At 31.3% G+C, this 46,635-nt stretch carries 34 protein-coding genes; 19 read left to right on the top strand and 15 right to left on the bottom strand.

All coding sequences use genetic code 11. The features are described 5' to 3' along the window. Positions 1-172: 172 nt before the first annotated feature. Positions 173-808: a hypothetical protein gene (locus IW20_RS18315; protein ID WP_035625702.1), complete on the bottom strand. Its 636-nt coding sequence runs from the start codon at positions 806-808 to the stop codon at positions 173-175. Positions 809-1,414: 606 nt separating this feature from the next. Here IW20_RS18315 and IW20_RS18310 point away from each other — a divergent pair. Then, complete coding sequence (locus IW20_RS18310) at positions 1,415-1,960, top strand: DUF4494 domain-containing protein (RefSeq protein WP_035625699.1); 546 nt, start codon at positions 1,415-1,417, stop codon at positions 1,958-1,960. A 1,096-nt stretch (positions 1,961-3,056) separates the two neighbouring features. Here IW20_RS18310 and IW20_RS25505 read toward each other — a convergent pair. Genes IW20_RS25505 through IW20_RS18265 form a run of 9 tightly spaced genes read right to left on the bottom strand, consistent with a single transcriptional unit; the run spans position 3,057 to position 13,043 of the window. Beyond that, positions 3,057-4,148 (bottom strand): hypothetical protein, encoded by a 1,092-nt coding sequence (locus tag IW20_RS25505; RefSeq protein ID WP_051885929.1) that lies wholly within the window; start codon positions 4,146-4,148, stop codon positions 3,057-3,059. Between the two features lie 20 nt (positions 4,149-4,168). Then, on the bottom strand, positions 4,169-5,494 hold the full coding sequence (locus IW20_RS25500; protein WP_051885927.1) for a hypothetical protein: 1,326 nt from the start codon (positions 5,492-5,494) through the stop codon (positions 4,169-4,171). A gap of 20 nt (positions 5,495-5,514) precedes the next feature. Continuing rightward, positions 5,515-6,771 (bottom strand): hypothetical protein, encoded by a 1,257-nt coding sequence (locus tag IW20_RS25495; RefSeq protein ID WP_051885923.1) that lies wholly within the window; start codon positions 6,769-6,771, stop codon positions 5,515-5,517. Between the two features lie 27 nt (positions 6,772-6,798). Next, entirely contained in the window at positions 6,799-7,320 is a 522-nt protein-coding gene (locus IW20_RS18290; protein ID WP_035625697.1) for a general secretion pathway protein, read from the bottom strand. A 1-nt stretch (position 7,321) separates the two neighbouring features. Then, positions 7,322-8,518: a PilN domain-containing protein gene (locus IW20_RS18285; RefSeq protein ID WP_035625694.1), complete on the bottom strand. Its 1,197-nt coding sequence runs from the start codon at positions 8,516-8,518 to the stop codon at positions 7,322-7,324. Next, on the bottom strand, positions 8,518-10,716 hold the full coding sequence (locus IW20_RS18280; protein WP_035625692.1) for a type II secretion system protein GspD: 2,199 nt from the start codon (positions 10,714-10,716) through the stop codon (positions 8,518-8,520). Before IW20_RS18280 ends, IW20_RS18285 begins: the two co-directional genes overlap by 1 nt. A 33-nt stretch (positions 10,717-10,749) precedes the next feature. Beyond that, entirely contained in the window at positions 10,750-12,153 is a 1,404-nt protein-coding gene (locus IW20_RS18275) for a GspE/PulE family protein (protein ID WP_035625689.1), read from the bottom strand. A gap of 3 nt (positions 12,154-12,156) precedes the next feature. Beyond that, entirely contained in the window at positions 12,157-12,633 is a 477-nt protein-coding gene (locus IW20_RS18270) for a hypothetical protein (protein WP_035625686.1), read from the bottom strand. Then, a complete protein-coding gene (locus IW20_RS18265) occupies positions 12,633-13,043 on the bottom strand; it encodes a prepilin-type N-terminal cleavage/methylation domain-containing protein (RefSeq protein WP_035625683.1) in 411 nt (136 codons plus the stop codon). Before IW20_RS18265 ends, IW20_RS18270 begins: the two co-directional genes overlap by 1 nt. A 117-nt stretch (positions 13,044-13,160) precedes the next feature. Here IW20_RS18265 and IW20_RS18260 point away from each other — a divergent pair, with 117 nt between their 5' ends. From IW20_RS18260 to IW20_RS26135, 5 genes are all read left to right on the top strand, one after another. Next, positions 13,161-13,694, top strand: a complete 534-nt coding sequence (locus IW20_RS18260) for an OmpH family outer membrane protein (RefSeq protein WP_035625680.1) — start codon at positions 13,161-13,163, stop codon at positions 13,692-13,694. Beyond that, positions 13,672-14,283 (top strand): hypothetical protein, encoded by a 612-nt coding sequence (locus tag IW20_RS18255; protein WP_035625678.1) that lies wholly within the window; start codon positions 13,672-13,674, stop codon positions 14,281-14,283. The genes IW20_RS18260 and IW20_RS18255 overlap by 23 nt, the downstream gene beginning before the upstream one ends. A gap of 11 nt (positions 14,284-14,294) precedes the next feature. Further along, positions 14,295-18,932 carry a hypothetical protein gene (locus IW20_RS18250; protein ID WP_035625675.1) on the top strand — a complete coding sequence of 1,546 codons (4,638 nt, stop codon included), beginning with the start codon at positions 14,295-14,297 and terminating at the stop codon, positions 18,930-18,932. A gap of 89 nt (positions 18,933-19,021) precedes the next feature. Then, positions 19,022-23,653, top strand: coding sequence for an RHS repeat domain-containing protein (locus IW20_RS18245; RefSeq protein ID WP_081912513.1), 4,632 nt, complete (start codon positions 19,022-19,024; stop codon positions 23,651-23,653). A 14-nt stretch (positions 23,654-23,667) separates the two neighbouring features. Next, positions 23,668-23,901 (top strand): hypothetical protein, encoded by a 234-nt coding sequence (locus IW20_RS26135; protein ID WP_035625670.1) that lies wholly within the window; start codon positions 23,668-23,670, stop codon positions 23,899-23,901. 210 nt (positions 23,902-24,111) lie between these two features. On the opposite strand, the gene IW20_RS25490 is transcribed toward IW20_RS26135, so the two are convergent. After that, positions 24,112-25,086, bottom strand: coding sequence for a hypothetical protein (locus IW20_RS25490; RefSeq protein ID WP_051885922.1), 975 nt, complete (start codon positions 25,084-25,086; stop codon positions 24,112-24,114). Between the two features lie 368 nt (positions 25,087-25,454). On the opposite strand from IW20_RS25490, the gene IW20_RS18230 reads away from it, so the two are divergent. The 13 genes from IW20_RS18230 (at position 25,455) to IW20_RS18170 (ending at position 41,583) form a co-directional block, all read left to right on the top strand. After that, on the top strand, positions 25,455-26,189 hold the full coding sequence (locus IW20_RS18230; protein ID WP_035625666.1) for a hypothetical protein: 735 nt from the start codon (positions 25,455-25,457) through the stop codon (positions 26,187-26,189). A gap of 102 nt (positions 26,190-26,291) precedes the next feature. After that, positions 26,292-27,227, top strand: a complete 936-nt coding sequence (locus IW20_RS18225) for a hypothetical protein (protein WP_035625663.1) — start codon at positions 26,292-26,294, stop codon at positions 27,225-27,227. A gap of 176 nt (positions 27,228-27,403) precedes the next feature. After that, positions 27,404-28,303, top strand: coding sequence for a tail fiber protein (locus tag IW20_RS25485; protein ID WP_051885921.1), 900 nt, complete (start codon positions 27,404-27,406; stop codon positions 28,301-28,303). Positions 28,304-28,307: 4 nt separating this feature from the next. Beyond that, on the top strand, positions 28,308-29,333 hold the full coding sequence (locus IW20_RS25480) for a hypothetical protein (RefSeq protein ID WP_123869482.1): 1,026 nt from the start codon (positions 28,308-28,310) through the stop codon (positions 29,331-29,333). A gap of 23 nt (positions 29,334-29,356) precedes the next feature. Then, on the top strand, positions 29,357-30,319 hold the full coding sequence (locus IW20_RS25475) for a tail fiber protein (protein WP_051885917.1): 963 nt from the start codon (positions 29,357-29,359) through the stop codon (positions 30,317-30,319). Further along, positions 30,319-30,804 (top strand): hypothetical protein, encoded by a 486-nt coding sequence (locus tag IW20_RS18205; protein ID WP_035625659.1) that lies wholly within the window; start codon positions 30,319-30,321, stop codon positions 30,802-30,804. Before IW20_RS25475 ends, IW20_RS18205 begins: the two co-directional genes overlap by 1 nt. Next, positions 30,801-32,084 carry a hypothetical protein gene (locus tag IW20_RS18200; protein WP_035625657.1) on the top strand — a complete coding sequence of 428 codons (1,284 nt, stop codon included), beginning with the start codon at positions 30,801-30,803 and terminating at the stop codon, positions 32,082-32,084. Before IW20_RS18205 ends, IW20_RS18200 begins: the two co-directional genes overlap by 4 nt. Then, positions 32,072-32,413: a hypothetical protein gene (locus IW20_RS18195; protein WP_035625654.1), complete on the top strand. Its 342-nt coding sequence runs from the start codon at positions 32,072-32,074 to the stop codon at positions 32,411-32,413. Before IW20_RS18200 ends, IW20_RS18195 begins: the two co-directional genes overlap by 13 nt. Further along, complete coding sequence (locus tag IW20_RS18190) at positions 32,397-32,855, top strand: PulJ/GspJ family protein (RefSeq protein ID WP_240478511.1); 459 nt, start codon at positions 32,397-32,399, stop codon at positions 32,853-32,855. The genes IW20_RS18195 and IW20_RS18190 overlap by 17 nt, the downstream gene beginning before the upstream one ends. A gap of 9 nt (positions 32,856-32,864) precedes the next feature. Continuing rightward, on the top strand, positions 32,865-34,001 hold the full coding sequence (locus IW20_RS18185) for a type II secretion system F family protein (RefSeq protein ID WP_035625651.1): 1,137 nt from the start codon (positions 32,865-32,867) through the stop codon (positions 33,999-34,001). A 135-nt stretch (positions 34,002-34,136) separates the two neighbouring features. Continuing rightward, entirely contained in the window at positions 34,137-37,529 is a 3,393-nt protein-coding gene (locus IW20_RS18180; protein WP_035625648.1) for an RHS repeat domain-containing protein, read from the top strand. A gap of 2 nt (positions 37,530-37,531) precedes the next feature. Then, the gene (locus IW20_RS18175; RefSeq protein WP_051885912.1) at positions 37,532-41,140 is read left to right on the top strand and encodes a DUF6443 domain-containing protein; all 3,609 of its coding nucleotides are present in this window, start codon (positions 37,532-37,534) and stop codon (positions 41,138-41,140) included. Between the two features lie 2 nt (positions 41,141-41,142). Further along, positions 41,143-41,583 carry a WapI family immunity protein gene (locus IW20_RS18170; protein ID WP_035625644.1) on the top strand — a complete coding sequence of 147 codons (441 nt, stop codon included), beginning with the start codon at positions 41,143-41,145 and terminating at the stop codon, positions 41,581-41,583. Positions 41,584-41,707: 124 nt separating this feature from the next. Here IW20_RS18170 and IW20_RS18165 read toward each other — a convergent pair whose 3' ends face one another. The 4 genes from IW20_RS18165 to IW20_RS18150 all read right to left on the bottom strand — a co-directional run bounded on the left by IW20_RS18165 (position 41,708) and on the right by IW20_RS18150 (position 46,613). Further along, positions 41,708-44,890: an ABC transporter permease/M1 family aminopeptidase gene (locus tag IW20_RS18165; RefSeq protein ID WP_035625704.1), complete on the bottom strand. Its 3,183-nt coding sequence runs from the start codon at positions 44,888-44,890 to the stop codon at positions 41,708-41,710. A gap of 2 nt (positions 44,891-44,892) precedes the next feature. Beyond that, positions 44,893-45,768, bottom strand: coding sequence for an ABC transporter ATP-binding protein (locus IW20_RS18160; RefSeq protein WP_035625642.1), 876 nt, complete (start codon positions 45,766-45,768; stop codon positions 44,893-44,895). A gap of 116 nt (positions 45,769-45,884) precedes the next feature. After that, the gene (locus tag IW20_RS18155; RefSeq protein WP_035625639.1) at positions 45,885-46,091 is read right to left on the bottom strand and encodes a helix-turn-helix domain-containing protein; all 207 of its coding nucleotides are present in this window, start codon (positions 46,089-46,091) and stop codon (positions 45,885-45,887) included. A 3-nt stretch (positions 46,092-46,094) separates the two neighbouring features. Further along, positions 46,095-46,613: a DUF2975 domain-containing protein gene (locus IW20_RS18150; protein ID WP_035625637.1), complete on the bottom strand. Its 519-nt coding sequence runs from the start codon at positions 46,611-46,613 to the stop codon at positions 46,095-46,097. Positions 46,614-46,635: the final 22 nt, after the last annotated feature.

Genomic DNA, 46,635 nt, shown 5'->3' with positions numbered 1-46,635 from the left:
GACTATATACTAAACTAAAAAAATCAGAATGATAATTGAGGTAAAATCATTGCAGTTTCTAAACCATTATAAATAAAAAACCCGATCACATTAAGCAATCGGGTAAACTTTAAATCCAAAAAAAATATAAAACAATTAAATAGGATACATTAATAATGATTACCACCAATCATTATAACATATATTCTTTTTTAGTAACTGAATCGGCATTACGATTTAAAAAATTTGCCAATAATTTAAAAGAGATTCCTTTTAAGTATTCCTCAAATGAGACATCAAATATTGATTTTTCCTTTAAAGAAAATATCAATATTAAACTATGACTATCAATATAATCCTTGTGTAATTCTTTACTATTATCGAGTTTTTTATTAAGAAATTCTGAATGAGGCATTTCGTTAGTAAACTTATGCATCATAACTTTATCTATAAATAAGCTAAAACCAAATACCCTTTGATTTACTATAGGGTCATAAATATTTTCGACTTGATTGTTTAAAATAGTCAAATCTAAATTTATGGTATCATTTAGTTCATCATCTAAATCTCCAAATTCACTTGGATAATAATCGAATATATAAAACTCTTCCTCAGATATAAGTTTACTCATTCTTATCGGACTAGTTAGCATATAATCACTAAAAAGTACTGAAATACCTGGAGCTACTTCTGTAAAATAAGTATGTCCGGTTCCAATTGTATCAGGAATAACAATGATTTTATCATCAATAAGTTCAGCATTAATTCCATCTACAAACGACCGTTGCCATTGTGGTTTTAATGAATAGAAATGTGTGGTAATTTTCATATTTTATATTTTAAGAAATAATCCTGAGTATTTCAAAAATGAAATAAATAGTCTGGATAAATTATTGGGATAAAACTAACAAATGCTTATTTAAATATAACTCCTTTTAAATCAAAAAAACACTAAAAAAAGCCACAATTTCAATAAATAACAACTAATATTTTAATGATATTAAAAATTACTTATAATATGATAATTCATGCAACGCTTATTAAGGAATAAGTACATTAAAGTAACTTTATCGTAAATATTATACTAAACAAATTTTCATGAGATTATAATACACTCATAAAAATAAGATATTTTATTGTCTTTAATTCATAAGCAATATCGTTAATTAATTTAAAATTTTCAACTTTATAAATAATTGCTTTACTAGCTTTTATTTCGCATCAAAAAATGAATACTCAAATTAATCTGATTCTTCTTAATAAAATAAAATCAAGACTTAAAATCTCTCTATCAACTAATTCTCTCAGTAACAATAGAATAAAAAAACATGGAGATTAAATATAAATATTTGATTTAAATTGTGAATATCTATTTTATGAATTGTCGATTTCTTTTTCTTTAAAATCTATCTTTGACACCCTTAAAATAAAAGAAATGAGCACAATTTGGTACGAATGCAAAGTAAAATATAGAAAGACTGATGATACTGGAACACAAAAGGTTACTACAGAACCTTACTTGGTAGATGCGTTATCATATACGGAAGCAGAAACTAGAATTAATGAAGAAATGTCTGCTTATATTAGTGAAGAATTTAAAATCACAAATATAAAAATGGCTAATTATGCCGAAATTCACCCTTTCGAAAATGCAGATCGTTGGTTTAAATCAAAAGTATCTTTAATGGCTTATGATGAAGAAAGCGGAAAAGAGCGAAGATCAAATATGTATATTTTGGTACAAGCAAATGATGTAAAAGAAGCTTACGATAACACAATTGGTATTATGAAAAATACCATGGGAGATTATACAATCCCTGCTATTGCAGAATCGCCAATTATGGATGTTTTCCCATACTTTAGTGGTGAAGAAGGAGAAATGGAACAATTAGAAAGATTTAATGCGCTTAAAGCTTCAAAACCTGAATTAGTTGCTGCTGGTGAAACTGGCGATGACTTTGTAGGAGCTGATGCTGAATAATCCGTTTAGCATTTATACAATACGAAGAGGACATATTTTTGTCCTCTTTTTTATTTAATTAAAAAACGATTACGAGCAATTATTTTGAATCTCACATTTTTTATTATCTTTATTTCCGACTTAACCTATTAATATATTACCCTGATAAAACTTATAATGAAATTATCTTTAAACCCAAATTACATTAGATCATCAAATTTCATTTTTATCTCTGTAGGTCTTGGAGTTATTAATTTTTTACTTTCTTCAGATATACTTTCTTCAAAATCGGCAACGATTATAGGCATAATATCCCTTTCCTTGCTCTTTATAGTAGGATTACTAGTTAGGTTTCAAATCTCTTGGGTTAAATATTTGCTATTAGCTTTAATTCTCATTGCTTTTAATAGCCTTCCTGCATTTATAAAAGAGCAATTAATGACCCATCCCCTAAATGCCATCTTTACAATATTACAATCTATAACTCTAATTTACGCGACCATTTTATTGTTCTGTAAATGGTGTTTAAATAAAAGAAAATGACAAAAATATCTTTTTGGATTTGGGTATCTAATATATCAGCCTTTGTATCAATTATAATTTTAATTGTTCTTAGGTTTTTCGATAATTACATTAAAAATTTTACACCCTTCTTAATAATAGGTTGCTTGTCTATATTTCTTTATGTGTTATCAGAAATACTCAAATTCTTTATCAAAAAAAGTATAAAAGATGAATCGCAAAAGAATTAAACTATATGATACTATTATAGCGACTATATTTATTTTTGGACTTATTTCAGATGTTGTAAATAGATTTTTATTCAACGACTACATTCCGACTAAAATAATTGACTATTTTTTTTGGTTTAGTTTAGGCGCTTATCTTGGGTTTAATTTACTTAAATGGGAGATTAAAAGAATTTCCACGCACTAAAGAATTAATACTTAAGAATAAATATCTCCGTTGTTTTAAAAAAAATCGAGTCTAATTTAAATTATTCTAACTCATAATGAAGCCTCGCCAATACTTGACGAGGTTTTACTATTTTTGTCTATTGACTTTGTAACTACTGAGTACAAATAAGTGCCATTTTATTTTTCTTATTAGATTACTTCTATTTCTTTTCTAATTTATCCAAGCGCTTATTTTGCTCTATTATAACCTTGTTTTGCTCGATAACATAAAGAGTAAGTTCTTCTATTTTTTGTAATAATTTAGCATTCATTTCTCCTAAATTTATACCGTTTTTTAAGGCTTCCTCTTCACTTGGAATATCTTTTAAATGGCCTTTTTCAGTAATATGTTTTTCAACTTCTTTAAGAGTTGGTAAATCATATTCCTTTTTAAACACATAATCAGGCCAAGTTGTAGTTTCAACTTTAATTTCTCTAGCCCCTATTGAACCATTTACTGCGAGTTTGTGAGTTCCTGTTGTTATAGTTCCGATTCCAACATTACCATTGCCAAGAATCCTCATTTTTTCTGTTTGTCCAGTCAAGAAAGATTCTTGTGTAAAAAATTGCGTCCCATAAGTATTATAGCCAGTACTTTGAGTAATTGTCCTTATTGAAGTTCCAAAAGTATCATAGTTACTAAAATTAATAGAATGTGCGATCATTATTGAAGATTCATTGTCTACATTTGACAACAAATTCCTAACAAGTATATTACCGTTGTTTACTTCTAACTTTGCTAAAGGATTAATTGTTCCTATCCCTACATTCCCAGATCTCGGATTTAGTATTATATTATTACCAAGCTCATTTATGTAAAGGGGTAATGAATTATGCGACTGTATCCAACTGTAAGTTGAAGCTCCACCGATTTTTAAGTTTGTGCCATTTTTGGTTTCTATTGTTAAACCACCTATTGCAGAATTGTCATCATCAACCTTAAAATGTCCAGCACCAACAACATCAAGTTTAAATTTAGGGTCTATAGTTCCAATACCTACATTACCATCGCTACCTCTCATATAAAAAATATTATCTCTTTGACCATTTCCTGTATGTGCACCAAATTTAATGTAGCCTGTAGTACCATCATACCCCATATTCATTCTGGCGACATTCCCACTATTAAAAAGAGAATTATGAACACCATCATTAGTAATAGTAAGCGATCCTGTTTCCAATGGAGAGGTATTATTCTGAGCTCCACAAACTGCTCCTATTAAAAATACTCCTAAAAGAAAATTATTTTTCATAATTTGTTAAGGTTTAATTATTATTTTCTAGATGAATCTTTCTCTAATTTCTCTAAACGCTTATTTTGTTCAATTCTAGCTTTATTTAGTTCAATTATAATTTTATTTTGATCGTCTATTAGCTTATTCTGTTCCGTTACATAAACGTTTAATTCTTCTGTTTTTTTCCCTTGTTCAATAGCATAAAGAGTTAGTTCCTCTATTTTTTGTAATAGTTTAGCATTCATTTCTCCTAAATTCACACCACTTTTTAAGACTTCTTCTTCACTAGGGATATTTTGTAAATGCCCTTTTTCAGTAATATGTTTTTCAACTTCTTTAAGAGTTGGTAAATCATATTCTTTTTTAAATACATAATCTGGCCAATCTTTCAAATCAACTTTTACTTCTTTTGAATGTATAGTTCCGTTTACGTCTAGTTTATTTGTTGGATTAGCTATTCCAATACCTATATTACCTTGAAAAAAAACCAGTGATTTATAATCAACTCCATTAAATCTTTGAATAAACTCTTGATTTATCCCGCTATAATTCCAAACAGTTTGTAGTTTAAGATTATAATCGGCATTACTAGTTGACCATTTTTGAGTATCATAACTCCCTACAAGAGGCAAAGGAGAATAAATATCTAATAAAGCTGATGGCTCAGATATTCCGATACCTATGTTTCCTCCTGTAGCTGCATTAATTACCAATGCATTATTACTAATTTGCATCCCATCCCCACTATAAATTTGAAAATGAAGACTTTTGTCATATACATTATTCCCATTATTAATTTGAAATGCATAAGCTCTACTATCAAATATTTCTCCAGTTGCAGATTCCCTGTTAAAAGCTATAGATCCAAAATAAGAATTTGCACCAGAGCCAGGATGAATACTAACACCTGTTGTACCTGATCTAATAGTTAATTTAGAATTAGGAGCTGTTGTACCGATACCAATATTACCACTCATATCAATTCTCATGCGTTCTTGCCCTAAAGTTCCAAATGTTATATTCCTATTTAAATCTGGCTGAGTAGAATAACCTGAGAGATCAATATAAGACTTTACATTTAAACCTGTTCCTCCACCAGCTGACAACCTTAAAAATCCGTCATCAAAAAGGCTTCCGCTATCGCTATATCCTCTAATTTCTCCATTTAATAGCGTTCCAGATGATATTAAAGGTCTAACAGAACTATTTGTTAATCCCCCATTAATGGTTAATGATCCTGAAACAGATAACTTACTCAATGGAGTATTTGTACCCAAACCTACGTTACCATCAGGTGGATAATTATTCTGGGCGAAGCAAAATGATGTTATTAAGATTGTTCCTAAAAGAAAATTATTTTTCATGATTTGTTATGGTTTAATTATTATTTTCTAGACGAATCTTTCTCTAGTTTATCTATACGTTTATTTTGTTCGTCTATGAGTTTATTCTGTTCCTTTACATAAAGTTTTAATTCTTCAGCTTTTTTTCCTTGCTCGATAACATAAAGAGTAAGTTCTTCTATTTTTTGCAAAAGTTTAGCATTCATTTCTCCTAAATTTATACCGTTTTTCAAGACTTCTTCTTCACTTGGAATATCTTTTAAATGGCCTTTTTCTGCAATATGCTTCTCAACTTCTTTAAGAGTTGGCAAATCATATTCTTTTTTAAATACATAATCTGGCCAAATTGTAGTTTCAACTTTAATTTCTCTAGCTCCTATTGAACCATTTACAGCGAGTTTATGAGTTCCTGTTGTTATAGTTCCGATTCCAACATTACCATGCATAAATGAGAACTGACTAGCGTCTAGTTGCATCTTAGAATAAGCATTTCCAGTTCTATCGTAGGACTGCAATCCCACTATTTTAAGAGATTTTTCTAAATAAACTTCTAGCCCTTCTGCTCCATCATTAGAAACCACAAACTTTTGAGAGGGCTTAGCTGTACCAATACCAACATTACCATCACTACCTCTCATATAAAGAATATTATCTCTATAACCATCTCCTGTATGTGCTCCAAATTTAGAATAGCCTGTAGCACCATCAAAACCCATATCAATAGATGCAACTCCACTGCTATTTATAGTTGAGTTAAAGCCGCCATCATTAGTAATATCTAACTTTTTTACATATAAACTCCCAACTGCAATTCTGCCTACCACATCTAGTTTATAATTAGGATTTGTTGTTCCGATACCAACATTGCCATTCATGAATGAAAACTGACTAGCATCTAGTTGCATCTTAGAATAAGCATTTACAGCTCTGTCATAGGACTGCAATCCTACTATTTTAAGAGGTTTGTCTAAATAAACTTCAAACCCTTCTCCTCCATCATTAGAAACCACAAACTTTTGAAAGGGCTGGGCAGTACCAATACCAACATTACCATCGCTACCTCTCATATAAAGAATATTATCTCTAAAACCATTTCCTGTGTGTGCACCAAATTTATAGTAGCCAGTAGTGCCATCAAATCCCATATTCATTCTGGCGACATTTCCACTCTCAAAAAGAGAATTATACACCCCATCATTAGTAATCGAAAATGATCCTGTCTTTAATGGTGAAGTATTATTTTGGGCAATACAAGCTGCCCCTATTAGGATTATTCCTAAAAGAAAATTATTTTTCATATTGTAAATTTTATATTAGAGCTTGATTTAAACTCCTTGATTTTTTTGCATAATAACTTCTACGCTCAATTGATCTACGTTGGTTTTGTAGTTTCTTTTTTTGGTAAAGTTCAAGTGTTTTATATTACCTAGCGAAGGATTGTTCTCAATTTTATTTAACAATGCCAAACATCCGTTAAAAGATCCTTCTAATGAGAAAACATAACTTGTCGTTACAAATCCTTTTTCGGTAATACTATGAGGTTCTTTAAAATCGATAATTTTAAGATGGTAATTAGTACTGTATGTATTTAACTGTTTTAGCAAATCATTCTGAAAAGATTCGGAAGGATTAATATTATATTGAGATAAAAATGAATCCAATTGCTTTTCTTTTTGTACCAACTGGGCAATTAATTTTGGCGTTTCATTGGTATTTGCCAACTGTTTTTCTTTTGCACTATACTCATTATAATACCCAATAGTATTGGATATAGCAAAAGAGTAGCATATACAAAGCGTCAGGAAAAAACCAACCAATAGTAATTTATTTCTTCTATTTAATCTCATCTTACTTAAGTGTTAGTTTAATAGAAAATTCAGTTTCGTTTAAATCATTCTTCCCAAAATGTGTAATGACAGCATTATCTATCCATTTGAGTTTTTCTATAGTTTCTACCCAATTTGTGAAAGCATTATTATCTAGTGTAGTCCCAGAAATAGTAATTACTCTTTCTTCCGTTACAATAGCTTCTTCAGGCTTTATTTTCTTTACTAATGGATCATATATTAATTCGTTTAATAGTATGGACTGTGGTATTCTCTTTGTAATTTCATTTATTACAAGCGAACTTTGTGAAGATGTTCTATCGGTAATACTTTTTACTTTCTGTTCTTTCGCTTGGATTCTTTGCTTTATTGTACTTACATTTCCGAGTGAGGATTCGTTTACTAATAAAGTTTCTGAAGTATTTTGAACTAATTTATAATAATGTGAAAAACAAAAGAAATTAACAACCAAAATCGCTAACACAATCCCAATCATTATTTTTAAACTTTTAGAAAAAAATACTTTTTGATTGTAATTGTCATAAAGCGCTTCGCTATGTATTATGCTACTTCCTGTATTTTGAGTATTGTTTGTTATTAATCGTAGCAAACCCGAAAAAGGTAACAAATGCGTATTGTGTATACTAAGCTCATTAATAGTATAAGTGGCTTCTAAGTCCTCAATACTAGGTGTTATAATCTGGCTTCCTTCTTCGGTAATAACAATTTGATTGTTCGTAAAAAACTTCTTTTCGTTGGTATAATTTAATATTTCGGCGATTGAGCAAATACCTAAACTTATACCTGCGACTATAATCTTTTGCTCTGCATAGTGAGAAAGCAAATCATCCAAATAGCTTTTTCTGGTTATAGCAACTATAGATTTAGTTTTTAAACGCCAAATTTCAAAATAGAATTCATCCCAATTAGTATTCGGAAAAGCCTTGTGCAATAACTTTTCATCAGATGCTTCAACTCCTGTTACTTCTTTTTGAATGACCTGATTGGTATTTATGATTAGAAAAAAAGGAAGTTTTTTATCCCATTTGTCAGCTATTTTACCCGTATAATTTACTTTGTCTTTTTTCTCTATTACTAATCCTTCTTTTTTATTTTCGACCAATAACAAAGCAACCTTTTCTTCATTATTTAAAGTGAAGTGCTCAATACCTATATATTGTTTACCAAGTAAAAAAGTAGTTAATGATGGAATAGTCATTAGTAAATAACTGTAGGTTTAATTAATACCGATAATTTTTTCTTAGAGTCTTCTCGCTTACGAGAGCTAAATAACCATTTAATAACAGGAATTCTTGATAATATAGGTACTCCTGTTCCTGAATCATTTTTTACAGATTCTTCTAATCCTCCCAAAACAATTATATCTTGATCTTTAACACGAATGATAGAGGTAAACTCTCTTGAATTAATTCCCGGAGGAGCATTTTTATCTACCTTTTGCCCATTAAAACTTGACTGAATTACTTTTATATCCATTGTAATCTGACCATCGCCAGAAACTAGCGGCATAATAGTTACAGATAATTCTGCGTCGATAGGTTGGTAATTCTTAACCTCTGAAGCTTGAGGGATTTGCGATCCATAAAAATTCTGATTAGTTACTACATAATAAGTTGTTTCTCCTATAGATAAATAAGCTTTATGCCCGTTTAAAGTAGATAATCTTGGGGATGAACGAATTTTTAAGTTCCCATTTGTTTCCATAGCCTTAAGGCTTAAGTAAAAATTAGGAACTACTTTTCCGATATTTAATGAGCCAAACCCATTAAAACCATCTATAATACTATTGATTGTTTGTGCTCCTAAATTAATATCTGCACTAGGGAATAAACTCCCTGTAGTTGTAACTGGTTTATTTCCTATTCCTGCGTTTATTCCAGTTTCGACAGTAGCACTTTTATTAACTTCCAGAAGCATTACTTCTATTAAAATAACCGGAACAGCTTTATCAATATATTTTATAAAAGTTTCAAAACGTTCGATATTAGCCGCTGGACCATTTACCAAAAAGCTATTCAATTCTTTATCTATTTTAATATCTAGTTCTCTTTTTATTTCATCTGGAATGATGCTTAAAATAGATTCAGATGGATTGCTTGAGCTTCCAGACGATGAACTGCTTGAAGAAGCATTACCTCCAGAATTATAATTATTATTCTGGTTTGAATAATTTGAATTTGATCTGTCAGACGAATTGTAGTTTGAATTACTGCCAGAGTTATAATTTGAATAGTTAGTATTGTTATTTAGTCTTCCGGCGCTTCTTCCCTCTTTTGCAGGATCACTTAATATATCTATTGATCGATACATTAACGGAATAACTTTTATGTTTCTAACTACAAGCTGATCTTTTGTCCCAAAATAATAAATAGAACCATTTTTCATGTAGCTATATTGACCTCCAGAAGCAGGAATATTTCCACCATTATTCGAATTATTAAACTGAGATTGGGATGAAGCTCCAACATTATTATCTGGCTTAATCTCAAAAAGTTTATTCAATAATGCATCAAAAGATATATTTTTAGCTTTAACAGTTGCATTACCAGCTCCTTCCAATGGGCTAGATATAAACATATCGATATCTAATTCGTGTCCTATATCGTAAATTATACTTGATATTGGAGTATTCTCAAAATCTACATCCAGTAATTTTTTATCAGCATCGATTATGGTAAAGAAAAAGTTAGATTTTCGGGAACGCAATGGTTTATTCTGACGCATAGCACTAGCATCACCACCTATTTCTTTAGAATAATTTCCTTCTAGCTGATCAAAAATATAAAAATTATCTCTTGATTTTGATACCGTTAAATTATTAGCAAAAGCCAATTTATTCAGCGCAGCATCAAATGGCATACTCTTAATATATACAGTTAATAATTGGTTTTCTAAGCCTGGGGCAAAAACCAAATTTTTCCCGCTAACATCCATGATTTTTTTGAAAACACCATATAATTGATCTCCTTTTAAGTTTAGAGAAAGTAAATTATCAGGAGCGTCATATACTACATCAATCAGTTTTTCAGCTACTTTTTCGACTGGCTTTTCATAAGATTTAATCGAAAGTATATTCCCCGTAAAATCGACTGTTAGATTATACTCTTTGCATAAAAAAAGAATAAGGTCCCCAACAGTAACATTATTAAAATTATTTACAATATTGATCTGACTTAAATTTGGTGCAATACTAATGTTAATTTTATGCACCTCAGACACTGCCATCAAGAAACTAGAAAGGGATGATTCTTTAATATTAATATTAACTTTTTCTGTTAGCCCTGGTGCATCTGCACTAATTGCTTCTATATTGTTTTTAAGTTGATGAATCCGATTCTCTTGAGAAAATGAAATTTGAAAAATTAAAAGTAAGAGGATAGTAGTTATTTTTTTCATGAATATAAGTCAGATGTATGGCTTTTAAATTATTTACAAGAGTAACGAAAAAACTTCATCAACAGAAGTAGTTCCATCTTTAATTAGAGATAATGCATTTTTCTTCAATGTGAAAATTTCATTTTCTTCTAAATAGGTATTAATATCTAATTGATTATTTTTAATTAAGGCCGAAAGTTCTCCTCCGATAGGTAGAATTTCATAAATGGCTTTTCTTCCTGAATAGCCTGTATGATAGCAATTTTCACACCCTATAGCTACATGGTGTTTCTCTAAACCCTCTGGTATAGAAAAACCCGTAGGAAAAAGATCGGATGAGACGTTTTCTTCTACTTTACAATGCACGCAAAGCTTTCTTACTAAACGCTGAGCCACACTTACATTAAGTGTACTTGCTATAAGGAATGAAGGTATTCCCATATCGATAAGTCGTGAAACAGTAGCCCAAGCCGAATTGGTATGGATAGTAGACAATACAAGATGCCCTGTTAAGGCAGCACGTATCGCCATGTTTGCAGTATTTACATCTCGAATTTCACCCACCATAATAACATCTGGATCTTGTCGCAAAAATGTTCTTAATGTAGTTGCAAAATCAAGTCCAATATTTTCTTTTAACTGAACTTGATTAATCCCTTCCAGAGTATATTCTATAGGGTCTTCAACTGTTAATATATTAGTGTTTGGTAAATTTAGTTTTTTTAAAGTAGCGTATAAAGTAGTTGTTTTTCCTGATCCAGTTGGTCCAGAAATAAGAACAATTCCGTTAGGCCTTTTAATATTTTCGAGATAAGTCACTAATTCTTTCTCTGTAAAACCAAGTGCATTGATATCTATATGGCTGGTATCTTTACTTAAAATACGTAGTACAACTTTTTCTCCGTGTAATGTAGGTAACACAGATACACGAACATCAAAATCTTCATAATCTGTAACCATCGTAATACGACCGTCTTGTGGAAGTCTTTTTTCAGAAATATCTAGCTGTGCCCTAATTTTTATCTTATTTATGATAACAGGATATTCATCTGTAGCTATATGAAATTGTTCTTTCAATTTTCCATCTAAACGGAAACGTACTCGTGCATTTTTCTCATAAGGCTCAAAGTGGATATCACTGCTTCCTATTTCTTTGGCATTTAGAACTATTTTCTCTAAAAAATCTGTCGAATAATGAATGCTAGAGACATTCTCTGAAGATGTTTTTCTATAATTAGTACTTAAGTAACGATTAATATTTTCAGTACTCTCCTCCTCTACTTTAATTGGAAAATTTAATAAAACCGATAATTCATTTTGCAAACTTAATGCATCATGACTATCTGTTTTTAAAACAATTAAACCGTCTGTTTTACCAACAGGGATGATTCTATAATGATAGGCTTGTTCGGATTTAACAAGTTGTTGAAATTCTATAGGGATATCAAAATTAATCATTGGCTAGTAGGCATATAAAAAGTTGCTCTCGTAAAAAAAAGTGATTCCGTAAACAACTCCAAAAAATAAAGACATATATCCTGCTAATGGAACTGTTTTATTTACATCATTTTTTGATAAGACAAAATGCAATGCCAACGAAAATAATAATGAAAACAGAAAAAGAACAAAAAAAGAGATTATAGAAAAAGAGAAAGTGATAAAAATAAAGAATAGTACATCTCCTATCCCAAATGAGTTTTTAAACTCTAGATTTCTTAGTTTGGTATATCCATAACAAACCAATAATAAAAAAGAAACTAATACTAAATTAATCCCAATATTAAATAAAACAGAATCAAGAGGTAAAAAAGCAATCTGGATTACAAAAGCCAGAACCCCGATTAAAGGATATAAAAACCAATAAACCAAACGATCCTTATAATCCTGATATAAAATTATAAAAAACAAAACAACCAATAACAGTTTTAATAGCCACATTAGTCATTTATAATTTGTTTTGGAACGCCATTCTGATCAATTTCCCAAACATTAAAAACACCATTACCATTAAAATCGGTAATAGCTGTAGCTTTTACTTTAAACTCATTATTAGTCGATTGCACAATTTCATACACATAATTCGCACTACCATTCTCCTTTGTCGTTTTAGGAGCTTCAAAGTCTATCTCTGCAAAATCAGGACTGTATTTAGAATACATAAAAAAGTATTGTTTCTCGGCATTATAAATTGCTTTTAATTGCACCTGTGCCTCTACACTTTTAGCTTTTGTAATTAACGGCATCAAATTCGGTAATGCAATTAGTAACAAAATACCGATTATTGCCAATACAATTAACATCTCTTGTAGGTTGAAAGACGGTAATTTTTTATATACTTTAATTTTCATGAATACGCTGATATTATTAGGCAAATGTAATTATTTTTTGCTTAAAAAATAATATAATATCACTTGTTAAATTAACATAAATTCTTTAACATTGCGTAAAAATTCAGTTAAAAAATAATGAAAAAAATTCCTACATATATTGCTATTGCAGCAGTATTTTTAAGCCTTATTGCAATCTTCTACGCGAAATCAAGTTACCAATTAGTCTATGTTGATGTTAACAAGTTAATTACAGGTTACAGCAAAACTAAAATTGCTAAAACTGAGTTTGAAAAAAAGGCAAATCTGATGAAAGCAAATGTTGATTCATTAATTGCAAACTGGCAAGAAGAGTTAAAAAACTACGAAAAAGAAAGAGCTAGCTTAAATCCAAAAGAGTTAAAACTAAAACAAGAATTACTGGGTAATAAGCAACAACAAATTAATGGATACCAAGAAGCAATCCAGAAAAAAATTCAGGAAGAAGATAAAAAAGTGACCCAAACCGTAATTAATGACATTAATGATTATATCAAAGAGTACGGAAAAGAACATAACTATAAGATTATATTTGGTGCTAGCGGTGGAGGAAATATCATGTATGCTGATGAGTCTACCGATTTAACTGAAGAAATTTTAAAAGGACTTAATGCAGAGTATGATAAAAAATAATCTTTTATTACTACTCTTATTGTTCATAATTACCTCTTGTTCAAAAACTTTTGATACACAAGAGGAAATGTATGATTACATCAAAGATGAAGACAATGGCTATTGTTATAAAAAAACAGTTGCTGGTGTTGATTATATCTTACAATACCGGCCTACAGATTTATTAGTTCAGCAAGAATTAGGGGATAATATCGACCCTTTACAAATAGAGAAACTAAGGCAAAAATATAGTAAATATCTATATTTCAATATTTCGATGTCTAAAAACAATCAGGAATTATTAAATAATGTTGCAGGAGATAAAGCTAAATTTGGCCAAATGGTTAATGATTTAGCTTTTGGTATAGAAGAAAAACTACATGTTTATACTCCAACCAAAGATACTCTGACTATGGCAGATTTTATTTATCCTAGAATGTATGGCATGAGTAACTCCACCTCTATTATGATTGTATATCCTCGAGAAAATAAATTTATGAAACAAGACCATCTCAATTTTGTTATTGAAGATTTAGGCCTTGAAACTGGCGATATTAAATTTAAACTTAATACAAAAGCCTTAACAAACGAACCTCAATTACGTTTTTAAAACCTACTACCATGACCAAATACCAAAAGCGCCATCGTATTATTGCGACTTTTTTTCTGTTGATTTTTTTTCCTTCTTTAATTCCTAACAATCTATTTGCTGCTAATAATGGACCCGTTTCTCCAGAAGCCACAAGTTTTGAGCCTATAGATGCCACTGATATGGTTAATTTGATTTCTGGAGATATGTCATACGTATTGCCATTACTAAATATTCCCAGCCCTGAAGGCGGATATCCTTTAACTTTATCCAATCATGCAGGAATTGCGATGGACCAAGAGGCTTCTTGGGTTGGATTAGGCTGGAGCCTAAATCCGGGAGCTATAAATCGTGGTGTAACGGGTGTGCCTGATGATTGGAAAAGAGCAAAAGTAAATCAAATCGTATACGACGCAGGAGGAGTTAGTAGTTCCTACTCAGGAAGCCTATCTATAGGCTGGGGCTCAAATGGTGCTTCTGTTGGCTTATACGGTTCTTATACCGAAAACAAATCATTTGGCGGCGTTAACACATACAATACGAGCGGAGGAGTACAGGGAAGTTTTGCAGGGGTATTTGCAAAAGCAGGAAGTGATGGCTCAAGTATTGGTATTGGTTATGCTGGGATAAGTGCAAGCATAGGAACAAATGGAGCTAACATTAGTGCATCAGATGGTTCATTATATTTAGGCGTAAATCAAAGTTTTAAAGGTCAAGGCACTTCCGCTGGGGCTTCACTAGGTGTTGGTAGCGGTACTGAAATATCATTTAGTTCTAAAAATGGTCTTTCCGGATCTGTTACTGGTCAAGGATTTCAATCATCTGGAAATAATTATGGAAATGGAGGTCTTAATATAAGTGCATCATCCTTCAACATACCTATCCAAATATATGCAGTAAATCTTACTTTCGGATATTCCAAAACACGTTACTGGACTTATCAAAATAGATATACAGGTTATCAAGGTTCACTGTATGCAGGTGACATGGAGGGTTTTGAAGAAGCTACAAATTTTAATAATATAAATAATTCAGATTCTTATAATTCATTATACTTGCAAAATGACGAAAACCAAGCAAATGGTGATAACTTAGCGTTCATGGCTTATGACTATTATTCAGTTTCAGGCCAAGGGATTTCCGGTTCTTTTAAACCTGGGATTTTTGAGAATGGAAGCTTACAAAATAATGCAAAAACAGTCACATCCTCAGATAATTCAGCAAGAACTTACACAGTAGGCACTAATAGAAAATTCACAAAAACAATTGATGATAATACCAATGACATCCATTTCTATTTTGATAATGAGCCCTCTTCTTTCTTAAGAATAACCTCAAACCAATGGACTTATTCGCCATATTTACCAACTACTCCACCACAAAATTTTAATGATTCCAGCACTTTCAATACGCTATCATATGATAATGGTGTAGTCCAAAATGGTTATGTCGAGCAAACAAAACGAAAAAGAACTGGTAGTTATATTGAAACTTTTACCAATAAAGAAATTCTCACTTCAAACAATTCTATTATTGTTAACCCGGAAAATTATGATCGAACTTCTGCACCTGCAGATGGTATTGGAGCTTTTAAAATTACTGCATTAGATGGTAAAGTTTATCATTATTCTTTACCAGTATATCAAAAAGACCAATTCACCAGAGCTACAACTATAAATTCTGACTTTAACTCTAGATTTTTTGAAAAACAACAATTTACTCCTTACGCTACCCATTGGCTCTTAACTGCAATTACAGGGCCAGATTATATAGATACCAATTTAAATAATAAGGTGGATCAAGAAGACATGGGATACTGGACTTCATTTGATTATGGAAAATGGAGTGATGGTTTTACTTGGTGTACACCAGTAAAAAATGATGGTACTAATAAATCGTATAGTTGGGGGGTTAAAGAAATTTATTATTTAGATAAAATAAAAACAAGAACACATACCGCATTATTTATTAAAGAAGAAAGAAGTGATGATTTATCGTATAGCTTACAAATTGGTAATAACGAAAATGATTTAGATTTGAAAAATGCTAGGCAAAGGAATTTAATAGTAGGAAAAAATGGTAAAAAATACTATGATGGTATTTACGAAAGTAGTATTCAACCATCATCCCCACCAGCATATTGGGTAATGGATGTACATTGGGGGCAATATATAAAATCTAATACGCATAAATCTCTAAGATTAAGTAAAATATTGTTACTTAAAAATGAAAATGTAAATCTTACTAAAAGCAAAGGTATTCACAATCCTTCAACGTTTAAAGGTCAAATTAAATTTGTAGATTTTTATCATGAAGTATATTGGCAAAGTCCTGCAACATACAATGATCAAACTGTATTAGGTCGGAATCAAATATGGTATGGTGAATATTACAATAACGTCTATGATAAACAAGATATTATTGGACAAGGCTTGGAGCAAAAAGCCATAAAAACTATTCTGTTTGGCTATGATACTGGTATTAACTCCCTGGCTAAAAATGCTCCAAATTTACAATATTCCAATGAAGGACGATTAACATTAAATTCTGTGCAATTTCTTAGCAGGGATAATAATAAAATTATTCCACCATATAAATTCGGTTATATCAACACTGAAAATTATGACGCTACAAAAGAAGACAATTGGGGATATTATAAAGATAACCCATCGATGTGGAGCTTGAACAAAATTGTAACTCCACTAGGTTCTGAAATAAACATTACTTATGAATCTGATGATTTTGATAAAGAAGCTGTATCATCTCCTACAACTGTATTATCAACAAATGATAAGAATAGTGGTGGGACCAGAGTAAAAGAAGTTTGTGTAAAAGAAAACTCAGTTATTAAAAACATAATACGATATTTTTATAATGTTCCTGGTTTTGCTGAAAACAAAACGGATACTAATTATAAATCATCGGGTATTACATCGTATATGCCATCCAAATCTTTTAAAGAAGTAAAATATCTTTCAGAATTGCCGTCCCCTGGTGTTTTGTATGAATATGTGACAGTAAAAAACTATTCCTCTAATAATGAATTGGGTACCACGCAAGAATATAATTTTAATGTACTAAAGCAGGATATTGCAACCATTTCCACAAGTTTAAATATTCCTGGCATTTTAGAAATTGAAAAAACACAAAACTCACCGTGGTCAGGTTCAGCAAATGGAGAATCTTATAACCTAAACTTCAGTAGATTTAATATCAAAGACATAACTTCATCATTAGGCAGACTAAAACATGTAAAAACATTTAATAGTCTTGGACAGCTTTTATCAAAAACACAAAATACATACCAAGATATATCCAATATAAAACAAGGGATTTCTGAAGAAACTTTCAGTGTGTATAAAAGAATTAATGATGGATCAGTAGTAACTTATAGATTAGGAAGTACGAGCAAAATAAAGTACCCTAACATATTAAAAAGTACAACATCAACCCAAGGTAGTTATACAACTAGTAATTATATAGACAAACTTGATTTTCTAACAGGACAAGTAGTAGAATCTCATTCTGTCACTAGCGATGGAAAATCTTTTAAACAAAAAATTATTCCGGCATATTTAAAGTACCAAGAAATGGGTTCAAAAGCTGATGGTATTAACAATAAAAATATGTTGTCTCAAACAGCTGCTAATTATTCCTATTTATGGGATACAAATGATAGTAAATGGAAAGAAACAGGTGTAGGTATTACTACGTGGAGTAATATCTGGAAATATAATGATATAACCGGAACTTCAACAACTCCATCTGCTGCAAATGAAAAAATATGGAGACAACATAAATCATATGTTTGGAATGGTGTTAAAGATAACGATGGAATTTTCCAAAATTACAACAACGTTAATAGTGATGATGGTTTTGTTTGGGAAATTGGTTCTCCACAAGTAAATACTAAATGGAAACAAATTTCAGAGATAACCTTATATGACCACTTTTCAGCAGCTTTAGAAATGAAAGACATAAATGGTAATTATGCATCTAGTAAAAAGGGAGATAATGACACTAAAATAATCGCTACGGGTAATGCTGGATATAACGAAATGTTTTATACTGGTGCCGAAAATACTCCTTCATTAAATTACCCAAATTTCTTAGAACCAAAAGTAGTAATGCTAAATGCTTCAAGAAATGCAACAATTTATCATACTGGTAAATATTCTGTAGCAGCTACATCAAGTTCTCAATTTGGTGTTACTATGAATGATTTTGATCATAAACCTGGTAAATATAAAATATCTGTTTGGGTAGAGAAGGCAAATGCTGCAAAAGCGAGAATAAATAACAATGGAAGTATTATCGATTTCTCAGAAACATATAATGCTGGTAATTGGGTTTTAAAAGCTGGTTATGTGAATGTGGCTTCAGCAACTCATTCAATATATGTAACTTCTCTTGACGCTTCAACAGTATACTTTGATGATTTGATGATTCGTCCAATAGCTTCATCTATTACTGGGTATGTTTACAACGAATGGGATGAATTGACCCACATAATAGGGAATAATGGTTTAGCAACACAGTTTGAATATGATACAGCTGGTAGGTTAATAAGAACTTATTCTGAAATTGTTGACGATGTACCAAATGGAATTACTGGAGGATTTAAATTGGCCAAATCACACACATACAATAATAAGTTTTTAAACAGATAGACTCTTTGAACTAATACAAACTATTAGAAAAACCATAGAGTTTTCTAGAATTCAAAAAAATATCATACATAAAGATAAATTCTATATCAATGAAAATATATATATACTTATTATTATTGTTACCAATGGCGGTTTTAGGCACTCCTAGATTTGACAGTATTGTTAAAACGAAACCTTATAAAATTGTTTATCCTGATTTTTATCAGGTCATACAAATAACAGATTTCACTGTGCCTGTACAAACAAGTCTTACTGCAGGTTCAATAAGCATTAAAAATAATATTTTAACCGTAAATTTTAACTTTTCTTGGGCGCCTAGAAAAATTAGAACAGGTGTTATTAAAACCTTAAATTGTTCTCCACCATTACCAGATATGGAGTTAGGGCCTATCTTATCTAGTAAAGGTGAAGATAATACAGGTCATTATGCTAAAATAAAGGATAACAGTTTAGTGATTTACACTCCTTTTAATTTAGATTTTAAAACTATACCAACAGGACCTAATTTAAGAAAGGAGCTACTAGGAGCTCCCCCAGTAACTCGTTCAGTGCCATTAGGAAATGTTTTTACCTGTAATAATTCTACCGGGAGTAACGCTGTACTTAGTATTGATAAAAATGAATTAACCATTTATTTAGGTACAGAGAATCCTTCTAGTTCACCAATAAGTATAAGTACTTGTCTTTTAAAAACTGGAATAATAGAAGATTTAGGACCAACTGTTGCTTATGATGGTGATTTGGGGCCGTTAAATGATAACAATGGGCTTCCTACAGGATATGGAGCAAAAATTGTTAGTCATGACTTAGTTTTTTATGAAATCAGCCCCGTACCTCAGCTCCCTAACGGATGCAGTTTAAATTCTTATCATGATTTATCTGCAGATTATGCATATGACCAAAATAACCATTGGACTCATGAAATTTCTTATGACAGTAAAGGCAATCCAATAAATCAATCCAGAATTTATTTTGATGATTTGGGAAAGCCAACTGTAAGCTTATCCAAAGATTATGTAACCAATAAAATTTGGGGAACGGAAACTACTTATGATGATTTTGGCAGACCAGATAAAAATTCTTTTATGGCTCCCTCTCCTCTAGCTACTTTTGAAAAAACTAATTTCTTAACAGATGCTAAGCAAACACAACTTGAATTATACCCTGTAAATCTCTCGATTGGAGCTATAACCTCTAGTAAAGATTATAAAACTACCAAATCGATTTTGGCAAACGGTGCAGTCAGTAACGGATTAACAATAAGTTTAACTTCTTCTAGTATAACCTTAGGTGCTGGCTTTACAGTAACTGCTACATCTGGAAGTAGTTTTAAAGCAACGGCTGAAAATTTAACATCGGTTTCTGGAAAAGAAAGCTTGGCGAACTACTATAGTGATAATAATACCGACGAATTATATCAAGCTACAGCAGCGCAACCTTTTGCCCAAAACAACTATGACCAACTTAATCCTGGAAATGTCATTAATGTTGTTGGAGGTAATAAAATAAATGGAGAATGGAAAACAGGTTATTCCTATACAGTACCAGCGGCTCAGGAAATGTATTATGTATTTGGTACAGATTATTATGAAGGTACAATAACCGCCGGCAAAGAAGAAGTGGTAACTAGTTTTCATAAATCCGTATCTATAGATGCTAACGGGAATGAAAATGTTGCCTTTACGGATGGTGAAGGGAAACTCTTAGCCTCTGCCCGATCAGGCGGAACAACAAGTTATCCTGTTGTATCACTTATTGGTACACAAGGATTTGTCGATGTACATATTCCGACAGGAACACAGTCTAACCAAATTTCATTAATAGGAAATGCTTCATTATACAATATTTTTAATTTAAAAACAGGTTTAATTACTTCTAGTTTAATTGGTGGTAATGCCTACAGAATTGAAGCTGTTACCACTCCACTTAGCGACCCTAAAACATATATCTCAGGAGGTGTACCAACGTACGATAGTGGTGTATTGGGAATTGCCTATAGTGTAAATTATTACGACTATGAAGTAAATATATATAATAAAACAGGCCAATTAATAAAAACAATACAACCAAATGGCTTTGTAGCAAATACTTCTATAATTGCTTCCCCTAGTTATTTGAGTTCTCCTAATTTCGCAACTACCTATACTTATAACACTTTAGGACAGATAATACAAACAACCAGTTCTGATCAAGGTACAAGTAAATTCATTTATAGAAATGATGGACAGATACGTTATTCGCAAAGTGCACTTCAAAATGATTCTAAAATTTCTTATATTAATTACGATACCTATAGCAGACCTATAGAAAGTGGTGTTGTAGATGCTAATTGGGCTAGCGCTACAGCTTCAAACCCAGATACTGCTTTAATTGCAGGAACACAAACTGAGCAAACATTTACAATATATGATTCGTCAGATAATAACTTAACATCCGAAACTCTACCTACGAACTTAACATTAAATAGTGTTTTGGCTACCGCAGGAATTCCAACTACAAATTATACCCAAAATAATCTTTCGGGTAATGTAGCCATTAGCTATACAAAACCAGCTGCAACCATTACCGCTATCACTTGGTATAGTTATGATATATATGGCAGAGTTGAATGGATGGTTCAATATAATGAAGGCATTGGCGCTAAAACCATTCATTATGAATATGATCATAAGGGTAATGTGAAAAAAGTATTATTTCAGAAAGACAAGTCTCCTGAACTTTTTGTACATCAATATACTTATGATAGCAATAGTGAATTAACTAAAGTTGAGACTTCTACTGATAATAACTCTTTTGCGACTCAGGCAGATTATGCTTATTATAAAACAGGCGAATTGAAAAGAGTTAATATTGCCCTAGGTTTACAAGGTCTTGATTATGTTTATACACTTGGCGGACAACTCAAGAGCATAAACCACCCAAGCTTGGAGTCTAGTAAAGATCCTGGCGGAGATGCTAATGATGTGTTTGGGGTGTCACTTGATTATTATAATGGAGATTATTTACGTACTGGCAGAAACATAACCTCTTCTCCTACTGCAGGAGCTGACTATAACGGAAATATAAAAGCGACGCGCTGGACTAATAAAGGAGTACCCGGAGACTTTTCGGGAAGCACTGCTAACCAAAAAGGATATCTATACAACTATGATCGTAACAACTGGTTAACAACTGCTACTTTTGGTAATACAAATTCAAGCACAGCAGCAATAAACCCTACAAATAGCCTAGCTGAAGGAGGGCTAACTTATGATCCGAATGGAAATATAAAAACCTTACAACGCACCAATGAGACTGGTCTTATAATCGATAATTTAACGTACAATTATGCAGGTAAAAACCAATTAAACAGTGTTACCGAAAATGCAGTAGCAACAGCAGACCCAACAGATATAGAGAATCAAGCTGCAAATAACTACGAATATGATGCAATTGGACAGATGACTCGTAATGTTCAGGAAAATTTATATTACTTTTACAGCACACAAGGTTTAGTTACCGAAATAAGAAAAGGCCTTACTAATGTAGTGGTAAAATTCTTTTACAATGAGAGAGGGCAACGTATAAAAAAAGAGAGTTATAACACTAGTACTTTCTTGTTACAAAATACAACATTTTATGAGCTCGACTTATCTGGTAATACACTCGCTGTGTATAATTTACCAAACGGAGGTAGTATAGCTCAAACTGATTTATCTATTTTTGGTTTAAACCGATTAGGCGTTTACAATAAAACGACAGCTACGAGTAGTTACGAAATTACGGATCATTTGGGCAATGTAAGGGCGGTAATACAAAAAGCGGGGGGGAATCCTGTAATACAATCGTATGCCGATTATTACCCATTTGGAGAACAACTGCCAATGCGTAACTCGTTAAGTAATTACCGTTACGCTTATCAGGGACAAGAGAAAGACTCAGAAACCAACATGGAGGCATTTCAGTTAAGGCTTTGGGATGGAAGGATTGGGAGATGGTTATCACCTGACCCATACGGACAATATAGTTCTCCTTATTTAGGAATGGGGAATAATCCTATTGGTGCTATTGATCCTGATGGAGGCTGGACTTGGAAAATTTGGGCAAATATTCAGCGAAATAAAGCAATTAGAGCTGGATTAGAACCTGGTGAATTAAGGAAATTTGGTGAAGAATGGGGATTTCAAACTAGCTCAGTTTCTAGTGAATTTAATGATGGTAAACTAATAACAGGAGTAGTGATTACACGCCATACACATAGCTTTGACACGCCAAATCTAATTACCAAAGATATTCCTAATATTTTTGAAAATACTAGAAATTTATTAGATTCTGATAAAACAAAATTACCAATTGGCCTTTCTATATTTCAAGGAATTGGTTACTCATATTATAAATTTGGAGACGATATGTTTGTTCATGGTACAAATGCTTTTACAAAATCGGCTAGGCATCTTGATGGTTACGGTGCAGACCCAAATGAGGTTTTAGATGCAGGAATATCCAATGTCATTCGTGCTGGATCTGCTTTAGTTGGTCATATTGGAGATGTTAATTTAATAAAAGGTATTGATGTTGCTCGCTTTAATAAAGCGTTTAAAGGAACTTTTGTAGCGAGGCTTGCTCCAGCTACAAAAGGATTTATTATAAGACAAGTAAATAAATATATGGTAAAACCAGTTAAAACTCCAGAAGCAATTATTAAAACATCTACCAAATACTCAAAAAAAATAAATAAATAAATAAATAAATAGTTATGAATATTCTAGAAGTATTAAGTGGTGGATATATTGCAGAATATGTTGGAGCATTAATAAGATATTTAATAATGAATACAATTAATTTTTTCAGAAAAAAGGATACTGTTTTGCTAAGTAAAATTTTAGTAAAAAAAAATTCTTTAGTAAATTTAATTATTGGAGGTCCAGTTTTATTAATAGTCATATTAATGATTATTTGGTTGATAGATTTTATACCTCTATTATTTTAGTTGAAACCGATAACGAAGATATGTATAACATAACGCTGAATTTTTTTCTGTCCTAGCTATATGAAGTCTTCTCTAAAAAAGAAATTTCTTGCATACGCTGTGCGAACGTCTCCCAACTTTGCATCCGCAATGATAAGACACAATCCAAATCACAAAAAAAGCAACTCATAATTGAGTTGCTTTTTTATTGAATACCCGATAAGGTTAAAACTACTTACTTTCTAATTTTATTACTTTCTTGAGTAATGTTTTATTTTCTTCAGAAAGCTTTTTATTGCTAATTTCAAGGTTGTCTACTTTATTATTTACAACTATCATATAAAGTGTCAACTCCTCTATCTTTTGCAATAATTTAGCGTTCATTTCGCCTAAATTAATTCCGTTTTTAAGGGCTTCTTCTTGAGTTGGAATATCTTTTAAATGTCCTTTTTCAATAATATGTTTTTCTACTTCAGTTAGAGTTGGTAAACTATACTCTTTTTTAAATACGTAATCTGGCCAAGTTGTTATTTCAACCTTAATTTCCCTCGCTCCTATTGATCCGTCAACTGCTAATTTATGTGTTCCGGTTGTTGCTGTTCCTATACCAACATTTCCACTATAAGCTAAATTGGTTCCGTTAAATTCCCAATTATTAATAGATGAAGAAAACAAACCGGCATAAGGAGTTGTGGCTTCGGGATGAATAAAAAACAATTCTGAAAGACCTAAATTTCCATTTGCACCTTCAGAAGTGTAAAATGTAAATTTTAGTTTTGTGTAAGTTCCTGGAGTAATTATACGTGTAGAAAAACTGAATCCAGAGTAATCAATTGATGAATAATCTACAAAAGTCACCCAACTATTGGTATCAAAACCTTCAATTTTGAATCGTGTTGCAGGCCAATAACGTGTTGTCCAGCCTATCCATGCTCCAGCCTGAATATGAAATTCTGGTAAACCTTCAATAGTAATTATACTTGGATTTGCAACTGATATAGGTGTAGAAGTATAGTGAGGCATCATCCTGCCATCAAACAAAGTTGGAATATCGAAAGCAGGACCTTGTTGTGTTACTGTATAACGAGTTCCAGCGTTAAATAATATATTATGCTCCCAACCAACTGGAGTTGTATTGGTTGAAAAAATTTGACTTGAAACAGTATTGTAAATTAGGATTGTGAATATAAGTAGTATTCTTTTCATTGTTTTGTATTTATTAAATTAATTGTTTATTTATCTATTTTTTATTAAAGAATCAGATGACCTTACCTCCTATTTTGTTACCTGAATCATATAATTGAGAATACATCGAAAAAGAAATTAGTAATAAGGAAAGAGAGTAATAAATTCGCATTTTTTTAATATTTAAGTTAGTAATTTTTAAAGCAAACAAATGTAATATATAAGGTTAGAACAACTACCAAAATCAAGGTTTATTAGAATAATTCAGGTATATGAAAAATTACATAAAATCTCACAAAAGTCTACCCATATTTTGTTAGATTTGTTAAAAATTTGTTATAGCGATTTAACCCGAAAATCCAGATTACATTTCATCTAAATTTTAAATTATGATTAAGAAAATAGTTGTGTTGCTACTTGTAGTATGTACTGCATGTCAAACCACTAAAATAAAAAATGAGACTTACAAAATTGCAATATCTTCCCCTGAATTAGGAAGTATAGGGCAAGCAGAAATAAAAAATGGTGTAGAAAACAATTTTTCGATAAGAACATTACCTAAACTCGAAAATAAAATTAGAGTTTCTATTGGTATTGTTCCATTTAATAGAAAATTGAATCAAGTTTATGCCTCTAAAGCTAAATACAACCAGAACCAAACCAAAGTTGCCTACATCGATAGTTTACCTAAAAAACCCGAATTGGTAACTATTAAAATCTTTGATATAAACGGCTTGGTTAATGAATTAAATGCCAATTATAATACTGATGTTTTTAGATTACTTAAAGACACTAAAGATTCTCAAATAATAACAAGTTTGGCAGTAAGTCTAACTATAGATGAAATTACAAAAATAAGACAAGCCGATGCTTACTATTTAATTAACCCTCATGATAAAAAATATCTTGTCATATTATACAAATCAGGTAAAAAGACTGAAACAATTGATATAAACCCAGAAACGATAGTAGGATATCAGGCAAGTAAATTTTGTTGGTCGGCTAACGCTAAAGGACAATGGTATATAGCCGATATCGTTACAAGCGATACTAATTGTAAAGGAAATACCAAATCAATAATCCCAGAGGGTGAAAGAAAAAATAAAAGTCTTTTTGATATGTAATTTTATACCATTATACTCTTACCTGTCTTTTTTAAATCTTAATTAAATCAGTTTTGATTTTTTAGTGTTAATTCTAATAAATCAAAATACATTACAATAAAAATGAATAAATCTCTTGTATATAAATTTACTCTAAGTCTTGTTTTTTTATCCTTGTTTTCTTGCGAAGAAATATTATTTGTTGATGATATTTCGGATAAAGAAGTAAACCTGATTGCTCCAACTAATGATGCTGTTTTATTTTCGACTGGAGTTTCTTTTTCTTGGGATAAAGTCGAAAATGCTGAAAAATATCGCTTACAGATTGCAAAACCAAACTTTACATCGCCAATACAAATTGTTGTAGATACATTAGTTACTAAAAATTCATTTACACGACAATTAAACATTGGTAAATATCAATGGCGTATTAAGGCTGTAAATAGTGGTTATGAAACAAAATATAAAACTCAAACTCTTGAGATTTTAAATAATGATGATTTCGAAAACAACACGGTTGTATTAGTATCTCCTAATAATAATTTAATTACCAAAACTGTTTCTCAAAAACTTTCATGGCAATCAATAATTGGAGCAACCGAATATCAGGTACAAATAACCGATAATAACAATCAAGTAGTAAAAGAAGGGAATGCATCATCATTAAATTTTGATTATACATTTACCGATGGCGACTACAATTGGAAAGTAAGAGCTAGTAATGGATCAAAACAAACGTTATACACATCTAGAGCTATTTTGGTCGATACCAAAGCGCCAAATACTCCTGTACTTACTAGTCCTGCAAATGCAAGTACTACAACAAATACTGAAATAAATTTTCAATTTAGCAGAACTCCGATTAATGGAAGTGTCGAAAAAGATAGCATTTACGTTTTTAAAGATAATGCTTTAACTAATCTTCAGTTTAAAGACCAGGTAAAAAGTCCTTATGCGAAAACTCTAACTACAGGAACGTATTACTGGTATGCGAAATCCTTTGATCAAGCAGGGAATACAAGCGCAAGAAGCTCTGTTTTTAGTTTTATTTTGAACTAAAATAACAAGTAAAGTATTTTCATTAAATACATAAAAGCTTACTTCTTTAATTATGAAATACATGTAAAAATTATTTCTTACATAAAGATATGATTTATCCAAAATTCCTTCTTCACAAGAAGTTAAAAAAATAAGTAATTTTCATATTCTACAATAATAAAAAATCAAACCTATTAATGAAATATTCTTTTGTAATATTACTTATGCTCTTTCTGACAAAAAATTATAGCCAGATTTCTGGTAGTTTTGTTGTAAAAGGTGATATCGATAAATTTTATCCCGTAACGTTTATAGATGGAGGATGGGATAATAATGTACCCACAAATTTAATATTAGGTCGAAGTAATACGCATAATGATTCTTCATGGAGAGGGGCCTTGATGGCTAGTTTTAAATACCATATTAGTAATTATGGCAATGGGGCAAACTTTATAGATACAAATATAACTGCAACTAGTTATTTTATAGGAGGCTGGAGTGATGCAACTACACATGGTACTTGTCACTGTATAATTATCTGGCTTAAAGGTGGTAATACAACCTATTTTTATCAATCTAATTATGCTATAAATCAAGTTGTTTATGATGGTGTACAAAACCCTTTGCCATATAATGAAGTAAATGGTCCTGTACATACTTTTAAAACTATTCCGGATAATTATGTTGGAGTAAATGCAGCATTAAATACAGGTAATTTATATGTTATGGGAAACCTTGGTATTGGTACTACGCTTCCAGATGAAAAACTTACCGTTAAAGGAAAAATTCATGCTCAAGAAATAAAAGTTGATATGCTAGGAGCACTTGTTCCCGATTATGTTTTTACCAATGACTACAAACTAAAATCTTTACATGAAGTCGAAGATTTTATCAAGCAAAATAGTCATTTACCTGAAATTCCTTCTGCTAAAGAAATAGAAAAAAATGGGCTTATGCTTGCTGAAATGAATATGAGTCTGTTGAAAAAAATAGAAGAAATAACTTTGTACATGATTGAGATGAAAAAAGAGAATGAGATTCTGAAAAAAAATCAATCAAGATTAGAAAAAAGAATAAAAATTATTGAAAATAAATAAAATTATGAAAAAGTCCCTTCTTATTATGCTGTTATTAATTTTTGCTCACTCAAAAATTTCAGCAAAATCAAACTCTAATATTGATAACAGTAATGTTGCATTCGTAAATGAATATGAAACAACTGTTAATTTTCCTGCAGGATATGCTATAGGAGATTATGTCGAATTTGTAGGAGTAAGCCCTTTTGCGGCCAATGCATCTGGTTATTATCAAATTTCTATAAGCTATACAAGAAATGATATAGCTGCTGCTGCCACACACTTAGCCTCAGTATCCCACTCAAATCCAGCAATTTGGCGTGAAACTGGTCGTATTAATAACAATCCGTATTTGGGTAATGGTGTTAATTTTACTATCGATTGTAATACCGAATATGGTAGTCCTCGCTTTAGGATTAGAGCAATCAATACTCTAGGGCAGTTAAATAATAATCTTGTTGTAGATATAAAAGTAACTTCAATAAACCTTAATGGAACATATCGCCCATTAAATGCTACTGGGAATGATTTAACTGTAACTAAATTTGTACCTATGACCTCAGATTGGGATTTATATGTAGGTGATTCCTTTACACAAAATGGAGCTAATCTGGCAATTAAAGCTATCCGAAATGGTAATATAGGTATTGGTACGGCAAAACCTGACGAAAAACTTACTGTGAACGGAAAAATTCATGCTCAAGAAGTTAGAATTGATTTAAATACTGATATCCCTGTACCCGACTATGTTTTTGCTAATGATTATAAACTAAAATCATTACAAGAAGTTGAAGAATTCATAAAACGAAACAGTCATTTACCTGAAATTCCTTCTGCAAAAGAAATAGAAAAAAATGGTCTTATGCTTGCTGAAATGAATATGAGTTTGTTAAAAAAAATGGAGGAAATGACATTATATATGATTGAGCAAGAAAAAATAAGCAACATTCAATCAAATAAAATAGAAATATTAGAAAAAGAAAACGAAGCCTTTAAATCCGTTTTTGAAAGATTATCCAAAATTGAGAAAAAAATAGAACTTCAAAAATAATTTCATTTAAACAAAATTGAAAAATGCATAAATCTGTAAAATTTATCTACCTCCTTTTATTATACATTCCGATAAGTTTAAGTGCTCAAGTAACTCCAGTTGCAGACGAGTATAAAATTATTAATATTGGCCATAATGGTGTTGGTGATTATGTTCGAAATCTAATTTTACTCCATGAGATATATAATAACACTTTACTAGGAATGAATAATGCTGTAGGTACAATAACTGCTTTTAGAGGTAATCCAAGTGCTTTTAATAGAATAAATGTAGCCGAGATTAATTCTTCATCGTCTTATAATGGCACCTCTGCTTCAATTCAATCATTTGATGATTATAGCAATTGGGATTTAAAAACATGTATTTACAATGGCAAAAAGTACTTAGCATTAGATGTACCATATACTCCTGCATATCATGGCGAGGGTTATAAATTTTCTGGTTGGACAAAATCAACGGGGGAAAATATGAAAACTATTAACTATGAATTAAACGGACAGCCAATAAATACAGATATTCTTTCGAATATTCAGGATTATGTACCAAATATGAATGAAACTCATTTGGTAAACAATTTTATAGTTGTGGGCAATGTAGGCATCGGAACTAAATCTCCTGATGAAAAACTTACCGTTAAAGGAAAAATTCATGCACAAGAAGTAAAAGTTGATATGCTAGGAGCTCTTGTTCCTGACTACGTTTTTGACAACGATTACAAGTTAAAACCTTTACATGAAGTCGAAGAATTTATAAAACTAAATAACCACTTACCAGAAATTCCATCTGCTAAGGAAATAGAAAAAAATGGGCTTATGCTTGCTGAAATGAATATGAGTCTGTTAAAAAAAATTGAGGAATTAACACTCTACACTATCACACAGGAAAAGAAAATAAATTTGCAAGATAAGGAAATTGAGAACTTAAAAGATTTAGTTTTACGTGTTTCTAAGATAGAAAACGAATTGGCTCATAAAAAAACTAATTAATGAAAAACAAAAAAAACATATACATTCTCTTACCTGTAGTAATGCTAATATGGGGTATTGTGATATTTCAATTTTTTTCATTTACTACACCCGATGATTTTGTAGAAGATAGACCTACAGAATTTATAATTAAGCCTTTAAAAATTGTAAAGAAAGATACTTTCGGTATAAATGTTAATTACAGAGATCCCTTTTTAGGCAAAGCTTATGCCGGTCAATCTGTTCCTAAAGTTAAAAGTAATAATTCAGGCATTAAAAAACTGCCAAAACCAGAAGAAGTAATTGTTTGGCCTACTATTAAGTACAAAGGTTTGATTTCTGACTCTAAAGAAAAAAAGAAGGTTTACATTTTAATTATTGGTGGACAAAATTACTATATGAAGATTGGAGATACTGCTAACGAAGTTTTTCTTAAAAGCGGAGATAGAGAATCTATTTATGTAAAGTATAAAGGGAATTTAAATCTTATAATGATTGCTGAGTGAATCTAAAATTAAAACTCAAATCTGGAGCTTTACAATTTACTGTTTTTGTTGCGGTATTAATTGCTTTATTATTGGGCGCTTTGCTGTTATATGCCTATACTTTTATTTATATGAAAGAGCAATCAAAAGGTGCTATCGAAAACATTCAGTTATCTAATAGTGGTATAAACTATTTGTTAAAGCAACAAGAGCTAAATACTGATACAATAGCAATTGATGTCATTAAAAAAGAAAACCAGATTGTAAAAGTCAATTTATCACAATGGGGTTTATTTGAAAAAGCAACAGTTGTAACTCAATTCCGAAAAAAGAAATTTACTAAAACCGCAATTATTGGTTCAACAATTAATGCAAAGGAATCCCCTACTCTGATTTTACAAGAAACACAAACGCCACTAGCGGTAGTAGGAAATACTGCCATTCGAGGGAATATTTTTTTACCCAAACAAGGCGTGAAATCTGGCTATATTGCGGGGAACAGTTACTATGGTTCCCAACTTACTTATGGAATAGTAAAAAATAGCCCTCCTAAATTACCTGCATTAAAAAAAAGTAGTATTGATGCAATAATTTTTTACTTAAATGAATATAAACCAACTGCTGCAGAAGATTATATAAATTTAGGTATCAATCGAAATAGTACAAATTCCTTTAAAACACATTCAAAAAGTAACTACTCAAAAGGTCCTATCTTTCTAGATAATCTAAAACTGACAGGTAATATTATTATAAAATCGGATACACTAATAAAAATATCTAAAGCAACATTACTAAAAGATATAATTATAATCGCTCCTATTATTGAAATTGAGGATGGAACAATAGGAAGCTTTCAAGCAATAGCATCTAAAAGAATTTCTGTTGGTAAAAATTGTAATTTAAACTATCCTTCTGCTCTCGTTTTATATCAAGATACTAAAAAAAATCCTGTAGAAGTATCAACTAATACATTTGACAATAAAATTTTTATCCGTTCAGGAACAAATTTTAAAGGAAGTATATGTTATTATAAAACAGATGATTTAGCTAATTTTCTAACTCAAATTGTAGTAGAAGAAAATGCAAAAATTAAAGGACAAGTGTATTGTAATGCAAACTTTGAACTAAAAGGTAAAGTCTCGGGATCTGTTTATACAAAACAATTTGTTGCCAATCAGTCAGGTTCTATTTTTGTGAACCACATCTATAACGGAACCATCGAAAATGAAAATATCCCTAATATAATTGGAGGAATATTATTAGAACAAGAACCAAAAACTGTCATGAAATGGTTGTACTAAAAAAAATAAAATCAGCAACTTTAATCGAAGCTCTTGTAGCTACGGTACTTATTGTAATCATATTTATTATAGCTAGTTTGGTTTTAAATAATTTAGTCTTTAATACCTTTTCTAAGAACACTCATCCTATCGATAACAGATTAAACGAATTGGAATATGAAATTCAAAACCAAGCCATAAAACTTCCGTACCAAGAAAGTTATGGAGTTTGGGATATAGCAATTCATGAAGAAAATGTGCAATCAAATAAACTTTTGCTTTTTGTCGCTGTAAATACTACAAACAAGAAACAAGTTTCTAAACAAAGTATATATGATGACACAAAATAAGTTAAAATCATTTACGCTTGCAGAGTTATTGATTGTCATGATTATTACTGCAATAGTAGTAGGTATGGCTTTTACCATACTTAGGTTGGTTCAAAAACAAATTCATACAATCCAAACCAATTTTGAAAAATCTAGTAATCTAGCATTATTCGAACAGAAATTATGGCAAGACTTTAATGAGTTAAATACAATTCAATACAATGAAAAAGATAATTTTTTATTTATGGAATCTGAGATAGATACAGTTATTTATTCCTTTAAAGACAATTATACTTTAAGAAACGCTGACACAATTAAACTAAAATTAGTACCCAATAAAATCTTTTTGAATGGAAAAGAAACAAAAAACGGTTCTATAGATGCTATTAGAATTATTGCAAATACAGAATTAGTCGATTATGAGATTTTTGTTTCCAAAAAAAATGATGTAACCTTTTTATAAACCAAGAAGATGGCCTTTAAGTTAGAAAATACTCCGAATAAAGTTATTCATCAAAATAAAAAACAAACAAGCTTAGAAGATTTACTAAAAAAAGAAATTTCTTTTTTTGGAGCTAGCTTTAATAACAAAAAAAAACAAGCATTTTATCAAGAACTTGCTGTATTGCTTAAAGCTGGAATTACTTTTAAAGAAGGCCTTTCATTAATTGTAGAATCATTAAAGAAGAAAGCCGATAAAGATTTAATACAAAACGTACTAAATGATGTTGTTAATGGTAAATCTTTTTCAGAAGCCTTATTAGATTCTAAATCTTTTTCTGAATATGAATATTATTCAATCCAAATTGGTGAAGAAACAGGTACAACAGCACAAGTTTGTAAAGAATTAGGTGTGTTTTATGAGCGTAAAAATGAGCAAAAAAGAATTATAATTGCAGCACTTACCTACCCTTCAATAGTATTGTCTACAGCAGTACTTGTAGTTGTGTTTATGCTAAGTTATGTAGTGCCAATGTTTCAGGATATCTTTAAACAAAACAATATGGAACTTCCTGTACTTACCCAAATGATTGTAAAGTTATCAGGGTTTACCAAAACTTATGGAGGCTATGCTTTTTTGTTAATTATAGCATTCATTTTTACAAGCAGAATATTTAAAGACAATCCAAAATATAAAAGAACACTACATTTTGCTTTGGTAAAAATACCGATAATAGGACCATTTATTACCAAAGTTTATTTGGCACAATTTACTCAGGCTGTAGCATTATTAACTACAGCCAAAGTTCCCTTATTGAATAGCATACAAATGGTAAAAAAAATGATTCGTTTTGTACCATTACAAGATGCATTAAAAAAAGTAGAAAACAACATCTTAAAAGGAAATAGTTTAAGCTCAAGCTTAAAAGAAAACAAATTATTTGATAACAGAATAATCTCCCTTGTAAAAGTTGCAGAAGAAACCAACCAAACCGAATATGTTTTTAAGCAATTAAGCGAGCAATACAACCAGGAAGTTGTACAACAATCTAAAATAATGACAACCGTTTTAGAGCCTTTTATCATTCTTTTTGTTGGTGTTTTAGTAGCTGTACTACTGATTGCCATGTACTTACCAATGTTTCAATTAAGCAGTGCAATTGGGTAAAACATATAACAAGAAAAGAAGTAATAAAAAAAACATTACTATTAAAAAAAAGCTATATTGTGTTGTCAAATTTTGCTGATTAAATTTTAAATAAAAAGTTATATTAATCATAGATATAAACTTTAAATTAGTTTTATGAAAAAAAAAATACCCTTTAAAATTATTCTTTGTTTTAGTTTCTGGATTTTAATTTCCAGCACTGTATCATCTCAAGTAACCAAAGACATACCAAACTATTTTCCTGTAAGTCCCAATGCAGCTTCTTTTGCAAAGCAAGGCTTATTTCCTGTCGATTATTCTACTGGAAAAATAAATATTGGTGTGCCAATTTATACGATTAAGACTAAAGAATTAACGGTACCCATTTCTCTTAGTTACAATTCCTCAGGTATACAACTCAACGAAACAGCTTCATGGATAGGGCTAGGATGGAATTTAGATGCTGGTGGTGCCATTGTAAGAAATACCAAAGGGAGACCAGATAGTGTGCTGAGTATGCAAAATTACTGGACACCTATTCCTGCATTGTCAGGTAGTTTTCCATTTACCAAAGAAAATTACAGATCTCTATACTTCATGCAAAATGGAGAACAAGATACGGCACCAGATGAATATGTTGTAAGTGCACCGGGATTATCTGGGTCTTTTTACTTTGATCAAAATGATTCATATAAAGCATATTTTAGAGATTTTCAAAACACTAAGGTTAAGATAATTTCGGATAGTGAATTAGAAATCACAAAAGATGATGGTACGATTTATAAATTTGGTAAAAACCTTAAAGGGGTTGAATCCATAGAAGTAACATCAAATCCCACAGAATTAATTCAATCTTTAGGAAAAGACTTTATTTCAGCTTGGCATCTAACAGAAATTATTTCTGCAAATGGCAAAGAAATTATTTCATTTCAATATAAATCAATTGATAGTTATGATTACCCAGTTGCGGCCACTGAGAGTTTGCAGGCTGCTTCGCTTTCTTCTTCAATAAAGACAAATTACCCGACGAGTGTCCAAATCAAAAAAAATTTTTTACAATCTATTACTTTTACAAACGGAAGAATAGATTTCATTTCAACGCTTGATAGAGAAGATTTAATTGTAGATTATAAATTAAACTCAATAGAAATTTATTCCATACTTAATAATAAAAGTCTTCTTATAAAAAAATCGAATTTTAATTACGATTATTATTCAAGGTATGGAGGTAATACAACCACTTCCTATCTAAATGGGGCAGATTATGATGTGATTAGAAATGTTAATAGTAGATATAAATCCTTACGATTAAAAGAAATAATAGACAGTAAGACGAATACTAAATATACTTTTGATTATAACAATACTCAGCTACCTCTAAGAGGAACTACTAAACAGGATTATTGGGGATACATAAATAGTAATTCAGGGTCATTAATGCCACCTACAAAGATGGATTTGAATGTTCAAATTGGGTCTCAGAGAATAATTAATTTTGGTACTGGAGATAGAAAAGCTGATGAAACTTTAATGCAGTCTGGGATTTTAAAAAAAATAACATATCCAGAGGGTGGGTATTCAATTTTTGAATATGAAGCCAATAAATATAAGCAGAAAGAATATATTCCTACAATTGTTTCAAAAAGTGCAAGTGTTGTTGCTTATGGATATGGGGGTAATTGTTCAGTTCATACAGATGATACTACTTTCACCGCTAAAAACTATGTTTTGGGTAGTGGGAAATTGATAATTTCTTTTATGCCTGCTACGGATGAAAATGGAGGTAATACAAACGTAACCTATGATTCCGAAAAATTTGTAAGGCCATCGCCGTTTACCTTAGGTGGTAATTATACTTATGCCAGAGAATTTGGAGGTGCCCTCCATACTTTATCTGCCACGGAATATAGAACAGGTAATTTTGGTGCGTATCGCTGTCCAATAAGTAGTATTATGGCAAGCTGGGAAGAGAATTCAGGCTTAAAAGAAGTTATTACGACAAAACTTGTGGGGGGCTTACGTATTAAATCGATAGAAAACTTTGACCAAATAGAAGCAACTACTTCAGTAAGTATAAAACGATTTGATTATGAGCAAGAAAATATCTTAAATAGAGAAGGATTAGGTTCTTATAAAAGATATATCATTTTAACTTCTAATCCGGGCTTAGGAGAATCTACTCCAGTTTGTTCGACTTCGGCATTGTACAACAATAATATAGGTGGTGGCCCCAACATAACTTATGGTAAAATAATAGAAACTGAAGTTAGCCCTATAACATCAATAATAAATGGTAAGACAGAGTATTATTACCAAAATATAGCTCTGGAAAGGGTTATTGGAAATTCCCCTACAATATTCATGCATCCTCTTTTTAGAATTAATTATCCATATGCATCTCCAATGCTTAGCTATGCACTACAAATAGATGATTATGCTTATTATAAAAATGATTCTTGGAATTATGGTTCATTAACCAATACGACTAGTTATAAAAGAGATGCTACTTCTAATGTTCTAAAAAAAATTAAAAATATAGAAAATAAATATGATGTTTTAAAAAAGCTTGAATTACCTTATAATCTAGTTTTTAATATCTTCAGTGAGCCTTATGACGCAAGAAATCAAGGTTTTGTACCTGACCCATACAATCAAGGAACAATTTACGATTATTACAGTGCACAATTTTTTTATTTTACTGGTAAGGTTTCATTAGGAAAAAAAGTGATGACAACTACAACAGAAACAGATTATGACAATAATGAAAAAGAGACTAATAAAAAAACAACTACTTATGGTTACGAAAACCCTGTGCACAACCAAGTAACCAAAACAGAAACTATCAATAGTAAAAATGACGCTTTAAGAACCCAATTGAGTTATCCTCAGGATTTATTGACTACTGGACAAAATGCAGAAATGCAGAAATTAGTTGCTCAAAATAAAATTGATAAACCTATTAAAACAGAAACCTTTGTAAATAACGTACAAACATCTGAGTCAATTACGAAATTTGAAGAAAGTGCTGCAACTGGAAATTTGTTATTGCCTAAAGAAATTCATTCTACTAAAGGTACTGTAGACACATTTCCTTTTAACGATGCCAATCGTAAAATCAACTTTAACCTATATGATACTGATATTGTTAATGGGGTAACCGTTGGAAATGGTAATGTATTGCAATACTCAATAGAAAATGGCACGCCAGTTTGTATCATTTGGGGATATAATAAGTCTCAGCCTATTGCCAAGATTGAAAACATTACTTACGTAAACATACCTGCGGGTTTAATTACTGCGGCACAAAATGCTTCTAATACTGGTACTGAAAACAGTTTACTAGATGCTCTAGATAATTTACGCATTGCATTACCTGCTACTATGGTAACAACCTATACTTATATTCCGCTAGTTGGTGTAAGTACTATTACTGATCCTAAAGGATATAAAATGATTTATACTTACGATACTGCAAACAGATTACAGTTTGTAAAAGATGCACAAGGTAAATTACTATCTGAAAACCAATATCGTTATAAAAACCAATAATCATGATAAAAACTTTATCCCAATATACTGCCGTTTTATTGTTTTTTATAACGGCTACTCTACATGCCCAGACTCCTATAACGATAATAAAACCAGAACCACCGGCAACCAATTATACGGTTACAGCTGCAACGGGTCCTGTAACTCTTATCGCTACACAAAGTATTATTCTTAGCCCCAATACACACATACAGGCTGGGAGTACGTTTGTGGCCAAAGTAAGTTCTGATGCTTATATATCACTTACACCAAGTAAAGAAAATTACATCTTTACTCGTACTTTTCAGGCTCCAATGACTGATCCTGCAGCAATTGTAAACAATAGCGATGTCATTGAGAACATCACTTATTTTGATGGATTAGGAAGACCTATGCAAAGTATCGCCATAAAAGCATCGCCTACCAAACAAGATCTTGTAGTTCCGATACTATACGATGGTTTTGGAAGGCAAGACAAAGAATATCTGCCTTATATGGAAAAGGATGGTCTTACTGCAGCTTTTAGAAATAATACTACTGCTGTTAGCAGAGCCAATACGCATTATGGTACTTTTTATTCATCTGACTTTACTGGTGTTACTCCAAACCCATTCTCTCAAAAAGCCTTTGAAGACTCTCCGCTTAATCGAGTATTGCAACAAGCTGCTCCTGGTAAGGATTGGGCTATAGGTTCTGGCCATGAGATAAAACTAGATTATGTAGCTAATACGGATGCCGATGCGGTTAAACTTTATGCAGTAAGCACTTCACTTGATACAAATGGAGTTTATGTTCCCTCGGTTACAGTTGCTGCCTATGCTGCTAACCAATTGTATAAAACCGTTACCAAAAATGAAAACTGGATTGCTTCCAGTGGAACAAACAATACCACCGAAGAATTTAAAGATAAAGAGGGTCGTGTTGTACTCAAGAGAACCTATAATAACGGAGCTCATGATACCTACTACGTATATGATAATTACGGTAACCTTACTTTGGTATTACCTCCTAAGGCTGAAGGTTTAATTACTGAACTTACTTTGAAGGATTTATGTTATCAATACCGTTATGATGATCGCAATCGCTTAATCGAGAAAAAACTTCCTGGTAAGGAATGGGAATATATAGTTTATGATAAACTCGACAGACCAATTCTTACTCAAGATGTTAATTTAAGAGACTCCAACAAATGGATGTTTACCAAATACGATGCCTTTAGCAGACCTGTTTATACTGGGGAATATACAAATACTACTGAAAAAAACAGAGCGGATATTCAGCGTTTAGCTAATGGTACTGTTTTGTTCGAGAGCAAACAAACCGTTGCTATAAATATTGCACAGACAAGTGTAAACTATACCAATGTTGCTTTCCCGAATACAGGAATTGATTTATTGACCATTAGTTATTACGACGATTACAGTTTTGACCTTGACGGTAGTTCTGCAACTACAGCAACTAATGTGAAAGGTCTTGCTACAGGAAGCAAAATACGTGTACTAGGAACTACCAGCTGGACGACCAATGTAAATTACTATGATGACAAAGGAAGACCAATTTATAGCTACAGCAAAAACAACTATTTAGGAACGGTAAGTACCTCGGCTAGTTTGCTTGATTTTGGAGGAAAGCCTCTAGAAACTACCACAACTCATAAAAAGGGAACTGCAGCAGAAATTAAGATTGTTGATGCTTTTACCTATGATCATATGAGCAGGTTACTTAACCAAAAACAAACCATTAACAACCAAACTCCTGAACTTATTGCAACCAATAGTTATGATAATTTAGGTCAATTGGACAAGAAAAGTGTGGGTGGGAAAACAACTCAATCTCGATTACAAACTATATCTTATGGTTATAACATTCGTGGATGGCTTAAAAATATCAATAATATTAATGCTATCGGAAGTAATTTATTTGCTTTTCAGATTAATTACAATGATAGCGCTACAGGAAAGCTATACAACGGAAACATTAGCCAGACTTTATGGAAAACGGCTAATACTGATTCTAGTTTAAAAAGTTATGCCTATACCTACGATGCTTTAAACAGGCTGACACTAGCTAATGACATTTCAACTCTAAATCCTGGTAGGTATAACGAAGGATTAGATTATGATAAGAACGGAAATATCATGAACTTAACGAGATTAGGACATAGGGATATAAATGCTACTTCTTTTGGTAATATGGATATCTTGGCATATACTTACGATAACGGAAATAAACTTATCAAGGTAGAAGATTCCTCTGGTAGTACCGAAGGATTTAAAAATGGAGTAGACATTCCTGTGGAATATGGTTATGACTTTAACGGAAACATGACAAATGATGCTAACAAAGGTATCTCGGCTATTGCTTATAATTATTTAAGTTTACCTACTAAGATTACTTTCCCATCAGGAACTATAGATTATGTATATGATGCCACTGGTGTGAAACAGCGCAAAATAATAAGTACAGGTATTACTACCGATTATGCGGGAGGTTTTATTTATGAGAACAATACCCTACAATTTTTCTCTCAACCTGAGGGATATGTGAGTAATAATTCGGGAACTTATGAGTATATTTACCAATACAAAGACCATTTAGGAAATGTGCGATTGAGTTATGATAAGAACCTGAGCATTGTAGAAGAAAACAACTACTACCCTTTCGGTCTCAAACAAAAAGGATATAATGGTGCAACAGTTGCTTTAGGAAATGCTACTGCACAGAAATATAAGTATAATGGTAAAGAATTACAAGACGATAACATAAATGGCTTCCAGTTGAACCTTTATGACTATCATGCTAGAAATTATGACCCTGCGCTTGGTAGATGGATGAATATTGACCCATTGGCAGAAACATCGAGACGTTTTTCTTCCTTTACATATGCGCTTAATAATCCAGTGTTTTTTATTGACCCTGATGGGATGGAAGCGACAAATTCATATGAGCATAATAGCGGAAATATAAATGGTAGGCACCAAACTTGGTCAGATAGACATCAAGGTTCATTTGCAAATGAAAATTACAAAGAAGCTAGTATGTTTGAAAATCCTGAGCTTCCTGAAACTAAAACAAGCCAGAAATCAATTGCTACTGCTTCTGATATAGAAGAAGTCGAAGATGGAGATCCGCCAAAAAAGAAAAGAGTACTTGACGCAAAAACTTCAATTATAGGTAAAATATGGTTTACCTTAGAAAAAAGAGAATGGACTGACCCAGAAACAGGTGTGGTTTATCAAGTAAGTGCTGATGGAACTACTTTTGGGATAAGGCCTTTAGGGGGAGCTGGGATGTTAGGAAATATTGGTATTGGAGGAGGGGTATCAATCCTTAAATTCAAAGGATTAATTCAAAATATGCCATTAAGAGGATTGACTCATCAACAACTTGTCAAAGCATTTGGGGCTAGTGGTTTTTCCCTTTCTGGTCATGCTATCAAGAGGTTGAAAGATATTAGAACCTCAAATTTAGGTTTTAATACCTTAAATGATATCAAGCAGATATTTAATAAAGGAGTCTCTTTTGATGCAGGAAGTGGTTCTATCGGTAAATCTTATAAAGGTTTAGAAGTAATTTGGAATGCAGAAACAAAAATTATTGTTACAATTAGACCTGCAAAAAATATTAGATAGTTATGTTAATAAAAGACGATTACAAGCAATTTTCTTTAACCATTAATAGTTATGAATTTCAATTTTCTAATTTTAAAGAAGATTTGAATTGGCTAAATATAACTATTTATGCTCAAGATTATGAAAATAGATGGAAAAGCAGTGGAGCTTTTTTAAATACTTTTGAACTAGTAAATTTATATAACTGGTTTTTAGCATTAAAAAACGATTCTATGTTAAGTAGCACGAGAATAGATTTTTTAGAGCATGAACTATCATTTAGTTATAAAGGAAATGAACAAATTTTAATTGTGAATTTGGATTTTAATTTTCATCCAAATAAAGATAAATATGTATATGGAGTCGATGAAGAATATAAAATTAATTTTGACTTAAAGTCCTTAGAATTAGAATCTATATTATCTTCTTTAGAAAAGGATTTGAAGAAATACCCAATTAGATAGTTAATATCCCAGCTCCAAGATAGCGAGGAAATCCTTTCCGTACCCATAACAAATTACCTACAAGAATAACAAAAAAGCAACTCGTAACTGAGTTGCTTTTTTAATACAAATTAAACCTATATCCTCACTCCATAAACAACTTATCAATCTTATGATGTTTACTCAATTCCGAGACGGCTTTGAGTTCCGTAATTAAATCTAAAGTTGTAGCGGGTTGCAAGGGAAATTTATGTTTTGATAATAAATTTTTCAGGGCTAGATTTATTTTTTCTTCACCAAGTATGAGATAGAGTTCATACATCTTTAAAATACCTTTATTATAAATTACATTACTATTATTGGGGTTTGACTTATACAAAGATTCTTCGCCGCTAAAGGCTTTTTCGCTCTCATAAAGTTCTTTATGCAAATCTATCATTTCTTCCATTTTTGCTTTGCCGTGTGCGTTTTTGTACAACATCAGTTCGGTATATTGTGCTAGACTTTCAGTAAGTACACCACTACCCTCTCGGTAATCAGGCTTTAATTGTACGTTCCCCCACCATTGATGCGATAGTTCGTGTCCTGCCAATTCGTTAATAATATCTTGTTGTTTGTCGGCAAGCAAGTTTAAATGTAATTGCTTTTCGTTTATAAAAATTGTTGCTGGATAAGCAGTTGCTGCAAATCCGCTGGTAAAACTACTTATCTCTGCAAATCGAATGGTTTTATAAGGATAACTCCCAAAGTTCTTCTCACAATATTCTAATGATTTTTTAATACTATTTATCAAATGATTTATATTCTGATAATGGTTTGGATGGTATAAAACTTCAATATCAATATTGTTATATTTTGACTTTTTCATGGCGTATTTTGCTGATGAAACTCCAAAACGAAAAGGAATATCTTTTGCTAGATAATGAAAATAATCGCGATTATTTTTAGCATACTTGTTCAGTAATTCTCCAACAAAAACAGCCGTTTGATTTCCCGAAGTAGAAATTGTAGCATCAAGATTTATAAACTCATAATTGTATGGATTTGCCAATAGAGCATCAACTTTGGTCAATTGATTCAAAGGAAGATTCCTCTTTTTTCTCTCGTTTTCATCTTCTATTTCATTATCTGCATTATATCCGATACTCGGGAAATAATTGCTAATTCGCATAAAAGCACCATTCTCTACTATTGCATTAAAAGGTTGATGTCCTTGTAGTGGTTCTATTTTATATTCAAAATCAAAGCTTAAAGTAATACTTTCATTAGGAAGCATATTGTTTTTTAATTTAAATAGATACTGCCCAAACTTTATATCTTTTTTGTCTAAAATTAATTGTGGAGAATCGATAGAATTCCATTTAATAATAGTACTGGCATTGATTAAAATCTTTGAAAATTTAGAGTTTGTTTTATTTTCAATTCTATATGTTCCTTTTACTTTATAACTATTTTCCTCAGGATATAAATCGATTGTAGTTTTTACATCAGTAATACTTGGTTGTGGTAAAGTTTTATAAACTTTATATTTTTCTTCATATTCCTGCGCCCAATTAGTCTGTTCCGTTTTGGAGATTATAGTACTTTTTGATATAATATAATAGCCCGAAATCATCATTACAATCAATGGTAATACTAGAATGAGAATCTGTTTTGGCTTTACTTTAAAGAACGATTTATTGCTAAATAAAATTGCTACAACAGCCAGAAATAAGGCAAATGACAGACTATAAACCATATTCACCAAGAATGCTTTAGGCAAATATCCAAAACCATTTACATCACTAAATCTATCAGGCAAAAAAGTTGCAAACCGCAGCAATGGATGCGAAAATCCGAAAGCTTTTCCTAACGAAGTATTTGTCAGTATCAGGAATAATCCTGCTACAGAAAGTGCTAAATATTTATGTTTAATTAAATATTGCAAAGCGATAATAACTATTCCGCAAAGTGATGCTGGTAAACCAATAAAGTAAAATAACAAGATATAAACGCTTAAATCTAGTATCGGATATTGATATATTTTTTGAAATAGTACTCCTAAAGTAATACATGAGATAAGCAATAAAAATATAATAGTAATTAGTGTAATACATTTCGAAATAAATAATGAAGTTTGCGAAAAAGGAGTTGAATTTTCGATACTATAAAAATTTACATTTTTGCTTTTCCAAACCAATTCACTTCCGTAAAACAACATCGCAAAAACAAATAATATAGGAACGGTTGCCAAAATAGTATTTGTCATCAAACCTGTCGTTACATAGTTTTCGGGTAATCGAATTCCGCCTTCAATCGCTCCATACATTTCCATTCCCAATACAAAACAGGTTATCGCAATAAGTAATACAAATGGTAGACTTTTAATCGTCGATAATAAATCGATTTTAAGATAGCTAAATAATGTTGATGCAAAATATCTATTCCCCTCCGTTTTGGTTTCTACCTCATCATAAATGATTTCATTTGATAGAGTTTCACTTAATTTGAATGTTTTCTTTTTATGATTATTAGAAATTTTGAATCGAAATAATTTATAGGTTGTAAAAAGTAATGCTGTTGCAAATAATAAAATGGCAACTCTATTAAATAATACATTCCCAGAGAGATGCAATAAAGTTGTATTTCTCTGGAAAGCTGTCCATTGATATGTTTGTTCAAAAAAGGCTGCCATACCAAAAGGATCGAGTTTTGCAGCCAACTTCATAGCCGACGCAGATGCTGGTGAAGCTCCTGCAATAAGTGGTGAGTTCGAGAAAATAGATCCCACCATATACAAAACATAAATACCCAAACCGCTTAAGTAAATCAACATTTTGCTTTGGCCAAACCAAGCTGTGCAAGAAACTATAACGGTACATAAAAATATATTGGGTACAACAATTACCAAAAAAGCATGGAGATAATAACTAAGATGAAAAACACCCCACTTTTCGCTCGCATCAATTGTTATTAAATGCCCAGTTATATATCCAAAAAGAAATAATAAAAAAGTAATAATTGCTACTCCAAATACAAACAGAAATCGGCTTACAAAATAGTTCCTAACAGTTATGGGTGTAGTGTATAATAATTGTTCAAAACGATTATCTTTTTCTCTCAATAAACTCTGTGAGACCATTATTACTATGGGAAATAAACTTGCCAAAGAAAATAATCCAACTATAAAATTTATTGCATAAGGCGAATTATACGTAATATTTGGGAACGAAATACCCGCCGATGTACCAACCAAAATACCTAATACTAAGAATAAAAGTAGCATGATATAAAATGAAATTTTGCGACTATAAAATTTCCATTCGAAGAATACTAAATGACGTAACATGATTACTGTGTTTTTTGTAAAGTCGAAAAATAAACATCCTCCAGATCAGCTTTTATAGGCTGAAATCCATCTGAAAGTATCTCATCAGAAAATACTTTTACACTCAGCTTTCCTGCCTGTAATTGTGTCGATATTATAGCATAATTGGCTTTGTAATCGTGTAGTTCATTTTTATGAATCTGCTTCTTCCAGATTTTGCCTTCTAAAGCTGTTATAAGTTGTTCTGGATTATCATGAAGTAATAGTTTCCCTTTATTTATAATTGCCATTTTGGTACACAAATTTCTAACATCTTCGACTAAATGGGTAGAGAGAATCACAATGATGTTCTCCCCTATTTCGCTTAATAAATTATTAAAGCGATTTCTTTCTTCAGGGTCAAGTCCAGCCGTAGGTTCATCGACAATAATAATTTTAGGATTCCCAAGAAGGGCTTGTGCTATACCAAATCGCTGACGCATTCCGCCACTATAGGTACTTACCGCTTTATCTTTATGTGTTATTAAATTTGTTTTTTCTAACAAAGCAACGATTTGGTTGTGTCGAGCTTTCTTGTCCTTTACTCCTTTTAATATGGCTAAATGATGTAGTAAGTCATAACCCGAAATATTAGGATATACTCCAAAATCTTGTGGCAAATACCCTAATTGTTTTTTTATAAACTCGGGCTTATCTACAATGTCAACATCATTAAAGGTTATCCTCCCAGAATCGGGACGTTGCAAACCAACAATTGTTTTCATTAAAGTTGATTTTCCTGCGCCATTTGGACCAAGTAAGCCAAACATTCCGTTTTCTATTTCAATTGATAGATTATCAATTGCCAGAACACCATTTTTATAGGTTTTCTGTAGCTTTTTGATTTGTAAACTGTTCATTTTTTGATTGATTTATGATGATTAATTATTCTTTTTTATCTTAAAAATTATGCAAAAGAATCCCTGTCAGCTATGATGAGTAGTTGATACAAGTATTTTACGATAAGTAATAGAAATTATTCGCTAACGTATTCTATAATATCTCCTGGCTGGCAATCCAGCGCTTTGCAAATTGCTTCTAGTGTATCAAACCTAAAACCTTTGGCCTTTCCGGTTTTTAGTATCGATAAATTGGCTGGAGTTATATTTAGAATTTCTGCCAATTCTTTAGATTGCATTTTACGCTTGGCGAGCATAACATCTATGTTTACTATAATTGGCATATTTTATATAATTAAATCTTGTTCGTTTTGCAAATTTAGACCTTGCTTAAAAATAGCTGCAAGAAAATAGGCAAAAACACCCAAGAAAAAGTGAATTATTGCTACAAACTCCAACCCTTCTTCTATTTCGCCAGAGAAAACACTAGCTAATAAAATAGTGAGTGTTGGTACAAAAATATTGGCGAGATAAAACCATTTTAATTGTTTTACGCCATATTCGGTAAAAAGTTTGGGTTGTCTAAATACGTTAAATACATTACTGAGTAGTAAAAAGAAAATTCCGTAGAATCCTATTGGAATAATAAAATTGAAAATTTTGTACCCCCAATGGTTTTCTCCAACCAAAAAAGGAGTATCGGTAAAAGGATAACATATTGCAAAATACTTTCCGCCATCTTTTGCAATATAACTCCACTCTGTAAGTAATGAAATGATAGCATGCAATGTTACCAGAAGATATAAAATAGCTACGGCTCTTGTTATATAAAACAAAATTTGAGAAATAATCCTAACATTCTTCATCTGGAATAGTTTAATTTATTTC

This window comes from Flavobacterium hydatis (assembly GCF_000737695.1).
Classification (GTDB): domain Bacteria; phylum Bacteroidota; class Bacteroidia; order Flavobacteriales; family Flavobacteriaceae; genus Flavobacterium; species Flavobacterium hydatis.
The sequence above is the reverse complement of the archived record's forward strand: the minus strand, read 5'-3'. Positions and strand labels throughout refer to the sequence as shown.

What these genes read in the sequence shown, in the direction of transcription:
- IW20_RS18190 (WP_240478511.1), top strand. Translation starts at nt 32,397, where the DNA reads ATGATGACACAAAATAAGTTAAAATCATTTACGCTTGCAGAGTTATTG.
- IW20_RS18150 (WP_035625637.1), bottom strand. Translation starts at nt 46,613, where the DNA reads ATGAAGAATGTTAGGATTATTTCTCAAATTTTGTTTTATATAACAAGA.
- IW20_RS25490 (WP_051885922.1), bottom strand. Translation starts at nt 25,086, where the DNA reads ATGAAAAGAATACTACTTATATTCACAATCCTAATTTACAATACTGTT.
- IW20_RS18185 (WP_035625651.1), top strand. Translation starts at nt 32,865, where the DNA reads ATGGCCTTTAAGTTAGAAAATACTCCGAATAAAGTTATTCATCAAAAT.
- IW20_RS18290 (WP_035625697.1), bottom strand. Translation starts at nt 7,320, where the DNA reads ATGAGATTAAATAGAAGAAATAAATTACTATTGGTTGGTTTTTTCCTG.
- IW20_RS18180 (WP_035625648.1), top strand. Translation starts at nt 34,137, where the DNA reads ATGAAAAAAAAAATACCCTTTAAAATTATTCTTTGTTTTAGTTTCTGG.
- IW20_RS18275 (WP_035625689.1), bottom strand. Translation starts at nt 12,153, where the DNA reads ATGATTAATTTTGATATCCCTATAGAATTTCAACAACTTGTTAAATCC.
- IW20_RS18205 (WP_035625659.1), top strand. Translation starts at nt 30,319, where the DNA reads ATGAAAAACAAAAAAAACATATACATTCTCTTACCTGTAGTAATGCTA.
- IW20_RS18285 (WP_035625694.1), bottom strand. Translation starts at nt 8,518, where the DNA reads ATGACTATTCCATCATTAACTACTTTTTTACTTGGTAAACAATATATA.
- IW20_RS18195 (WP_035625654.1), top strand. Translation starts at nt 32,072, where the DNA reads ATGGTTGTACTAAAAAAAATAAAATCAGCAACTTTAATCGAAGCTCTT.
- IW20_RS18160 (WP_035625642.1), bottom strand. Translation starts at nt 45,768, where the DNA reads ATGAACAGTTTACAAATCAAAAAGCTACAGAAAACCTATAAAAATGGT.
- IW20_RS18265 (WP_035625683.1), bottom strand. Translation starts at nt 13,043, where the DNA reads ATGAAAATTAAAGTATATAAAAAATTACCGTCTTTCAACCTACAAGAG.
- IW20_RS18255 (WP_035625678.1), top strand. Translation starts at nt 13,672, where the DNA reads ATGCAGAGTATGATAAAAAATAATCTTTTATTACTACTCTTATTGTTC.
- IW20_RS25475 (WP_051885917.1), top strand. Translation starts at nt 29,357, where the DNA reads ATGCATAAATCTGTAAAATTTATCTACCTCCTTTTATTATACATTCCG.
- IW20_RS18260 (WP_035625680.1), top strand. Translation starts at nt 13,161, where the DNA reads ATGAAAAAAATTCCTACATATATTGCTATTGCAGCAGTATTTTTAAGC.
- IW20_RS18280 (WP_035625692.1), bottom strand. Translation starts at nt 10,716, where the DNA reads ATGAAAAAAATAACTACTATCCTCTTACTTTTAATTTTTCAAATTTCA.
- IW20_RS25495 (WP_051885923.1), bottom strand. Translation starts at nt 6,771, where the DNA reads ATGAAAAATAATTTTCTTTTAGGAATAATCCTAATAGGGGCAGCTTGT.
- IW20_RS18170 (WP_035625644.1), top strand. Translation starts at nt 41,143, where the DNA reads ATGTTAATAAAAGACGATTACAAGCAATTTTCTTTAACCATTAATAGT.
- IW20_RS25500 (WP_051885927.1), bottom strand. Translation starts at nt 5,494, where the DNA reads ATGAAAAATAATTTTCTTTTAGGAACAATCTTAATAACATCATTTTGC.
- IW20_RS18230 (WP_035625666.1), top strand. Translation starts at nt 25,455, where the DNA reads ATGATTAAGAAAATAGTTGTGTTGCTACTTGTAGTATGTACTGCATGT.
- IW20_RS18250 (WP_035625675.1), top strand. Translation starts at nt 14,295, where the DNA reads ATGACCAAATACCAAAAGCGCCATCGTATTATTGCGACTTTTTTTCTG.
- IW20_RS18245 (WP_081912513.1), top strand. Translation starts at nt 19,022, where the DNA reads ATGAAAATATATATATACTTATTATTATTGTTACCAATGGCGGTTTTA.
- IW20_RS25505 (WP_051885929.1), bottom strand. Translation starts at nt 4,148, where the DNA reads ATGAAAAATAATTTTCTTTTAGGAGTATTTTTAATAGGAGCAGTTTGT.
- IW20_RS25480 (WP_123869482.1), top strand. Translation starts at nt 28,308, where the DNA reads ATGAAAAAGTCCCTTCTTATTATGCTGTTATTAATTTTTGCTCACTCA.
- IW20_RS18225 (WP_035625663.1), top strand. Translation starts at nt 26,292, where the DNA reads ATGAATAAATCTCTTGTATATAAATTTACTCTAAGTCTTGTTTTTTTA.
- IW20_RS26135 (WP_035625670.1), top strand. Translation starts at nt 23,668, where the DNA reads ATGAATATTCTAGAAGTATTAAGTGGTGGATATATTGCAGAATATGTT.
- IW20_RS18155 (WP_035625639.1), bottom strand. Translation starts at nt 46,091, where the DNA reads ATGCCAATTATAGTAAACATAGATGTTATGCTCGCCAAGCGTAAAATG.
- IW20_RS18165 (WP_035625704.1), bottom strand. Translation starts at nt 44,890, where the DNA reads ATGTTACGTCATTTAGTATTCTTCGAATGGAAATTTTATAGTCGCAAA.
- IW20_RS18175 (WP_051885912.1), top strand. Translation starts at nt 37,532, where the DNA reads ATGATAAAAACTTTATCCCAATATACTGCCGTTTTATTGTTTTTTATA.
- IW20_RS18315 (WP_035625702.1), bottom strand. Translation starts at nt 808, where the DNA reads ATGAAAATTACCACACATTTCTATTCATTAAAACCACAATGGCAACGG.
- IW20_RS25485 (WP_051885921.1), top strand. Translation starts at nt 27,404, where the DNA reads ATGAAATATTCTTTTGTAATATTACTTATGCTCTTTCTGACAAAAAAT.
- IW20_RS18310 (WP_035625699.1), top strand. Translation starts at nt 1,415, where the DNA reads ATGAGCACAATTTGGTACGAATGCAAAGTAAAATATAGAAAGACTGAT.
- IW20_RS18270 (WP_035625686.1), bottom strand. Translation starts at nt 12,633, where the DNA reads ATGTGGCTATTAAAACTGTTATTGGTTGTTTTGTTTTTTATAATTTTA.